Origin of the sequence: Brachybacterium saurashtrense, assembly GCF_003355475.1 — a bacterium.
GTDB classification, from domain to species: Bacteria; Actinomycetota; Actinomycetes; order Actinomycetales; family Dermabacteraceae; genus Brachybacterium; species Brachybacterium saurashtrense.
On record NZ_CP031356.1, the window covers coordinates 1527257 to 1584173 of the forward strand.

The 56917-nt window shown below is 72.5% G+C and carries 49 protein-coding genes and 1 tRNA gene (2 of these 50 cut by a window edge); 14 read left to right on the forward strand and 36 right to left on the reverse strand.

The annotated features are described in order from the left end of the window. The 6 genes in view from DWV08_RS06920 to DWV08_RS06945 are tightly spaced (at most 55 nt apart) and all read right to left on the reverse strand, a layout consistent with a single transcriptional unit that may run on beyond the window. Positions 1-933, reverse strand: partial view of a hypothetical protein gene (locus DWV08_RS06920; protein ID WP_115413127.1) — the 5' portion only. It extends 15 nt beyond the left edge of the window; only the first 933 of its 948 coding nucleotides appear in the window; the start codon lies at positions 931-933; its stop codon lies beyond the left edge, outside the window. Then, positions 930-1925, reverse strand: a complete 996-nt coding sequence (locus tag DWV08_RS06925) for a vWA domain-containing protein (protein ID WP_115414938.1) — start codon at positions 1923-1925, stop codon at positions 930-932. Before DWV08_RS06925 ends, DWV08_RS06920 begins: the two co-directional genes overlap by 4 nt. Beyond that, positions 1925-2947: a vWA domain-containing protein gene (locus DWV08_RS06930; RefSeq protein WP_115413128.1), complete on the reverse strand. Its 1023-nt coding sequence runs from the start codon at positions 2945-2947 to the stop codon at positions 1925-1927. The genes DWV08_RS06925 and DWV08_RS06930 overlap by 1 nt, the downstream gene beginning before the upstream one ends. Next, entirely contained in the window at positions 2938-3459 is a 522-nt protein-coding gene (locus tag DWV08_RS06935) for a hypothetical protein (RefSeq protein WP_115413129.1), read from the reverse strand. The genes DWV08_RS06930 and DWV08_RS06935 overlap by 10 nt, the downstream gene beginning before the upstream one ends. Next, complete coding sequence (locus DWV08_RS06940) at positions 3446-4342, reverse strand: DUF58 domain-containing protein (RefSeq protein ID WP_115413130.1); 897 nt, start codon at positions 4340-4342, stop codon at positions 3446-3448. The genes DWV08_RS06935 and DWV08_RS06940 overlap by 14 nt, the downstream gene beginning before the upstream one ends. 55 nt (positions 4343-4397) lie before the next feature. Continuing rightward, on the reverse strand, positions 4398-5582 hold the full coding sequence (locus tag DWV08_RS06945) for an AAA family ATPase (protein WP_241237365.1): 1185 nt from the start codon (positions 5580-5582) through the stop codon (positions 4398-4400). Between the two features lie 246 nt (positions 5583-5828). Here DWV08_RS06945 and glgX point away from each other — a divergent pair, with 246 nt between their 5' ends. From glgX to glgB, 3 genes are all read left to right on the forward strand, one after another. Further along, positions 5829-8072 (forward strand): glycogen debranching protein GlgX, encoded by a 2244-nt coding sequence (gene glgX, locus DWV08_RS06950; RefSeq protein WP_115413131.1) that lies wholly within the window; start codon positions 5829-5831, stop codon positions 8070-8072. Positions 8073-8136: 64 nt separating this feature from the next. Then, positions 8137-10164 carry a maltotransferase domain-containing protein gene (locus DWV08_RS06955; protein ID WP_115413132.1) on the forward strand — a complete coding sequence of 676 codons (2028 nt, stop codon included), beginning with the start codon at positions 8137-8139 and terminating at the stop codon, positions 10162-10164. A 1-nt stretch (position 10165) separates the two neighbouring features. Next, positions 10166-12367 carry a 1,4-alpha-glucan branching protein GlgB gene (gene glgB / locus DWV08_RS06960; RefSeq protein WP_115413133.1) on the forward strand — a complete coding sequence of 734 codons (2202 nt, stop codon included), beginning with the start codon at positions 10166-10168 and terminating at the stop codon, positions 12365-12367. A gap of 42 nt (positions 12368-12409) precedes the next feature. Here the strand turns inward: glgB and DWV08_RS06965 are convergent, their stop codons facing one another. The 3 genes from DWV08_RS06965 to DWV08_RS06975 all read right to left on the reverse strand — a co-directional run bounded on the left by DWV08_RS06965 (position 12410) and on the right by DWV08_RS06975 (position 15379). After that, a complete protein-coding gene (locus tag DWV08_RS06965; protein ID WP_115413134.1) occupies positions 12410-13306 on the reverse strand; it encodes a co-chaperone YbbN in 897 nt (298 codons plus the stop codon). A gap of 127 nt (positions 13307-13433) precedes the next feature. Next, positions 13434-14522 (reverse strand): DUF8094 domain-containing protein, encoded by a 1089-nt coding sequence (locus DWV08_RS06970; RefSeq protein WP_115413135.1) that lies wholly within the window; start codon positions 14520-14522, stop codon positions 13434-13436. Further along, positions 14519-15379, reverse strand: coding sequence for a hypothetical protein (locus tag DWV08_RS06975; RefSeq protein WP_241237364.1), 861 nt, complete (start codon positions 15377-15379; stop codon positions 14519-14521). The genes DWV08_RS06970 and DWV08_RS06975 overlap by 4 nt, the downstream gene beginning before the upstream one ends. A 207-nt stretch (positions 15380-15586) precedes the next feature. Between DWV08_RS06975 and nucS the strand changes: the two genes are divergently transcribed. Both nucS and DWV08_RS06985 read left to right on the forward strand, forming a co-directional pair. Then, positions 15587-16294: an endonuclease NucS gene (gene nucS, locus DWV08_RS06980; RefSeq protein ID WP_115413136.1), complete on the forward strand. Its 708-nt coding sequence runs from the start codon at positions 15587-15589 to the stop codon at positions 16292-16294. An 83-nt stretch (positions 16295-16377) separates the two neighbouring features. After that, positions 16378-17601 carry an N-acetylglucosamine-6-phosphate deacetylase gene (locus tag DWV08_RS06985; RefSeq protein ID WP_115413137.1) on the forward strand — a complete coding sequence of 408 codons (1224 nt, stop codon included), beginning with the start codon at positions 16378-16380 and terminating at the stop codon, positions 17599-17601. Positions 17602-17655: 54 nt separating this feature from the next. Here DWV08_RS06985 and DWV08_RS06990 read toward each other — a convergent pair whose 3' ends face one another. The 22 genes from DWV08_RS06990 to lysA all read right to left on the reverse strand — a co-directional run bounded on the left by DWV08_RS06990 (position 17656) and on the right by lysA (position 41165). Then, the gene (locus DWV08_RS06990; protein ID WP_115413138.1) at positions 17656-18096 is read right to left on the reverse strand and encodes a DUF2550 domain-containing protein; all 441 of its coding nucleotides are present in this window, start codon (positions 18094-18096) and stop codon (positions 17656-17658) included. Between the two features lie 16 nt (positions 18097-18112). Beyond that, on the reverse strand, positions 18113-18394 hold the full coding sequence (locus DWV08_RS06995) for a F0F1 ATP synthase subunit epsilon (RefSeq protein WP_115413139.1): 282 nt from the start codon (positions 18392-18394) through the stop codon (positions 18113-18115). After that, on the reverse strand, positions 18391-19863 hold the full coding sequence (atpD, locus tag DWV08_RS07000) for a F0F1 ATP synthase subunit beta (RefSeq protein ID WP_162801518.1): 1473 nt from the start codon (positions 19861-19863) through the stop codon (positions 18391-18393). The genes DWV08_RS06995 and atpD overlap by 4 nt, the downstream gene beginning before the upstream one ends. A 62-nt stretch (positions 19864-19925) precedes the next feature. After that, on the reverse strand, positions 19926-20837 hold the full coding sequence (locus tag DWV08_RS07005; protein WP_115413141.1) for a F0F1 ATP synthase subunit gamma: 912 nt from the start codon (positions 20835-20837) through the stop codon (positions 19926-19928). Positions 20838-20909: 72 nt separating this feature from the next. Then, positions 20910-22535, reverse strand: coding sequence for a F0F1 ATP synthase subunit alpha (atpA, locus tag DWV08_RS07010; protein WP_115413142.1), 1626 nt, complete (start codon positions 22533-22535; stop codon positions 20910-20912). An 80-nt stretch (positions 22536-22615) separates the two neighbouring features. After that, positions 22616-23431, reverse strand: a complete 816-nt coding sequence (locus tag DWV08_RS07015; RefSeq protein WP_115413143.1) for a F0F1 ATP synthase subunit delta — start codon at positions 23429-23431, stop codon at positions 22616-22618. 9 nt (positions 23432-23440) lie between these two features. Continuing rightward, positions 23441-23986 carry a F0F1 ATP synthase subunit B gene (locus tag DWV08_RS07020; protein WP_115413144.1) on the reverse strand — a complete coding sequence of 182 codons (546 nt, stop codon included), beginning with the start codon at positions 23984-23986 and terminating at the stop codon, positions 23441-23443. 11 nt (positions 23987-23997) lie between these two features. Continuing rightward, positions 23998-24228 carry an ATP synthase F0 subunit C gene (gene atpE / locus DWV08_RS07025; protein ID WP_115413145.1) on the reverse strand — a complete coding sequence of 77 codons (231 nt, stop codon included), beginning with the start codon at positions 24226-24228 and terminating at the stop codon, positions 23998-24000. 80 nt (positions 24229-24308) lie between these two features. After that, positions 24309-24992 carry a F0F1 ATP synthase subunit A gene (gene atpB / locus DWV08_RS07030; RefSeq protein ID WP_241237363.1) on the reverse strand — a complete coding sequence of 228 codons (684 nt, stop codon included), beginning with the start codon at positions 24990-24992 and terminating at the stop codon, positions 24309-24311. A gap of 324 nt (positions 24993-25316) precedes the next feature. After that, positions 25317-25820 carry a Cg1360 family ATP-synthase-associated protein gene (locus DWV08_RS07035; protein WP_115413147.1) on the reverse strand — a complete coding sequence of 168 codons (504 nt, stop codon included), beginning with the start codon at positions 25818-25820 and terminating at the stop codon, positions 25317-25319. Continuing rightward, positions 25804-26928: an MraY family glycosyltransferase gene (locus tag DWV08_RS07040; RefSeq protein ID WP_115413148.1), complete on the reverse strand. Its 1125-nt coding sequence runs from the start codon at positions 26926-26928 to the stop codon at positions 25804-25806. Before DWV08_RS07040 ends, DWV08_RS07035 begins: the two co-directional genes overlap by 17 nt. Then, a complete protein-coding gene (locus DWV08_RS07045; protein ID WP_115413149.1) occupies positions 26925-27929 on the reverse strand; it encodes an L-threonylcarbamoyladenylate synthase in 1005 nt (334 codons plus the stop codon). The genes DWV08_RS07040 and DWV08_RS07045 overlap by 4 nt, the downstream gene beginning before the upstream one ends. Continuing rightward, positions 27926-28879 (reverse strand): N5-glutamine methyltransferase family protein, encoded by a 954-nt coding sequence (locus tag DWV08_RS07050; RefSeq protein ID WP_241237362.1) that lies wholly within the window; start codon positions 28877-28879, stop codon positions 27926-27928. Before DWV08_RS07050 ends, DWV08_RS07045 begins: the two co-directional genes overlap by 4 nt. Then, positions 28879-30057, reverse strand: a complete 1179-nt coding sequence (gene prfA / locus DWV08_RS07055; protein WP_277601788.1) for a peptide chain release factor 1 — start codon at positions 30055-30057, stop codon at positions 28879-28881. Before prfA ends, DWV08_RS07050 begins: the two co-directional genes overlap by 1 nt. Before the next feature lie 95 nt (positions 30058-30152). Next, positions 30153-30365 carry a 50S ribosomal protein L31 gene (gene rpmE / locus DWV08_RS07060; protein ID WP_115413150.1) on the reverse strand — a complete coding sequence of 71 codons (213 nt, stop codon included), beginning with the start codon at positions 30363-30365 and terminating at the stop codon, positions 30153-30155. Between the two features lie 133 nt (positions 30366-30498). After that, the gene (locus DWV08_RS07065; RefSeq protein WP_115413151.1) at positions 30499-31482 is read right to left on the reverse strand and encodes a LacI family DNA-binding transcriptional regulator; all 984 of its coding nucleotides are present in this window, start codon (positions 31480-31482) and stop codon (positions 30499-30501) included. Beyond that, positions 31479-33491, reverse strand: a complete 2013-nt coding sequence (locus tag DWV08_RS07070) for an aldo/keto reductase (protein WP_115413152.1) — start codon at positions 33489-33491, stop codon at positions 31479-31481. Before DWV08_RS07070 ends, DWV08_RS07065 begins: the two co-directional genes overlap by 4 nt. 298 nt (positions 33492-33789) lie before the next feature. Further along, the gene (gene rho / locus DWV08_RS07075) at positions 33790-35892 is read right to left on the reverse strand and encodes a transcription termination factor Rho (protein WP_115413153.1); all 2103 of its coding nucleotides are present in this window, start codon (positions 35890-35892) and stop codon (positions 33790-33792) included. Positions 35893-36218: 326 nt separating this feature from the next. Further along, entirely contained in the window at positions 36219-37133 is a 915-nt protein-coding gene (gene thrB, locus DWV08_RS07080; protein WP_115413154.1) for a homoserine kinase, read from the reverse strand. Continuing rightward, the gene (thrC, locus tag DWV08_RS07085) at positions 37130-38188 is read right to left on the reverse strand and encodes a threonine synthase (RefSeq protein WP_115413155.1); all 1059 of its coding nucleotides are present in this window, start codon (positions 38186-38188) and stop codon (positions 37130-37132) included. Before thrC ends, thrB begins: the two co-directional genes overlap by 4 nt. Positions 38189-38192: 4 nt before the next feature. Continuing rightward, the gene (locus DWV08_RS07090) at positions 38193-39560 is read right to left on the reverse strand and encodes a homoserine dehydrogenase (RefSeq protein ID WP_115413156.1); all 1368 of its coding nucleotides are present in this window, start codon (positions 39558-39560) and stop codon (positions 38193-38195) included. A 192-nt stretch (positions 39561-39752) separates the two neighbouring features. Beyond that, complete coding sequence (lysA, locus tag DWV08_RS07095) at positions 39753-41165, reverse strand: diaminopimelate decarboxylase (RefSeq protein WP_115413157.1); 1413 nt, start codon at positions 41163-41165, stop codon at positions 39753-39755. A gap of 362 nt (positions 41166-41527) precedes the next feature. Between lysA and DWV08_RS07100 the strand changes: the two genes are divergently transcribed. The 4 genes from DWV08_RS07100 (at position 41528) to DWV08_RS07115 (ending at position 46326) form a co-directional block, all read left to right on the forward strand. Next, positions 41528-43765, forward strand: a complete 2238-nt coding sequence (locus DWV08_RS07100) for a bifunctional alpha,alpha-trehalose-phosphate synthase (UDP-forming)/trehalose-phosphatase (RefSeq protein WP_162801637.1) — start codon at positions 41528-41530, stop codon at positions 43763-43765. 143 nt (positions 43766-43908) lie between these two features. Then, a complete protein-coding gene (locus DWV08_RS07105; RefSeq protein WP_115413159.1) occupies positions 43909-45066 on the forward strand; it encodes a PqqD family peptide modification chaperone in 1158 nt (385 codons plus the stop codon). Further along, positions 45063-45971 (forward strand): nucleotidyltransferase family protein, encoded by a 909-nt coding sequence (locus tag DWV08_RS07110; RefSeq protein WP_115413160.1) that lies wholly within the window; start codon positions 45063-45065, stop codon positions 45969-45971. The genes DWV08_RS07105 and DWV08_RS07110 overlap by 4 nt, the downstream gene beginning before the upstream one ends. Then, complete coding sequence (locus tag DWV08_RS07115) at positions 45961-46326, forward strand: hypothetical protein (protein ID WP_115413161.1); 366 nt, start codon at positions 45961-45963, stop codon at positions 46324-46326. The genes DWV08_RS07110 and DWV08_RS07115 overlap by 11 nt, the downstream gene beginning before the upstream one ends. A gap of 105 nt (positions 46327-46431) precedes the next feature. Here DWV08_RS07115 and DWV08_RS07120 read toward each other — a convergent pair whose 3' ends face one another. The 4 genes from DWV08_RS07120 to DWV08_RS07135 form a co-directional block, all read right to left on the reverse strand. Beyond that, complete coding sequence (locus DWV08_RS07120) at positions 46432-47292, reverse strand: hypothetical protein (protein WP_162801519.1); 861 nt, start codon at positions 47290-47292, stop codon at positions 46432-46434. A 282-nt stretch (positions 47293-47574) separates the two neighbouring features. After that, positions 47575-47650, reverse strand: a tRNA-Arg gene (locus tag DWV08_RS07125). Positions 47651-47728: 78 nt separating this feature from the next. After that, a complete protein-coding gene (gene tsaD, locus DWV08_RS07130; RefSeq protein WP_115413163.1) occupies positions 47729-48787 on the reverse strand; it encodes a tRNA (adenosine(37)-N6)-threonylcarbamoyltransferase complex transferase subunit TsaD in 1059 nt (352 codons plus the stop codon). Further along, complete coding sequence (locus tag DWV08_RS07135; protein ID WP_241237361.1) at positions 48784-49599, reverse strand: M23 family metallopeptidase; 816 nt, start codon at positions 49597-49599, stop codon at positions 48784-48786. The genes tsaD and DWV08_RS07135 overlap by 4 nt, the downstream gene beginning before the upstream one ends. Before the next feature lie 314 nt (positions 49600-49913). Between DWV08_RS07135 and DWV08_RS07140 the strand changes: the two genes are divergently transcribed. The 5 genes from DWV08_RS07140 to DWV08_RS17415 all read left to right on the forward strand — a co-directional run bounded on the left by DWV08_RS07140 (position 49914) and on the right by DWV08_RS17415 (position 56754). Beyond that, a complete protein-coding gene (locus DWV08_RS07140) occupies positions 49914-50723 on the forward strand; it encodes a response regulator transcription factor (RefSeq protein ID WP_115413164.1) in 810 nt (269 codons plus the stop codon). Further along, positions 50720-51814, forward strand: a complete 1095-nt coding sequence (locus tag DWV08_RS07145) for a HAMP domain-containing sensor histidine kinase (protein ID WP_115413165.1) — start codon at positions 50720-50722, stop codon at positions 51812-51814. The genes DWV08_RS07140 and DWV08_RS07145 overlap by 4 nt, the downstream gene beginning before the upstream one ends. A 124-nt stretch (positions 51815-51938) precedes the next feature. After that, on the forward strand, positions 51939-55802 hold the full coding sequence (locus DWV08_RS07150) for a multifunctional oxoglutarate decarboxylase/oxoglutarate dehydrogenase thiamine pyrophosphate-binding subunit/dihydrolipoyllysine-residue succinyltransferase subunit (protein ID WP_115413166.1): 3864 nt from the start codon (positions 51939-51941) through the stop codon (positions 55800-55802). Positions 55803-55885: 83 nt separating this feature from the next. Beyond that, positions 55886-56530: a GDSL-type esterase/lipase family protein gene (locus DWV08_RS07155; protein ID WP_115413167.1), complete on the forward strand. Its 645-nt coding sequence runs from the start codon at positions 55886-55888 to the stop codon at positions 56528-56530. A gap of 149 nt (positions 56531-56679) precedes the next feature. Continuing rightward, positions 56680-56754 (forward strand): 50S ribosomal protein bL37, encoded by a 75-nt coding sequence (locus tag DWV08_RS17415; protein WP_369832988.1) that lies wholly within the window; start codon positions 56680-56682, stop codon positions 56752-56754. A gap of 94 nt (positions 56755-56848) precedes the next feature. Here DWV08_RS17415 and rsrA read toward each other — a convergent pair whose 3' ends face one another. After that, on the reverse strand, positions 56849-56917 hold the 3' end of the coding sequence (rsrA, locus tag DWV08_RS07160) for a mycothiol system anti-sigma-R factor (protein WP_115413168.1). It continues 270 nt past the right edge of the window; 69 of the gene's 339 nt are visible here — the last part of the coding sequence; the start codon falls outside the window, past its right edge; it ends in the stop codon at positions 56849-56851.

A 56917-nucleotide genomic window follows, 5' to 3' on the forward strand; every position in this document is an offset into this window, starting at 1 on the left:
GGGGTCGTCGTCGGAGCCGTCGCTGCCGTCCTCGCCGTCGCCGCCCTGGGCGTCGCGGTTGCGCTGCTCGAGCTCGTCGTCTTTCTGGTCCTCGGAGCTGCCGCTGGTGGGCGCCTCCTCCTCGGGGCCGTCGCCCTCGGGATCGTCACGGGTGGGGTCCCCGGGATCTTGCGCCTCGGGGGTCCCGCCCTCCTCCTCGCCCTCGCCGCCGTCCTCCTCGCCGCGGGCGTCGGGGTCGTTGCCGGCCTCCTCGTCGGCCTCGCGCCGCTTCTCCTCCACCCGCTCGCCGTTGTCCTCGGTGCTCTCGGAGTCCTCGTTGCCGGAGCCTCCGCCGCCCTGGCCCTCGCCGTCGCCCTCGCCGCCGCCTCCGCCGAGGCAGGGCGCCAGCAGCTCCTCCGCCTCGTACAGACGGTCCGCGCGCTGCTGGGGGTCCTCGAGCAGATCGGCCTGGCGCTCGATGGACAGCGCGAGGTTGTTGAGGATCTTGCACTGGGCGTGCAGCGGGGAGTTCAGGTCGCTGTGCGCGGTCCACTCCTGAAGCGCCAGGCGCAGCTCCTCCTCGGCGGCGGCGTCCTCGCCCTGCTGCAGCAGGGAGGTGCCTCGGGAGAGGTGCGGCAGGTAGGGCTCGAACCAGTTCACGCGCTCCACAGGCGCGAGGCGCTCGATCGCCGTGGGGTAGTCGCCGTCGCCGTAGGCGCCCAGGTGCATCGCCTGGGTGATCGGCATGGACACGAAGCGCACCGCGAGCATCGCCAGCACCAGGATCACCGGCGAGAGCAGGGCGAACACGATCCACCGCACCCGCCGCAGCCGCCGCACGTCCAGCCCGAAGTCGCCGGGGCGCCCCGCGGTGCTCTGCGCGAGCGCGCCCTCGGTCGGGGGCGGGGCGCCCGCCGGGTCCGGGCGCGGATCCTGCACCGTCGGTGCGCTCATCGCGAGGCTCCTGAAATGTCGTAGCGGTCCAGCCTGCGGGGCAGGCGGTAGGTCATCTCCCCCAGCTCCCAGATCAGCAGGGCCGCGAGCGGGATGGAGGCCACCCAGTACCAGTCCTCGACGCTGGCCGCCTCGCGGCGGGACTCGGAGGGGATCGGCCGCAGGGTGATCCCCTCCATGGTGCCCTCGATCGGAGCCTCGGGATCGTCGCGGTGCAGGTAGGGCACCTCCATCTGCTCGGCGATGGTGCGCAGCTGCTCCTCGTCGATGCTCGAGATGCCCTGCTGGCCGTCCGGCCCGGTGATGTACTCGCCGTGGTCCTCGCCGCCCTGCACCTTCATCGGCCCGCCTTCGGCGGTGCCGTAGCCCAGCACGGCGCCGCCGTCGATGAACCCGGCGGCCTGCGCGAAGGACTCCGAGTCCCGGTCGTCGGTGTTCTCCCCGTCGGAGAGGAAATACACCAGGATGCTGGAGTCCGGGTCCTCCCGCTGGGTCTCGGTGATCTCGATCATCAGCGAGGTGAGGGGGCGGTCCACGTTCGAGCCGGTGGAGTAGGCGGTGGGCTCGGTGGTGAGGGTGTCGATCCAGGCCCGGGCGGCGCCGGCGTCGGTGGTGAGCGGGAGCTGCTGGGTGGCGGTGGAGTCGAAGGCGATGATCGAGTAGCGGGCGCCCTCGGTCATGCCCATGATGCGGTCCATGTCCGCCCGCACCCCGTCGAGGCGGGGCTGGTCGCCGGCGTAGTCCTCGGCGTTCATCGACCCGGTGCGATCCACCACGAAGAACACGTTCGCGTTCATCCGCTCGGTCTGCTCCCCGGCGATCGGGGTGACCGGGCGCAGCGCCACCGCCAGCAGCAGCACCACCATCAGCAGCCGCCGCGCCCAGGCCAGGCGCTGCCGGGGACGCCGCACCAGCAGCACCGTGCACAGCAGCGCCATCAGGGCGAACAGGGGCAGGCTCGCCCACAGCGGCATCAGGGGCTCCAGTCGCATCAGCGGGACCTCCATCCCAGCACCAGGATCCCCACCAGGGAGAGGAAGGTGAGCACGAAGCCGAACGCCGGATGGTCCGTGCGCAGCACGGTGGGCGTCGCGCCCAGCACCTCGGCCTGGGTCTTCTGGATCTGGCCGATGATGGAGGGGATCGCCTCCGGGTCCGAGGACTCGTAGAGCTCGCCGTCCTGGTCCTCGGTGGCGGTCTGGAGCTCCTCGAAGCACTGCGGACCGCACTCGTACGCGCCGGGGTAGAACGTGTACAGGTCGATGTCCCGGGAGGAGACCCGTTCGGTGGCCTCCTCGAGGGAGAAGATCGGTTCGCCGTTGACCTCGTTGTCGGTCGCGAAGATGATCGAGCGGGAGCGGTCCTCCTCCGCCTGGTCGAACAGCTGCGCGCAGGAGGCGAGGCCGTCCGGCACGATCGAGGCCTCGTCGGCGATGCCGCGGGTGCCCTCCACGAACTCGACGTACTGGCGCACCTTGTCCTCGGAGTACTCCCGATTGCCCAGCCGGTACCCGAACTCGTCGAAGTCGATCGCCTCGGCGCCGTTCTCGAGCTCCCGCTGGATCAGGTCGTAGTCGTTGGTCAGCGGGAACACGGTGCGGCTGGTGGAGTTGAAGATCGACAGCGCCACCCGCTCCCCCTCGAAGTCGTCCACCAGCGCGGCGAAAGTGGCGAGGATCTCGGTGTCGTACTCGTACATCGACCCGGACACGTCCAGGCACAGCACGATGTCACGGGAGGAGAACTCGGGGGTGGCCAGCCGCTCGGTGGCGATGCGGCCCGAGAGCACCGAGGCGGAGAGCACCGCCAGCACCGCCACGCCCACCTGCGCGGCGCGCAGCACGCGCGCGGTGCGGCGGGCGCGCACGTAGCTGGGGATCCTCTCCAGGTAGCGGGAGTTCGCCACCAGCACCGGGGAGCGGCGCATCGCCCGGCGGTGCCAGAAGGTGATCCCCCACACCGTCAGAGCGGCCACCAGGAGCAGTGCGGTGACCCACCAGAAGATCATGACCATGCGCGGATCACCTCCCTCGCCTCGCGCACGGAGTCCCGCAGGTCCTGCTGCGAGGCCTTGGCGAAGTCCGGCTCGTACAGCCGGGAGATGAGGGCGCCGACGGGCCGGGTGCGCTCCTCCGCCAGCAGCGTCGCGAGATCCTGGCTGGTGACGTCGTGCCCGGTGGTGCGACGCACGAAGCGGCGCATCACGCCGGTGAGCTCGTGGTGCCCCTCCCGGGCGCCCAGCGTCCCGGCCTCGTGGCGGTCAGCGATGTCGTTGACGGCGCGCAGGAACTCCGCCTTCAGCGCCTCCCCCTCGCCGGGCCGGTTCCGGTAGGCGATCCGCTTCTCGATCGCGCGGGTGATCCGCAGGGTGCCCAGGATCAGCGCGGCGATCACCAGCAGGCACAGCACGGCGAGGATCACCCACGCGATGGAGTACTGCGGCGGGTCGATGATCTCCGGCGGGGCGGGCTCGCTCAGCAGCCGGCCGACCTCCCGCACGGCGGCTCGGGGCTCAGGCACGGGCATGGCGGTACTCCCTCGCCTTGAGCAGCGCGATCAAGTCCTCGACGACGGTGGTCTCCCCCTGGGTGAGCAGATGGCTGACGTGCAGCCGGTCCAGCATCTCCCCGATGCCCTCGGTGCGGGCCCTGCGGTAGGCGGCCACGTCCTGGGAGACCCGCTTCGAGGTGCGCGCCAGGGAAGGCACCTCCTGCGGGGACTCCACGTCCACCACGTCGTGGTCGAGCGCGGCGCCCTGCAGCGGATCCGCATCCGCGATCCGGATCACCAGCAGGTCGTGACGGGTGGTGAGCCGGCGCAGCAGCGTGAAGTCCTCCACGGCGGGGTGGGCCTCGTCGGTGATGATCGTCATCAGCGTGGGCCGGGTGGTGACGCGGAACGCCCGCTCCAGCAGCCACGCGCTGTCCGCCGGGGCGGAGGCCGTGGTGGTGCCCTGCTGGACGGTGCGCAGCAGCAGCTCCAGGTGCCCGTCGCTGGAGCGGGAGGGCAGCTGGATCGGCCTGGGCTCCGCACCGGCGACCAGGCTCACCAGGTCGCCGTTCTTCTGCGCCAGGAAGCAGATCATGCCCGCGGCGAGGATCATCGCGTCCCGCTTCGAGGAGCCGTCGGCGGCGGTCGCGGCCATCGCCGAGGAGGTGTCGGCGACGATCGAGAGGTGCCGCACCCGCTCCTCGTTGAACTGCCGGATCAGCGGCTCCCCGGAACGGGCGGTGGCCTTCCAGTCGATGTCGGAGATCTTGTCCCCGGGCTGGTAGTACTTCAGGTCGTCGAAGTCCTCGCCGCTGCCCTTGAACAGGGAGCGGCCGCGGCCCTGGATGAGCCCCCGTGCCCGGTTCGAGGTGTGCAGGTCGACCCGGGCCTTGACCCGTGTCAGCAGCGAGGTGGCCATGAGAGGGTGTCGCGCTCCGTCCGTCTGCGAGGTGGTGGCGGTGGGGCCGGGCCGCTCAGGGCATCGGCACGGCGTGGAACACCGCGTCGATGATCTGCTCGGGCTTGATGCCGCTGGCGAGCGCGTCGAAGGTGAGCACCAGGCGGTGGCGCAGCACCCCGTAGCGCATGGCGCGCACGTCGTCCGGGGTCACGTAGTCGCGGCCCTGGAGCAGGGCGTTCGCCTGCGCGACCCGCATCAGGGCGAGGGAGCCGCGGGGGCTGGCCCCCACCCGCACGGACTGGGTGAGGTTGGGCACCGGGCGCGGGCCCGAGCCGCGGGTGGTGAACACCAGGTCGATGATGTAGCGCTTCACGGCCGGGTCCACGTACACCTGGTCCACCATCGTCTGGAGGAAGCGCACGTCCTCCAGGGAGACCGAGCCCACCGCCTCGCGTGGCCCGGTGAGGCTGCCGGCGGTGGAGCGGTCGAGGATCTCGTGCTCCTCGCCGGGGCGCGGATAGGTGAGGATCTCCTTCATGAGGAAGCGATCCATCTGCGCCTCGGGGAGCACGTACGTGCCCTCCTCCTCGATCGGGTTCTGGGTGGCCAGCACCATGAACGGCTCGGGCAGGCGGTGCACCTCGCCGCCGATCGAGGTCTGCCGCTCCTGCATCGCCTCGAGCATCGCCGACTGCGTCTTGGCGCTCGAGCGGTTGATCTCGTCCAGCAGCACCACGTTGGCGTGCACCGGCCCCAGCTGGGTGGTGAAGGTCCCGGAGCCGTAGTTGAAGATCTGGGTGCCGATGATGTCGTTCGGCATCAGGTCCGGCGTGCACTGGATGCGGGCGAAGGAGCCCGTGATCGAGGAGGCCAGGGCGCTGGCCGCAGTGGTCTTGGCCAGGCCGGGCACCGACTCCAGCAGCACGTGCCCGCCGGCGGCGAGCGCGGCCAGCAGCGTGGTGCGCAGGTTCTCCTGCCCCACCACCCGGGACTGGAACACCCCGGTGATGGTGCCGATGATCGAGGCGCTCCGCTCGAGCTCCGCCGGCGCGATCGCGGCGCTCGCGGGCGCGAACTGGCCGGGACGGCCCGCACCGGGCGCCGCACCCTGGCGGGCGGGGCCGGGGCCCGACGGGACCGGGCCGGGGCCGGGGGCCGACGGGGCGGAGTGTCCCGTCGGCGCGGGCGCGCCGGCGGGCGCGGGCGGGGCGGCGGGACGCGCCGGGCCCCCCGGGTGCGGGCTGGGTGGGTTGCTCATGCGCTGCGGTTCCCCCGTCGTACGTTCTGCTGGTGCCTGCGGTGCCGCACGGGCGGCCCGCTCATGGGCCGCGCGGCCCACCTCCCCCGAGGCGGCCGGAGGCCGGACCGGCCGGACCCGGCGGACGGATCGCTCGTGCCGACGATCCGCTCCGCGCCGTGAGCGCGACGGGACCGCCGCGACGATCCTAGCGGCACGGGTCACGCGGAGGGCGCATCCGGGGCGGCGCGGTGGAAGAATGCGGCCGTGCCCGCAGACCGAGACGACCGCCTGACCCCGCCCTGCGCCCCCACCTCCCCCGGCCTGGTGGTGGACGAGCAGGGGCGCGGCACCTTCGCGGTCGCCGCCCCGCGGGCGGAGGCCGTGGACCTGTGCATCCGTCGGGGCAGCACCGAGCAGCGCCGGCGCCTGCGGCACGTGGACGGCGGCCTGCACTGGGACCACGTCACCGGGATGATCCCGGGCACGCGCTACGGCCTGCGGGCGCTGGGGCCGTGGGCCCCGGCCGACGGCCTGCTGTGCAGCCCGCACCGGCTGCTGCAGGATCCGCGGGCGCGCGGCGTGTCGCACTCCTCGCCGCTGCTGAGCTCGTTCTTCCCCTCCGAGGTGGACGCGATGCTGGACCGGGTCGGGGACCCGGCCCGCCGCGCCGAGGCGGACAACGGGGACGACGCGGTGTGGTCCGTCGTGGTCTCCGACGCCTTCGACTGGCAGGAGGACCGCCGGCCGCGGATCGGCTGGGACGCGACGGTGCTCTACGAGCTGCACGTAAAGGGCTTCACGCAGCTGCACCCCGCCGTGCCCCCGGAGCAGCGCGGCACCTACGCGGGACTCGCGCACCCGGCCGTCCTCGACCATCTGCGGAGCCTGGGCGTGACCAGCCTCGAGCTGCTGCCCGTGCACGCGGCGATGGACGAACCGCACCTGACCCGCCTGGGGCTGACGAACTACTGGGGCTACTCGACGATGTCGTACTTCGCCCCGGAGCCGTCGCTGGCCACCGCGGCCGCGCAGGCGGCCGGCGCGCAGGCCGTGGTCGACGAGGTCAAGGCGATGGTCCGCACCCTGCACGCCGAGGGCTTCGAGGTGATCCTCGACGTGGTCTACAACCACACCGCCGAGGGCGGCGCCGACGGACCGGCGCTCAGCCTGCGCGGCCTGGACAACCTCGAGCACTACTGGACCGACCACGGCCGCTTCGTGGACGTCACCGGCACCGGCGGCACCCTGGACCCCCGCTCGCTGCACGTGATGGATCTGATCCTCTCCTCCCTGCGGTACTGGGTGCAGGAGATGCACGTGGACGGCTTCCGCTTTGACCTCGCCGCCACGCTGGGCCGGGACGACCACGGCTTCCGCCCTGACCATCCGCTGCTGCGCGCGATCGCCACGGACCCGGTGCTGCGGGACGTGAAGCTGATCGCCGAGCCGTGGGACGTGGGCACCGACGGCTGGCAGACCGGCCGCTTCCCCGTGCCCTTCGCGGAGTGGAACGACGCCTTCCGCGACGACGTGCGCTCCTTCTGGCTCTCCGACCGGGGGCTGCGGGAGCGCACCGGCACCGAGGCGATCGGCGGCGTGCGCGATCTCGCCACCCGGATGGCCGGCTCCAGCGACCTGTTCACCGCCCGGGACCCGCTCGAGCTCCCGGCGGGGCGCAGCCTGCGCGCCCCCTGGGCCTCGATCAACTACGTCACCGCGCACGACGGACTCACCCTGCGCGACCTCACCGTCTACGAGACCAAGCGCAACGAGGCCAACGGGGAGGACAACCGCGACGGCACCTCCGACAACCGTTCCTACCACCACGGGCACGAGGGCGAGCTGCCCGCCGGCTCGCCGGAGGCGGCGGTGCTCGAGGAGCGCCGCCGCCGCACCGCCCGCAGCATCCTGGCCACCCTGCTGCTGGGCTCGGGCACCCCGATGCTCACCGCCGGGGACGAGCGGGGCCGCACCCAGCAGGGCAACAACAACGCCTACTGCCAGGACAACGAGATCTCCTGGGTGCACTGGGACCGCAGCCGCGCCGCGGAGGCGCTGCAGGAGACCACCGCGCACCTGCTGCGCCTGCGGCGCGAGCACCCGCAGCTGCGCACCCCGCACTTCCTGCGCCCCGCCGATCCCGCGGCGCCGGACGCCGACCAGGTGGCGTGGTTCGGCGCCGACGGCCGGCCGCTGACCCATGAGGAGTGGATGGACCCCTCCCAGCACCTGCTGGGCATGCTGCGCCCCGCCCGCCGCGGCCATCCGGGCGCCGAGCACCTGCTGGTGCTGCTCTCCTCGGGCGCCGAACCGCTGCGGGTGCCGCTGCCCGCCGCGCCGTGGCCGCAGGGCGACGCCCGCGTGGTGATGGACACCGCGCTCGAGTCACCGACGCTGCTGGACCACGCCCCGCTCGATGACCGCACGGTCACCGTGGGGCCCGGCGCCGTGGTGGTCGTCGCGATCGCCGCCGACCCCGCAGGGAGCGTCGCGAACGGGCTATCGTGAGGGCTGTCACGACGATCGTCGCAGGGCCGCCCCGTTCCCCGTGGGCACCCAGGCAGGAGAGGCCATGTCAGAGACCGCAGACCTCGAGGGACTGGGCGCCGGGATCGGGAGGATCCCGATCATGGGGGTGCGTCCCGTGGTGGACGGCGGCCGCTTCCCCGCCCGGTGCGTCGAGGGAGAGACCGTCGCCGTCGGCGCCAACGCCTTCCGCGAGGGACACGACGCGATGGGCGTGCAGCTGGTGCTCACCGACCCCGACGGCCGGGAGACCCGGCAGTCGCTGCGCTCGACCAATCCGGGCCTGGACCGGTGGGAGACCGAGATCCGCCCCGACGCCACCGGGCACTGGAGCTTCCGGATCGAGGCCTACTCCGCGCCGTACGAGACCTGGGCACACACCGCCGAGGTGAAGATCCCCGCGGGGATCGACCAGGACCTGGTCTGCGCCGAGGGCGCCCTGGTGCTGGAGCGCGTGCTGGAGGAGGTGGAGCAGGGCACCCGGCCCGCCGCCGACGGCCCGGTGGTGCGGGCCGCGCTGGAGAGCCTGCGCTCCCCCGGCCTGCCCGCCGCCGCCCGGGTGGCGCCGGCGCTGGCCGCGGACCTCCGCGGCATCCTCGCCGAGCGGCCTCTGCGCGAGGGCGTCACCGCGGCCGGCCCGTACCGGCTCGTGGTGCAGCGGCGCCGTGCGCTGTACGGCTCCTGGTACGAGTTCTTCCCGCGCTCCGAGGGAGCGCACTTCACCCCCGAGCACGGCTGGACCTCGGGCACGCTGCGCACCGCCGCCCGCTCCCTGGACCGGATCGCGCAGATGGGCTTCGACGTCGCCTACCTCACCCCGATCCACCCCATCGGCACCACCTTCCGCAAGGGGCGCAACAACACCCTGGACCCGCAGCCCGGCGATCCCGGCTCCCCGTACGCGATCGGCTCGCCGGACGGCGGCCACGACGCCATCCACCCCGAGCTGGGCACGCTGGAGGACTTCGACGCCTTCGTGGACCGGGCGAAGGAGCTGGGCCTCGAGGTCGCGATGGACATCGCGCTGCAGTGCTCGCCGGACCACCCCTGGGTGAGCGAGCATCCCGAGTGGTTCACGGTGCGGGCCGACGGCACGATCGCCTACGCGGAGAACCCCCCGAAGAAGTACCAGGACATCTACCCCCTCAGCTTCGACACCGACTACGAGGGGCTCTACACCGCGATCCGCGACATGCTCGAGCACTGGGTGGCCCACGGGGTGACCCTGTTCCGCGTCGACAACCCGCACACCAAGCCGGTGCGCTTCTGGGAGGAGCTGCTGGCCGAGTTCGACCGGACCCATCCCGAGGTGATCTTCCTGGCCGAGGCGTTCACCCGGCCCACGATGATGCACACCCTGGGGAAGGTGGGATACCACCAGTCCTACACCTACTTCACCTGGCGCGAGACCGCCGAGGAGCTGCGGGAGTACCTCGAGGAGCTGGTGGAGGCGGCGCCGTACATGCGCCCCAGCTTCTGGCCCACCACCCACGACATCCTCACCCCGTACATGAGCTCCGGCGGCCGCAGCGCCTTCGTGCTGCGGGCGATCCTCGCCGCGACCCTGGTGCCCACCTGGGGCATCTACAGCGGCTACGAGCTGGTGGAGGACGTGCCCCGCCCCGGCGCGCAGGAGCAGATCGACAACGAGAAGTACGAGTTCACGCCCCGGGACTACGCCGGGGCGCTGGCCCGCGGGGAGAGCCTGGAGCCGCTGCTGGCCTCGCTGAACCGGATCCGGCGCGCGCACCCCGCGCTGCAGACCCTCACCACGATCCGCTTCCACGAGGCGGACGACGAGCAGGTGCTGGTGTTCTCCAAGCACCTCGACGCCGCGGCGAGCGGCACCGGGTCCCCGGACACCGTGCTGGTGGTCTCGCTCACCGCGCACGACCGCGACGCCCACACCGCCGTGCACCTCGATCTCGACGCGCTCGGCGTGGGGGACGCCTTCGACGTCGAGGACCTGCTCACCGGCGAGCGCTTCCGCTGGGGCCGCGACCCCTTCGTGATCCTGAGCGCGGCCGACCGGCCCGCGCACGTGCTGCGGATCATCCACCCCGAGGAGAGCTGACATGACCGAGACCCCCACCCCCTCCGTCCCGGCGATGCCGCTCGGCGAGCACGCCCTGGGCGCCACGGCGGCCGGCAGCCATCACGACCCGCACTCCGTGCTCGGCGCCCACGAGTACGGCGGCGGGATCACCGTGCGCACGCTCAAGCCCCTCGCGCACGTGGTGGAGCTGGTGCTCCCCGAGGGCGGCACGGTGACGATGGAGCACGAGCGAGGCGGCATCTGGGTGACCACCGTGGCCCGCACCGCGCTGCCCTCCCACCGGATCCGGGTGACCTGGTCCGCCGGGGACGAGCCGGTCGACCTCGAGGAGCCCTACCGCTTCCTGCCCACGATCGGGGAGCTGGACCTGCACCTGATCCGCGAGGGCCGCCACGAGGAGCTGTGGCGGGCGTTGGGCGCGCACGTGCGCACCGTCGACGGGGTGGAGGGGACCTCCTTCGCCGTGTGGGCGCCGAATGCGCGCGCCGTCCAGGTGGTGGGCTCCTTCAACGGCTGGGACGGACGCGGCCATGCGCTGCGCTCCCTGGGAGAGTCCGGGGTGTGGGAGCTGTTCGTGCCCGGCGCCGGCGACGGCGAGGTCTACAAGTACCGCATCCTGGGGGCGGACGGCACCTGGCGGGACAAGGCGGACCCGATGGCCCGCTTCGCGGAGGTCCCGCCCGCCACCGGCTCCGTGATCACCCGCAGCGACTTCGAGTGGAGCGACGAGCACTGGCTCGCCGAGCGCGCCGGGCGGGATCCGCTCGCCTCCCGGATGTCCGTCTACGAGGTGCACCTGGCCAGCTGGCGCCCGGGCCTGGGGTACAGGGAGCTCGCGGACGAGCTCACGGAGTACGTGCGGGACATGGGCTTCACCCACGTCGAGTTCATGCCCGTGGCCGAGCACCCCTTCGGCGGCTCCTGGGGATACCAGGTCACCGGCTACTACGCCCCCACCTCCCGGCTGGGCTCCCCCGACGAGCTGCGCCACCTCGTCGACACCCTGCACAACGCCGGCATCGGCGTGATCCTGGACTGGGTGCCGGCGCACTTCCCCAAGGACGAGTGGGCGCTGGGCCGCTTCGACGGCACTCCGCTGTACGAGCACGCCGATCCCCGCCGCGGCGAGCATCCCGACTGGGGCACCTACATCTTCGACACCGGCCGCCACGAGGTGCGCAACTTCCTGGTCGCCAACGCCTGCTACTGGCTCGAGGAGTTCCACGTCGACGCGCTCCGGGTGGATGCCGTGGCCTCCATGCTGTACCTCGACTACTCGCGCGAGGACGGTCAGTGGGTCGCCAACCGCCACGGCGGGCGCGAGGACCTCGAGAACATCGCCTTCCTGCAGGAGGCCACCGCGACCGCGTACAAGCGCGCGCCGGGGATCATGATGATCGCCGAGGAGTCCACCTCGTTCCCCGGCGTCACCCGCCCCACCGACGCCGGCGGGCTGGGCTTCGGCTTCAAGTGGAACATGGGCTGGATGCACGACACCCTGGAGTACCTCGGCCAGGACCCGATCCACCGCCAGTACCACCACGGCGAGCTGACGTTCTCGATGGTCTACCAGTACTCGGAGAACTTCGTGCTGCCGCTGAGCCACGACGAGGTGGTGCACGGCAAGGGCTCCCTGCTGCGCAAGGCCCCCGGCGACGACCGGCAGCAGGCCGCGACGTTGCGCGCCTACCTCGCCTTCCAGTGGACCCATCCGGGCAAGCAGCTGATCTTCATGGGCATCGAGTTCGCCCAGGGCACCGAGTGGTCCGAGCAGGCGGGACTGCCGTGGTGGCTGCTGGAGTACCCGCTGCACCGCGGCGCCCAGCAGCTGGTGCGGGACCTCAATGCCCTCCAGGCCGAGTTCCCGGCGCTGTACGAGCGCGACCAGGAGCCCGGCGGCTTCGAGTGGCTGATCGGGGACGACGCCGAGCACAACGTGCTCTCGTTCGTGCGGCGCGATGCGGCCGGGGATCCCGTGGTGGCGGTGGTGAACTTCTCCGCGCAGCCCTGGCACGACTACCGCATCCCGCTGCCCGAGGGCGGCACCTGGCTGGAGGTGCTCAACTCCGACGCCCCCGTCTACGGCGGCAGCGGCGTAGGGAACCTGGGGCGCGTGCATGCCGAGGCGCTGCCCCTGCACGGCCGCGACCACTCGGTGCGGCTCTCCGTCCCGCCGCTGGGAGCGGTGCTGCTGGCGCCCTCCCGCCTCCGCGAGGCCTGAGCACGCAGGCGCCGGCTCAGCGGCCGGCGCCTGCGGCGCGGGTCAGAACAGGAGGTTCGCCAGGCGCTTGCGGGCCGGGCCGACGCGGGGGTCGTCCGGGCCGGCCACCTCGAACAGCTCCAGCAGGCGGGCGCGCACGGCGTCCTTGGTCTCCTGGTCGGCGCCGCGGAGCTGCTCCAGCAGGCGGCCGAAGGCGTCCTCCACGTGACCTCCGAGCATGTCGAGGTCCGCGACCAGCAGCTGGGCGTCGAGGTCCGCGGGCCGCTGCGCGGCGGCCTCCCGGGCGGCGGCGAGATCCGCGTCGCTCGTGCGCTGCATGAGCGACACCGTGGCCAGGCCCGCTTTCGCCTCGGCATCGGCCGGCGCCTCCTGCAGCTGGCTGCGGTACGCCGCCTCCGCGGCGTCGAGATCGCCGCGCTCGATCGCCGCGTACGCCTCCGCGATCAGCGGCGGCAGCGGCTCCTCGGCCGGGGCCTGCGGCGCCTCGCCCTCGGGCAGCTCCATGCCCTGCTGGCGCGCCACCTCGACCACCTGCGCGAGCAGGGAGTCGATCTCCGCGTCCGGCAGCACGGACTGCACGATCGGCTGCAGCTGCCCCTGGATGAGCAGCAGCAGGGTGGGCAGCTGCTGCACCCGCAGCGCGCCCGCCACCCGCTGCTGCGTGTCGGCGTCGACCGTGCCCAGGCGGATCGCGCCGCCCTGGGCGTCGACGCCGCGGCGCAGCGAGGCCAGGAACTGCGCGCCGTCGGGCACGCGGGAGCTGGTCACCAGCAGCAGCGTGGGGATCTGCTGGGAATCGGCGATCAGCTGCTCGAGGCCCTGCTCGGTGACGGCGATCTCGTGCGCCGAGGGGGTTCCGGCATCGGCCGCGCCGGCGTCCTGCCCGCCGGCGGGCTGCTTCAGCGCCGCGAGGTCGATGACTCCATACGGATCGGTCACAGGTGAACTCCTTCGTGGAATGGGGGACGGTGCCAGTGTAGGGAGTTCGTCGGCGGGCGGAGCATCCCGCGCCCCGCCGCCGCGGTCGCCGCTCGCACCCCGGCTCCCGGGGCGGCCGCCCGGCGGCTCACTCCCCGCTGGCGCCCACCGCGATCTGCGAGGCGGCGATCGGCTGGACCTGCCCGCCGGCGTCCTTCGAGGGGATGTGGAGGGCGACGTGCGTGCCGTACTCGCGCACGTACTCGGAGGTGAACTCCTTGGTGCCGATCACCTTGGTGTACTCGTTGTCCTCGGCGTAGCGCATGGTGGCGCCGTCCTTCACCTTCACCCGGCGGGTGGAGCGCAGGGTCGCCATCACGATCGCGCCGCCGTCCTCGGTGCGCAGGCCCACGAACTCGTCCTCGTCCACCGAGTAGCGCTCGTGGATGGTGGCGGCCTCGTCCCACTCCACGCCCTGGTTCAGCTCCGAGCGCTCCCCCTGGATGTTCTCGTGGGTGGCGGTCTGGAAGGGGTTGGGCGCCAGGAGGTCGTCGGGGTCCTTGGAGTCCCCGTTGGACAGCACGCTCGCGTACAGCGCGAGCGCCTTCGCCGGGGCCATCAGCAGGCCCTCCGCCTCACGGTCCAGCGGCTCCGCGCCCACCGCGGCGTTGGGGACCGTCGGCATCTCCACGCCCACCGCCTGCTGGGCCCAGCCCCAGGTGGTGTACTCGGCGGTGGCCTTCTCCTGGCGCAGCGCCACGAAGTACGGCACGCCGTCCTCGACCGAGTCCTCCACCAGGGCGATCGCCACCCGCGGGAACTCCGCGGAGACCGAGGTCATCGGGACGATCAGCTCCGTGCCGGGCACGCGCAGCTGCTCCGCCCACTCCTCCGCCTTCTCGATCATCTCGTAGGCGGCCTTGCGGAACTCGGCGGCGGAGCCGCTCACGCGCGGTGCCAGGCCGTCGGCGTCGCGCGCCTCGTCCGCTGCGAGAACGGTCTCGTTGATCTCGGGGATGATCCGGGCGAACTGCTCGGTAGTCTGCGCCGGGACAGGCTGCTCGGCCGGCGTGCCGGTGGGCGGCGCGGCCGGCGGCGCCGGCTCCGAGGAGCAGGCCGCGAGGACGCCCGAGGCCAGCAGACCGCCGGTGCCCAGGAGGAGGCCGCGGCGGCCGAAGGGGGCAGTGCTCATCGTGGAGTCCTTCCGTGCGCTGCGGCGCTGGTCGGGGCGGGTCATCGGGGGTCCTCGTCGTCGACGGCGTCGATCTGCTCGGTGCGGTCGTCGTCGGGGCCGGCGGCGGTGCGGTCCTCGGTCCCGGCGGAGGGCTCCGCGTCGGAGCCCTCGGCCGCCCGCTCGGACCATGCGTCGTCGTCCTCGGGGCCGGAGTCGGCGGTCTCCTCCCCGGCGGTCGCGGCGCCGTGCGCGAGGAAGGGCGCAGCGGGTGCGGCGCTCGACTCCTCCACCTGGTCGTCCCGCTCGCGACGACGGCCGCCCAGCGAGACCACCAGCAGCACCAGGCCGATCACCGCGATCGCGGCGCCCCCGGCGTAGGCGAAGGGCACCCACTCGTTCTCGGCGTCCACCGGCCAGGTGATCGACACAGACTCCGCCCCGGGCTCGGTGCCGTCGGTGACGATCAGCAGCGACCGGTAGGCGCCGTCCTCGCCGGCGCGGAAGTCCGCGATGTCGATCGTGTACGGGCTCGGCTGCGTGTCCACGGAGCGCCAGAGGTCCGACGAGGTGGGATCGTCGATCTCCGCGGCGCCGTCCGGGTTCACCTCCTGGGTGGAGAGGGTGGTCCAGTCGCTCGCCCCAGTGATCCGGGTGTAGCGAACCTCCTCCAGGTACGCCTCGATGTCGCCGTCGCCGGCGGTGATCACGGAGACGTCCGAGGCGCCCTCGATGACGGCCTCGCCGTCCTCGCCGCCCACGTAGAGCACGCCGGGATCGAGCACCACGGCCGCGCCGGGATCGGACATCGTCACCGTCGCGGTGGTCTCGGTCGCCGGGGCCCAGGTGGTCTCGCCCAGACGGCCCAGCACGAGGCCGATGAGGCCGATCAGCACCAGGAGGACGGCCAGGAGTCGTTGCACGGTAGAAGCTCCTTCGACGGGGCTCGGCACATACCGAGCAGGGGACCCGGCCACGATACGAGCCGCATCGGGGCCGCGACAGGCCCGAGTGAGCATCTGCACCTGGGTAAAGCACTCCTCATGTCCCTCTCATAGAACTCTCACGTGCACGGATGCTCACACCGCGCGCGCTCCCGGCATACCCCGGCGGTGTAATACCCTGGCCGGGTGCGTCTCGTCGTTGCCCGCTGCTCCGTCGACTACACCGGTCGACTCACCGCCCACCTCCCGCTGGCGCCGCGCCTGCTGATCATCAAGGCCGATGGCAGCGTGCTGGTCCACTCCGACGGCGGCAGCTACAAACCCTTGAACTGGATGAGCCCGCCCTGCACGCTCACCACCTCCCGCCGCGGCGACGCCGAGGCGCAGGAGGATCCGGAGGGCGACTGGATCGAGCAGTGGGACGTGGTGCACGACAAGTCCGGGGATCGGCTGCGGGTACGGCTGCACGAGATCCACGAGGACTCCGCGCACGAGCTCGGCGTGGACCCCGGCCTGCAGAAGGATGGCGTGGAGGCGCACCTGCAGGCCCTGCTGGCGGAGAACATCGGCACCCTCGGCGAGGGGTGGTCGCTGGTGCGCCGCGAGTACTTCACCGCGATCGGCCCCGTGGACATCCTCGCGCGTGACGAGAACGGCGGCTCCGTGGCCATCGAGATCAAGCGTCGCGGAGAGATCGACGGCGTCGAGCAGCTCACCCGGTACCTCGAGCTGCTGAACCGTGATCCGCTACTCGCCCCGGTGCGCGGCGTCTTCGCCGCCCAGGCGATCAAGCCGCAGGCCAAGGTGCTCGCCGCCGACCGCGGGATCGACTGCGTGACCCTCGACTACGACGCGCTGCGCGGCATCGACGACGCCGAGTCCCGCCTGTTCTGACCCGCGCCGGCCGGCAGATCCCCGCCACCCGTCGCCGCCCGCCCCACCGCCCCACCGCCCGGCACCGCCTCGAGGGAGAGCACATGAGCACCCACACCGCCCCCGACTCCCCCACCGTGGACCTCGCCGTCCGCGGCACCGCCGTGCTCGCGCAGGGACTCGTCCCCGACGCCCTGGTGCTCGTGGACGGCGAACGCATCACCTGGGCGGGGCCGGCCTCGCAGGCCCCGCCGCACGAGGCCGCCCGCACCCTCGCGCACGACGGACTGATCCTCCCCGGGCTCGTGGACCTCCACTGCCACGGCGGCGGAGGGGAGTCCTTCCCGGATGCGACCGGTCCCGGCCAGATGCTCACCGCCGTGCGCGAGCACCGCCGGCACGGCACCACCTCGCTGGTCGCGTCCCTGGTCACCGCCGACGCCGCGACGCTACGCGCCCGCGTCGCCGATCTGGCCCGCCTCGCCGCCGACGGCGAGATCGCCGCGCTCCACCTCGAGGGACCGTTCCTCTCCGTGGCACGCCGAGGCGCCCAGAACCCCGAGCACATCGTCGCCGGTGACACGGCGCTGGTGCGGGAGCTCGCGGACCTCGCCGGCGGCGCCCTCGCCACGATGACCGTCGCCCCGGAGGTGGAGGGCTCCGACGCCGTGCTCGAGGTGCTCGCCGAGGTGGGGGCGCTGCCCTCGCTGGGCCACACCGACGGCTCCAGCGCCTCGATGACCCGCGCCGTGGGACTCTCCGGCGAGGCGCTGCGCCGTCATCGCGGGCGCTCCCCGCGCCCCACCGCCACCCACCTGTTCAACGGCATGCGTCCCATCCATCACCGCGATCCGGGGCCCGCACTGGCCGCGCTCGACGCCGCGGCCCGGGGCGAGCTGGTGGTGGAGGTCATCGCCGACGGCGTCCACCTCGACGCCCGCACCGTCGCGCACGTGTTCGCCCTCGCCGCGGAGGACGCCGTGGTGCTGGTCACCGACGCGATGGCCGCCGCCGGCATGCCGGAGGGACAGTATCGACTGGGCTCCCTGGACGTCACCGTCGAGGCGGGCGTGGCCACCCTCACCGACGGCGGCGCGATCGCCGGCGGCACCGCGCACCTGCTGGACGTGGTGCGCTTCGCGGTGCTGGAGGCCGGTGTGGACCTGGTGCGTGCGGTGCGCGCGGCCTCCGCGACGCCCGCGGAGGTGCTGGGGATGCAGGATCGGATCGGCACGCTCGCGGCGGGTCGACGCGCGGACGCGGTGCTGGTGGACGAGCGGCTGGCCCCGGTGACGGTGCTGCGCGGAGGCGCGCTGGTCGCGGACTGATCCCGCGGGCGGACCGCACCGTCCGCAGGGCTCGGGGCTCAGTCGGCGTCGGGCTCAGTCGGCGTCGCCGCGCACCAGGCCCGTCGGCGCCGCCTCCAACCAGGAGGTCAGCGCCGCGCCGGAGACCAGATCCATCACGGCGCTGACCGCGCGCCCGTCGCGCATGCTGAACTCCACCAGGACGCTGTCCTCGGCGCCCGCGACCTGCGCGGGCAGGCGCCGACGGGAGACGTCGCCGATCTCGCTGCGCCGCAGCACCACTTCCGGCCCGATCCGGAACGAGAAGGCGCGGAACCAGCGGAGGCGATCCGTGCCGAAGCGCATCAGGCCGTGCTGCCAGCTGGACCCGCCCACCAGGCCGTGCCGCTGAAGAGTGCACGGGAACCCGCCGCGCCGCCTCGAGATCGCCGCCTGTCGGGCCAGGAACAGCACCGCGGTCAGAACGACGAGCATCCCGATCCCCACGAGGAGGATCGGGATGCTCAGATCGTTCATGCCGGGCGGCTGCGGCTCAGTGGCGGGACGCCGCGGACGAGGCCGGGGTCGCGTCGTCGACGCCGATGGTCACGACGTCGGCGTCGACCGAGACGAATCCGCCCTCGACGTCCAGCGCCTCGACGTGGCCGTCCGCGTCGATGATGCGCACCACGCCCGTGCCGAGGATGGCCAGGGTGGGCTGCATCTGCGGGAGGATGCCCATCGAGCCGTCGATCGCGGGCACCACGACCTGCGCGGCCTGCCCGGTCCAGACGGTGCGGTCCGCGGTGACGAAGGTGACCTCGAGCGCACTCACGCGCCGAGCTCCTTGTCGATGCGGTGCTGGTTCTCGAGCACCATGTCGATGCCGCCGACGTTGAAGAACGCCTGCTCGGTGATGTGGTCGAACTCGCCGTCGCAGATGCCCTTGAAGCCCTCGATGGTGTCCTTCAGCGGGACGTCCGAGCCGTCCACACCGGTGAACTGCTTGGCGAGGTGGGTGTTCTGCGAGAGGAACTGCTGGATGCGCCGCGCGCGCGAGACGATCACCTTGTCCTCCTCGGAGAGCTCGTCCACGCCGAGCATCGCGATGATGTCCTGCAGCTCCTTGTTGCGCTGGAGGATCTGCTGCACGCGCACCGCGGTGTCATAGTGGTCCTGGCCCACGTAGCGCGGGTCGAGGATCCGCGAGGTGGACGCCAGCGGGTCGATCGCCGGGTAGAGACCGCGCGAGGCGATCTCGCGGGAGAGCTCCGTGGTGGCGTCGAGGTGGGCGAAGGTGGTCGCCGGGGCCGGGTCGGTGTAGTCGTCGGCCGGGACGTAGATCGCCTGCATCGAGGTGATGGAGTGGCCGCGCGTGGAGGTGATGCGCTCCTGCAGCACACCCATCTCGTCTGCCAGGTTGGGCTGGTAGCCCACCGCCGAGGGCATGCGGCCCAGCAGCGTGGACACCTCGGAGCCCGCCTGGGTGAAGCGGAAGATGTTGTCGATGAACAGCAGCACGTCCTGCGCCTGCTCGTCGCGGAAGTACTCGGCCATGGTGAGGGCCGAGAGCGCGACGCGCAGACGGGTCCCCGGCGGCTCGTCCATCTGGCCGAAGACCAGCGCGGTCTTGTCGATGACGCCGGACTCGGTCATCTCCTCGATGAGGTCCCAGCCCTCACGGGTGCGCTCGCCCACGCCGGCGAACACGGAGACGCCGTCGTGGTTGTTGGCCACGCGGTAGATCATCTCCTGGATGAGCACCGTCTTTCCCACGCCGGCGCCGCCGAACAGGCCGATCTTGCCGCCCTTGACGTACGGGGTGAGCAAGTCGATGGACTTGATGCCGGTCTCGAACATGACCGTCGAGGACTCGAGCTGGTCGAAGTTCGGGGCCGTGCGGTGGATCGGCCAGCGATCGGTGATCTCGAGCTGCTCGGCCGGCTTGTTCAGCGGGTTGCCCACCACGTCGAACACGGTGCCGAGGGTGACGTCACCCACGGGCACGGAGATCGGCGCACCGGTGTCGGTCACGGCCTGGCCGCGGACCACGCCGTCGGTGGGCTTCAGCGCGATGCCGCGCACCATGCCGTCGCCGAGGTGCTGGGCCGTCTCGAGGGTCAGGGTCGACGCCTCGAGGCCCGAGCCGGTGTCCTCGATCTGGATGGTCAGCGCGTTGTAGAGGTCCGGGATGTTCCCGGGAGGGAACTCGATGTCGATGACGGCGCCGGTGACGCGGGCGACGCGTCCGGTGGCACCGGCCGCCGGGGCGGCGGGGGCCTGGCTCTCAGAGGTGGTGGTCATGTGCGTTCTCTCCATGTCGTGCCGACGCGGGCGACGTCGGCCGGTGTCTCGTGGGCTGTCGCTCAGCGTTCGGTGCGGCCGGATCCCGAGAGCGCGTCGGCACCGCCGACGATCTCCGTGATCTCCTGGGTGATCTCCGCCTGGCGGGCGGAGTTCGCCAGCCGGGTGAACTTGTTGATCTGGGTCTCCGCGTTGTCGGTGGCGGTCTTCATCGCACGCTGCGTGGAGGCGTGCTCCGAGGCCATCGCCTGCAGCAGGATGTTGATGATGCGCGAGCGGATGTAGCGCGGCAGGAGCTCGCCGATCACGCTCTCCGCGTCCGGCACGAACTCGTACAGCGGGTAGGCGGGCGCGTTCTCGCCGCGCACCGCACCCAGGCCCATCGGCACCATGCGCACCGAGCGGGCCTCCTGGACGAAGCGGCTGTGGAAGCGGGTGCCCACCACGTACAGCTCGTCGAGGTGCACCGACGGATCCTCGCTGAGCAGGTCCTCGGTGAGGGTGGTCGCGATCTCCCGGCCCAGAGCGGGCAGCTCGTGCTCCTTGTACGGGGTCCAGGAGCGCTGCGGGATCCTGTTGCGGAACCGGTAGTACGAGTCGCCCTTGCGGCCGACGACGTACATCACGGGCTCCTTGCCCTCGTCGCGCAGCGTGTTCGCGAGCTGCTCCGCCTCACGGATCACATTGTGCGAGTACGGGCCGGTCATGCCGCGGTCCGCGGTAATCATGAGGATCCCGGCGCGGCCGGTCTGCGACCGCTCGGCGTCCAGGAACGGATGCGCGATCTCCGTGGAGTGCGCCGCCACCGACCCGATCGCGCGGGTGAGCGCCTCGGCGTAGGGCGTGGTCGCCTCGACCCGTGCATGCGCCTTGGCGATGCGCGAGGCCGCGACCATCTCCTTGGCCTTGAAGATCTTCTTCATCCCCTGTGCGGAACGGATCCTCTGCTTGTAAACCCTCTGCTGGGCTCCCATGTCTCTCCTCGTGCGGGATCGATGCGTCCTGGGCGGGAGCCGCCGTCCCCGTGGGGACGGCGGCCTCTCGCATCAGCCGCGGACGATCTGCTCCTGCTCGATCTTGTCGGCGTCCAGGCGGCCGGACACGTCGTTGCGCGCCTCGCCATCGCCCTTCCCGGCCAGGAAGTCCTGCTTCACCTGGTCCAGCAGGGTCGAGAGCTCCTCCTCCGTGGAGGACTCGAACTTGCCGGAGGTGCGGATCGCCTCGAGGACGCCGCCGTTGTGGCGCAGGTGCTCGAGCAGCTGGGACTCGAAGGCGCGGACGTCCTCGACCTCGATGTCGTCGAACTTGCCCTTGGTGCCGGCCCAGATGGAGACGACCTGCTCCTCCATCGGGAACGGGGTGTTCTGCGGCTGCTTGAGCAGCTCCATCAGGCGGGCGCCGCGGTTGAGCTGCTGCTTCGAGGCGGCGTCCAGGTCCGAGGCGAACATCGCGAAGGCCTCGAGGTCGCGGAACTGCGCCAGGTCGATCTTCAGCGTGCCGGAGACGGCCTTCATCGCCTTGGTCTGCGCGGAGCCGCCCACACGGGAGACCGAGACGCCGACGTCGACCGCCGGGCGCTGGTTCGCGTTGAACAGGTCCGACTGCAGGAAGCACTGGCCGTCGGTGATCGAGATGACGTTGGTGGGGATGTACGCCGAGACGTCGTTCGCCTTGGTCTCAATGATCGGCAGGCCGGTCATCGAGCCGCCGCCCATCTCGTCGCTGAGCTTCGCGCAGCGCTCGAGCAGGCGGGAGTGCAGGTAGAAGACGTCGCCCGGGTAGGCCTCACGGCCCGGCGGACGGCGCAGCAGCAGCGACACGGCGCGGTAGGCCTCGGCCTGCTTCGACAGGTCGTCGAAGATGATCAGCACGTGCTTGCCCTCGTACATCCAGTGCTGGCCGATGGCCGAGCCGGTGTAGGGGGCGATGTACTTGAAGCCGGCCGGGTCGGAGGCCGGGGCGGCGACGATGGTGGTGTACTCCATCGCCCCGTTCTCCTCGAGGGTCGCGCGCACGGAGGCGATCGTCGAACCCTTCTGGCCCACGGCGACGTAGATGCAGCGCACCTGCTTGTCCGGGTCGCCGGACTCCCAGTTGGCCTTCTGGTTCAGGATCGTGTCGATGCCGATCGTGGTCTTGCCGGTCTGGCGGTCGCCGATGATCAGCTGGCGCTGACCGCGGCCGATCGGGGTCATCGCGTCGATCGCCTTGAGCCCGGTCTGCATCGGCTCCTTGACGGCCTTGCGCTGCATGACGCCGGGCGCCTGCAGCTCCAGGGCGCGGCGGCCGACGGTCTCGATCGAGCCGAGGCCGTCGATCGGGGCGCCGGTGGGGTCCACCACGCGACCCAGGTAGCCGTCGCCGACGGGGACGGAGAGGACCTGGCCGGTGCGACGCACCTGCTGGCCCTCCTCGATGCCGGAAAACTCGCCGAGGACGACCACGCCGACCTCGCGCAGCTCGAGGTTCAGGGCGAGGCCGAGGGTGCCGTCCTCGAAGCTGACGAGCTCGTTGGCCATGACGTTCGGGAGGCCCTCGACGCGCGCGATGCCGTCGGCGGCCTCGCTGACGCGGCCGATCTCCTCGCGCTCGGTGGCGCCTGCCTGATAGGTGGACACCGCGGTGTCCAGGGCGTTCCGGATCTCCTCCGGGCTGATCGTGAGCTCCGCCATCTGCTGCTTCGCTTCCTCTCGGTCTCCCCGTGCCGGGGATGGTCTGGTCAGTGCTGGGGACGCCGTGGCGTCGGAGTGAATCAGGCCACGAGCTGCGACCGGGCTCGGGAGAGCCGGGCCAGCACGGTGGCGTCGTAGAGGTCGTCGCCGACCTGGATCCGGAGCCCGCCCACGACCTCGGGATCGATCTGGAGGTTCAGCTGGATCTCCCGGCCGTAGATCCCGGCGAGGACCGCGCCCAGGCGGCTCTGCTGGGAGTCGTTCAGCGGAACGGCGCTGGAGACGGCGGCGACGGCTCGCCGGCGACGGTCGGAGGCGAAGCGGGCGAACTCCTCGACACGACGGGCCGGCTTGGCCTCGGTGCGGCGCCCGACGGCGCGGGATGCGAGAGCGGCCGTGAGGCGGTGGACACGCCCCTCCAGCAGACGCCCCAGGAGAGCGGCCCGCTCCGCGGGACGCTCCCGGGCGCCGTCGAGGGCGCCGGTGAGATCACCGCTGCCGTCGATCAGCTGCGAGACCTCGAACAGCTCGGTCTCGACCTGCTCGAGGACGCCCTCTGCCCGCGCCTGGTCCAGCAGCGCCGAGACGCCGAGCAGCTCGAGGGCATCGAGGATGTCCTCCTGCTCCGACCAGCGCCGCCGCACGACCTCGAGAGTGGTCTCGAGGGTGCGCGGGCTGACGCGGCTCGACAGCAGCGCGCGCACGGCCGCCTCCTTGACCTCGGCCGGGCGGCCGGGATCGGAGAGCGTGCGCACCAGCTGGTTGCTGGAGTCGATGGCGTCCGCCACCGAGAACAGCTCCTGGGCCTCGGGCTCCCGCGCGCTCGAGTCCGCCGCGTGGGCGGCCTCGACCTGGCGGAGCACCTCGGCGAAGGAGGTGGAGGAGGTTCCTCGCATCACGGTTCCTTATCGGGTGGTGGCCTGGCTCGACTCGAGGTCGTCCAGGAACCGGTCGATCACACGGCGGGAGCGCTCGTCGTCGGCGAGAGACTCCCCGACGATCTTGGAGGCGAGCTCGCTCGCGAGCGTGCCCACCTCGCCCCGCAGCTCGGTCGAGGCGGCGACGCGCTCGGCGTGCAGCTGCTGACGACCCGAGGCGAGCAGGCGCTCGTTCTCGGACTCGGCGCGGGTCCGGGCCTCGTCGACGATCTTCTGGCCGTCGGTGCGGGCCTTCTCACGGATGGACGCCGCCTCCTGGCGGGCCGCCGCGAGCTCCTGCTCCTGATCGGCCTTGAGCTGGTCGACCTGCTCCTGGACCTTCTCCGCGTTGCGCAGACCGCCCTCGATCTTCTCCGCACGCTCGTCCAGCACGGCGTTCAGCCGCGGCAGCACGAACTTCAGGAAGACCACCGCGAAGATGATCAGGAAGGCGAGCGACCAGATGATCTCCGACGGCAGCGGAACGAGGAGGCGCCAGCTCGGGACTGACTGTTCTCCTTCGGCAAGAATCATGGGGATGAGCCTCAGCCGAAGAGCAGACCGGTGACGATCGCCAGCAGGGTGAGGATCTCGGTGAAGGCGATGCCGATGAACATGGTGGACTGGAGCTGGCCGCGCAGCTCGGGCTGACGCGCGGTGGCCTCAGCGGTCTTGCCGACGATGATGCCGATGCCGATGCCCGGGCCGATCGCCGCGAGACCGTAGCCGACCGATGCGACGTTGCCGCTGAGCTCAGAGAGAATCATCGGGTCCACAGGGGTTTCCTTTCGTTGTGCCGCCCGGTCGGGCGACGGACAGGGGTGATGTCAGGGGTAGGGAGTGTCTGGGGTGCAGGTCAGTGCTCGTCCGAGGTGGCCATCTGGATGTACACCGCGGCGAGGATCGTGAAGATGAAGGCCTGCAGGGCGGCGACGAAGATCTCGAAGCCGTAGATGCCGATCGCCAGCGCACCGGCGAAGGGGGAGACCGCGACCAGCCAGCTGCCCGAGAGCAGGAGGCCCTGGGTGAGGCCGATGAAGACCACCAGCATGATGTGGCCGGCGACCATGTTCGCGAGCAGTCGGATCGTCAGCGAGGCCCAGCGGATGAGGACCACCTGCAGGAACTCGATCGGGACGAGCAGCAGGTAGATCGGCTTGGGCAGCCCGGGCGGGGCGGTCTCGTGCTTGAGGTAGCCGGCGATGCCGTGCTTCTTCACGCCTGCGCTCACGTAGACCACGAAGGTCCACAGGGCCACCAGCAACGGCAGGCCGATCACCGAGGTGCCGGCCAGGTTCAGCCCGGGCACCACACCGGCGAGGTTCATCGCCAGCAGGAAGAAGAACACGGTGATGAGGAAGGGGGCGAAACGCTTGCCCTCGCGCATCCCCAGCGTGTTCTTGATGATGGTGCCGTTGACGAACTCGATGAGCAGCTCGACGATGCTCTGGCCGCGACCGGGCACGAGCTTCGCGCGGGAGGCGAGCACGCACATCACGATCAGCACGACCGCCAGCACGATGAGGCGCACCAGCTGCACGCGGTTGAACTCGAACCATGTCCCGTCGAACAGGATCGCGTCGGGGAAGAACTCGTCGAGCGTGGGGATGTGGAAGAGCGAGTCCCCTTCGGCGTACAGCGTGGGGCTGAGGTCTGCGGTGTTCAGCGCGATCTCCCGTGGTCGTGTGGTCCGGCGGCGTCGCGCCGGCCATGGCCGTATGACTCGATCGTCTCCGACCCGGGTGCGGCCACCGTGCGTACGGCGATGGACGCTGGGCGTTCCGGGTGGTCGATCAGTGGTCGAGCTCCTCGCGGTATTGCACCGTGATCAGCGGTCGAGCACCTCCGGAAGCATAACAGAGACTCACCTGCCGGCCTCGGGATCACGGGGCTCGCGGGAGTCCTCCACCGGGGCCACCTCGAGGGGCTGGCGGGTCCTCATCAGCACCGTGGCCTCCACCAGCATCGCCGAGACCGCGCCGACCAGCAGTGCCAGCCCGATCCAGGTGCTGGACAGCGCCGGGTGGTCCCGCACTGCGAGTAGGATCAGGATCACAGCGAACATCTTGACGGCCCAGGAGCCGAGCACCGTCGCGGCCATCGAGATCGGGGTCATGCGCGGGCCGAGGAAGGCGATCGCCACCGAGGGCAGCACGACGATCAGGGTGAGCCCGGTGCCCAGCAGCGCGCCGCCGAACGCCGCCGCCTCGGGGCGGGAGGCCGCGACGACGAGCACGATGGCGTCCAGCACCAGTCCCACGGCCGCGGCCAGCAGCGTGGCGCGCTGCATGGTGCGGTCCCCCGCGCTGCGGGGGCGCGGGGCGGGAGCGCCGTCGACGGAGCCGGTGTTCTCAGGGTGTGCGGGCATCGGAGTCCTTCCGGGGGCGGCGGGGGCGCCATCTGAGCGGGTCGAAGGTGAGCAGCACGGCGATCATGAGGCCGAGCGCCCAGCAGGCGTAGACCGTCCGCAGGGGCAGCACGAGGGGCAGCAGGAGGCCCACCGAGATGACGACGGTCCAGGTGTACATGATCAGCACCGCGGTGCGCTTGGAGTGGCCCAGGCTGAGCAGGCGGTGGTGGAGGTGGGCCTTGTCGGCGTGGAACGGGGACCGCCCGGAGCCGATGCGCCGGAGCACGGCGAGCCCGAAGTCGAGGAAGGGCACGATCATCACGCCGATCGGCAGCAGGATCGGCAGGAACTGCCCGAAGAAGTCCGCCCCGGAGAGCCGGGCGGGATCCACCTGCCCGGTCACGGCGATGGTGCTCGCGGCGAGCATGAGGCCCAGCAGCATGGAGCCGGAGTCCCCCATGAAGATCCGGGCGCGGGTGAGGTTGTGCGGCAGGAAGCCCAGACAGGCGCCGATCAGCACGGCGGTCAGCAGCGCGGCGAGGGAGGAGTAGTCGTCCGCCGAGGCGTCGCGGGTGAGCAGGTAGGCGTAGAGGAAGAAGGCGGAGCCGCCGATGGCCATCACCCCGGCGGCGAGGCCGTCCAGGCCGTCCACGAAGTTCACCGCGTTCATGCTCACCACCACCACCAGCACGGTGAGGATCAGCGCGGTGCGGCCCGAGAGCACGGTCACGCCGTTGATCGGGAGGGTCACCAGGCTCACCCCCTGCCAGGCCAGCAGCAGCGCGGCGAGCACCTGGCCGGCGAGCTTGGTCACCCAGTCCAGGTCCCACTTGTCGTCGGCCGCGCCGAGCAGGCACACCAGACCGGCCGCGGCGAGGATCGCCCAGGGCTGCCGCGAATCGCGGAACAGGCCTTCGAGGAACGGGACGTTGCTGGCCACGAGCATCGCGCACAGCACTCCGGCGAACATCGCCAGTCCTCCCAGCCGCGGCGTGACCGCCTCGTGCACGTCGCGGTCCCGCACGGCCGTCATGGCGCCGAGCCGTCGGGCCAGCAGCCGCACCCCCGGGGTCACCAGGAAGGTGACGGCGGCGGCCAGCAGCAGGAGGAAGAGATAGATCCTCACCCGGGCGTGCTCTCCGCGCCGTCCTCCTGGGAAGCGCGGCGCGGCGCCTCGGCCGGGGCCTGCCCCGTCAGACCCGCCAGCGGGGTCTCGGCGGGCTGCGAGGCGTCGTCCTGGGCCGCGGCGGCGGGCTCGGGTTCGGCGGGGAGGTCGAGCACGGAGGTGGCGCCCGCCGCCTCCGCGCCGTCCGTCGCGGCGTCGGCGGGCGCGGGGACCGGGGCGGCCCCGGTCGCGGCGGGGTCCTCGTCCGCTGCGGCCTCGCCGCTGTGCTCCTGCGCCGCGTCGGCGTCCTCGGTGGTGGAGGTGGGCTCCGCGTCGTCGCCCTCGGCGTCGCCGCTCCCGGTCTCCTCGGGCTCGGGCTCCGGGGCGGTGAAGATGTCTCCCACCACCTCGATGATCTGCTCCTTGGTGATCGCGCCCTGGCGCACGATCTCCGCCGGGGTGACGGTGGTGTCCAGGATCGTGGAGCTCTCGCCGATGCGGGCGGGGCCGCCGTCGAGGTAGACCTCCACGGCGTCGCCCAGCTGGGTGGCGGCGTCCAGCACGCTCAGCGCCGCGGGCTTCCCGTGCCGGTTCGCGCTCGAGACCGCCAGCGGGCCGGTGCGGCGCAGCAGCTCGAGGGCGATCTCTTCCTCCGGCATGCGCAGGGCGACGGTGCCGCGGGTCTCCCCCAGGTCCCAGGTGAGGGAGGGCTGCGCCGTGAGGATCAGGGTGAGCGCGCCGGGCCAGAGCTCCTCGGCGAGGTCCTCGACGTAGTCGGGCAGGTTCGCGGCCAGGGCGAGCAGCACGGCGTGGTCGCCGATCAGGACGGGCGGCGGGGTGTCGCGGCCGCGCCCCTTCGCCTCCAGCAGCGCCTGGACGGCGTCCGGGGTGAAGGCGTCCGCACCGATGCCGTAGACGGTGTCCGTCGGCAGGACGATCAGGTCGCCGCTGCGGACGGCGTCGACGGCGGCGGCGAGGGCGGCCTCGCGGGACTCGGGGTTCTGGGTATCGTGCACGGTCACCGGGACAGTCTCTCACTTCCGTCGGTCTGTTCCCCGGGAGCGCGGCGCGCCACCAGGAATCGGTCGCGGCCGGTGAGGTCCGCCGCGGTGCTGAGCTGGTCGAATCCCCCGATCTCCGCGGCCGCTGCCCGCGTGGCGGGCCCCTGCACGTCGGCGTGCTCCATCACCAGCACGCCGCCGGGCCGCAGCAGCCGGCGCGCCCAGCCGATCACGGCGCGGGGCACGGCGAGGCCGTCCGCCCCGCCCCCGAACAGGGCACGGTGGGGATCGTGGTGGAACACCTCGGGGTCGCGGGGCACGGCCTCCGGGGGGATGTACGGCGGATTGGAGAGCACGGCGTCGACGGCGCCGAGCGCGTCGAGCTCCGGGACCGGACCGCCGAGATCCGCCGTCAGGACGCGGCCCCGGCCGGGGCCCGCCCGCTCGAGGTTCCGGGCGGTGAGCGCCGCGGCGGCCGGGTCGATCTCGACGGCCAGCACCCGGGCGCCCGGCAGCTCGTCGAGCACGGCGGCGCCCAGCGCGCCGCTGCCCGCACAGAGGTCGAGCACGGTGTCGAACGGTCCGGCGGCGTGCTCGCGCAGCAGGTCGAGGGCGAGCTCCGTCTCCGGGCGCGGGATGAACACCCCGGGCTCGAGGTCGAGCATCAGCCGGCGGAACGGGGCACGGCCCAGGATCAGCTGGAGCGGCTCGCGCCGCTCCCGCCGCGCGACGCCCTCCTCCAGCCGCTGCGCGAAGCCGACCGGCAGCTCGTCCAGCAGCACCAGCGGCCTCTCGGTGTCCGCGGCCCGGGCGATCAGCTCTCGGGCGTCGGCGCTCGGTGAGGGCACACCGGCCGCACCGAGACGCGCCGTGGTCTCCGCGAGGGCGCTGCGCAGCCGTGCCCGGGCCTCGTCGCCGACCGTCGGCATCGCGAGGACGTCCCGCTCCCCCGGCCTCGCATTGCCCGCCATCAGGCGTCCTCGCCGTCGTCGGTCGCGGCGGCACCGGCCTCGGCGAGCCGCGCGGCGCGCTCCGCCTCCTGGGAGCTGGCGATGAGGGCGTCGAGGTCCCCGGCGAGCACCTGGGCGAGGTTGCCCGCCTTGTAGCCGGTGCGGTGATCGGCGACGCGGGACTCGGGGAAGTTGTAGGTGCGGATGCGCTCGCTGCGATCCACGGTGCGCACCTGGGAGCGGCGGGCGGCGGAGGAGGCCGCCTCCTGCTCGGCGCGGCGGGCGTCCAGCAGCCGGGTGCGCAGGATCCGCAGGGCCTGCTCGCGGTTCTGCAGCTGACTCTTCTGATCCTGGCAGGAGACCACCACCCCGGTGGGCAGATGGGTGATGCGCACGGCGGAGTCGGTGGTGTTCACGCTCTGCCCGCCCGGCCCGCTGGAGCGGAACACGTCGATGCGCAGGTTCGCGGGGGCCATGGCCTCGGCGAGGAGCTCGGACTCGTCGGTCTCGTCGGCCTCGGGCAGCACCAGCACGCCCACGGCGGAGGTGTGGATGCGCCCCTGCGACTCGGTGACCGGGACCCGCTGCACCCGGTGCACCCCGGCCTCGTGCTTGAGGTGGGCGTACACCCCGGCGCCGGGGCCGGCAGCCCCGCGGGAGGCGATCGCCGCGGTGACGTCCCGGAGCCCGCCGAGGTCCGAGGGCGAGGAGGTGAGCACCTCCACCCGCCACCCGTTCGCCTCGGCGTAGGCGCGATACATGCGCAGCATCTCGGCGGCGAACAGCGCCGATTCCTCGCCGCCGGCGCCGGCCTTGATCTCGAGGATCACGTCGCGGGAGTCGTCCGGGTCGCGCGGGGCCAGCAGCTCCTCGAGCTGTTCGCGCTCGCTCTCGCGGCGCGCCTCGAGCTGCGCGGTCTCGGCGGTGAGCTCCTCGTCCCCCTCCCCGAGCTCCAGGAGCTCCAGGGCGGTCTCGAGGTCCGCGGTGGTGGCCGCGAGGCGATCGGCGGCCTCGATGACGGCCTCCAGCTCGGCGTAGCGGCGGCCCACACGGCGGGCACGGGAGGGGTCCTCGTGCAGGGAGGGATCGGCCATCGCCTCCTGCAGGCGCGCGTGCTCGGCCCGCAGCGGGGCCAGCCGGTCCTCGCCGTCTCCGCCGCGGCTCTCCTGGCCCGCCCGGCCCTCTGCGGTCTCAGCCACCGCCCCGCTCCCTCCGCTTCGGTCCTGCACAGACGACGACGCCGGCGCACGCCACGGGGCGTGCGCCGGCGTCGGAGATCGCCCTCAGGCTCTGATCAGGCGTTCTTCTTGCCGTAGCGGGCCTGGAAGCGGGCCACGCGGCCGCCGGTGTCCAGGATCTTCTGCTTGCCGGTGTAGAACGGGTGGCACGCGGAGCACACCTCGGTGCTGATGGCGCCGTCGGTCTTGGTGCTGCGGGTGGTGAACGAGTTGCCGCAGGTGCAGGTCACCTGGGTCTCGACGTATGCGGGGTGGATCTCGGCCTTCATGTCTCTCCTTGCTCGGGGTCGCTGGGTCGGCGCCCGGCCGGGCGCCGTGAACCAGAACCGACGTGCCATTGTGCCACGATCCCGGCGGCGCGGGCGAGGGCCGGGGATGCGTCGTGCGCCACGCCGGCGGCGGTCAGGTCGAGGCACGCACCTCGAGACGGTAGGGCACCGCGCGGTGGGCGCCTTCCCCGGAGAGCGGCACCGTGCCCGCCAACATCCCGGAGACCAGCTCCACGGTGCACGCGGCGACCTCCTCGATGTCGATGGCGAGGCTGGTGAGCTCGGGCGTGACCAGCGAGGCGATCTCGAGCCCGTCCACGCCCACCAGCCGCAGCCGCTCCGGCACCGGCACCTCGAGGGCGCGCAGGGCGCGCAGCAGGCGCACCGCGAGCTCGTCGTTGAAGGCGATCACCGCGTCCGCGCCGTCCGCGAGGATCTCCCGCAGCGCCTCCTCGTGGCCGCGGCGGGCATCGACCGCACGGATCGGCACCTCGCCCCCGGCGGCGAGGGGGGCGAGCGCGGCGGCGAGCACGCCGCTGCGGGAGGCGCTGCCGCGCACGGCGAGGTCCACCACCACCGGGCGTCGCACCCCGCGCTCGCGCAGATGGTCGGCGAGCTCCGCCGCCGCCTCCTGCCGGGCGATCTCCACCACGCCGCCGTCGGCGAGCTGCTCCGGGGTGCCGTCCAGCTGCACCACGGGCATGCCGCCCGCGCCGCGCAGAGCGGCGGTGAGCACGCCGTAGCCCACGAGCGCGTCGACCCGCCGGGCGAGGTCGGCGGCGACGGCGTCGGGGTCCGGTGCGTGCACCGCCTCGGCGAGCACCACGTTCCATCCGTGGGGGGCACAGGCCCGGACCACCGCGGCGCCGAGCTCCGCGAAGTAGGAGTTCGAGAGGTCCTCGACCACCAGCCCCACCGTGATCGGTCCCTGTTCGACCAGGCCGCGTCCGAACCGGGAGGGGCGATAGCTGAGCTCCTGGGCGGCGCGAAGCACCCGTTCACGGGTGGCCGCGCTGATGCCGGGCATGTCGTTCATCGCCCGCGAGACCGTCTGCCGGGAGACGCCGGCCCGCTCGGCGACGTCGACGATCGTGGCCCGGTGGTCCGCCCCGCTCATCGCGCCGGGGTGCGGAGGTCGAGCCAGGCCATCTCCTCCGGCGAGAGCTCCACGCCCAGGCCCAGGGTGGACGAGCGCATCTCGGCGATGCTGCGCGGGCCGAACAGCGGGAAGGTGGGGAAGGACTGATGGAGCACGAAGGCCAGCGCGATCGCCGTGGCGGGCACGCCGCGCTCGCGGCCGAGCTCCTCGGCGCGGGCGAGCCGCTCGAAGTTCTCGTCGCTGTAGTAGCAGCGCACCAGCTCGGCGTCCGAGCGGTCCTCGGGACGGGCGCGCCCCGTGAAGAAGCCGCGGGCCTGCGAGGACCACGGAAGCAGGGCGATGCCGCGCTCCTCGAACCAGGCCTTGGAGGCGGGATCGGTGGCGTGCACGCAGCCGGCCCACGGCACGTCCAGCGCCTCGGCGAGCCCGAAGTGGTTCGAGACGCCGGCGAACTCGGCGCGCCCGTTCGCCCGGGCATAGGCGTTGGCCTCGTCTACCCGCGCCGGGGTCCAGTTCGAGCCGCCGAAGGCGCGGATCCGCCCGGCCCGCAGGTGCTCGTCCATCGCGTCCACGAACTCTCCCACCGGCACCTCGGGATTGTCGCGGTGCATCATGTAGAGATCCGCGTAGTCGGTGCCCTGGCGCTCGAGGGACTCCTCGAGCTGGCGGGTGATCGACGCGGGGTCGCAGTGCGGGGTGTGCGCGCCCTTGGTGATGACGACGACGTCCTCGCGCACGCCGCGGTTGCGCACCCACTGGCCCAGCAGGCGCTCGATGTAGCCGCCGCCGTAGATGTAGGCGGTGTCGAAGGTGGTGCCGCCGATCTCGTAGAACGCGTCGAACATCGCCGAGGCGTGGGCGAGGTTCATCTGGTTGTCGCAGCCCATCACCAGGCGGGAGACGCGCTTGTCGATGCCGGGGAGGCTGCCGTAGGTCATCGCGGGGCCGGCCTGGACGGCGCCGGCGACCAGCGGCCTGCCCGTGAGGGTGGGGATCGGGGCGGTATCGACCTCGAAGGGGTAGCGCAGGCCCAGCTGCTCGCGCCAGGCGTCCAGGGCGCGGGCCTGCCCGAGGGAGTTCTCGGCGGTCAGCTCGGGCACCTCGCGGCCCTCGCGGGCGGCCTCGGCGAGGGCGTCCGCCTCGAGGGCGTACGCAGAGGCGGCGGGCACCTCGATCCGGCGGGGCTCCTCCCCCACCACGTCGAGCTCGATGACCTGCTGCTCCCCGAGGCCCCACGGATCGGCGAGGCGGATCACACCGCGGGAGCCGGTGAGCGTGGCGGACTGCGGATCGGCCAGGCGCACTCCGGTGCGCAGGCTCGCGGTGAGATCTCCGGCGAAGGTGAGCTCGGCGGTGGCCCACTCGTCCACGCCCGTCTCCCCCAGGGTGCCGCTGCCGCGCAGCGCCGTGGGCTCGGCGAAGGCCTTCCCCGCCACGGCCCCGGCGACGAAGCGGGCGAGGGAGAGCGGGTAGCAGCCCACATCGAGGATGCCGCCACCTGCGGTGGCGGTGTCGAACAGGCGACCCTCCCGACCACCGGTGTCGAAGGAGAAGGAGGCGTCGAGGTGGGTCACCTCGCCGATCGCTCCCTCCGCGACCAGCTCCAGCACCCGGCGGGTCTGCGGGTGGAAGCGGTACATGTAGGCCTCGAGCAGCGTGCGGCCCGTGCGCGCGGCGAGATCGAGGAGCGCCATCGTGGTGCCCGCGTTCGGGGTGAGCGGCTTCTCGCACAGCACGTGCTTGCCGGCCTCGAGCGCCTGCGCGGCGAGGCGGGCATGCCCGGTGTGGACGGTGGAGATGTAGACGGCGTCCACCTCCGGCGACGCGAGCACCTGGGCGTAGTCGCCCACGAGAGCGGGCCCGTCGAGCGCGAACTCGTCGGCGAAGGCGTGAGCGCGCTCCGAGGAGCTGCTTCCCACGGCCACCAGCACGCCGTCCTGGGAATCGGGCAGCTGGGAGGCGAAGCGGCGGGCGATGGAGCCGGGGCCCAGCACGGCCCAGCGGAACGGGGTGGAGGAAGTGCTCATGGAGACGTCGTCGTCCTTCTCGGAGGGGGCGGCAGAGTGGAAGGGATGCCGTGAACGTTCACGACACGGGCAACGCTATCCCGTCCGAGCGCTCGGGGCAATGCTCCCCCGCGCGTGGACCCGCCCCGTGCCGCCCAGTGGTGCGTCGTCACCGGCGGACCCGGGCGGGACACGTCGTGGCGGGGCCCATCGGTCGGGGACGCCCGCGCCGCTCCCCACGATGACGCCGCACAGGGTGTCCCTGCATGCAGGGACGCCCCGTGCGGCGTGCGATGACCGGCGGGCGCGAGCGCGGCGATCAGTCCGAGCTGCGCTGTCCCACGCTCGGGGTGTTCTTCTGCACCGTCATGAGGAACTCGGTGTTCGACTGGGTCTTCTTGACCCGCTCCATGAGCAGCTCGAGCGCCTGCTGCTGCTCGAGGGCGCCGAGCACGCGGCGCAGCTTCCACATGATCGAGAGCTCCTCCTTGCCCATGAGCACCTCCTCGCGGCGGGTGCCGGAGGCGTTGACGTCCACCGCCGGGAAGATGCGCTTGTCCGCGAGGTGCCGCGAGAGGCGCAGCTCCATGTTGCCGGTGCCCTTGAACTCCTCGAAGATCACCTCGTCCATCTTCGAGCCGGTCTCCACCAGCGCGGAGGCGAGGATCGTCAGCGAGCCGCCGTTCTCGATGTTCCGCGCGGCGCCGAAGAACCGCTTGGGCGGGTACAGCGCGGAGGCGTCCACACCGCCGGAGAGGATGCGCCCGGAGGCCGGGGCGGCCAGGTTGTAGGCGCGGGAGAGACGGGTGAGCGAGTCGAGCAGCACGACCACGTCGCGGCCCATCTCCACCAGTCGCTTGGCGCGCTCGATCGCGAGCTCGGCGACGATGGTGTGATCCGAGGCAGGACGGTCGAAGGTCGAGGCGATGACCTCGCCCTTCACCGTGCGCTGCATGTCGGTGACCTCCTCGGGGCGCTCGTCGACGAGCACCACCATGAGGTGGACCTCCGGGTTGTTCGCGGTGATCGCGTTCGCGATCTGCTGCATGATGATCGTCTTGCCGGCCTTGGGCGGGGCGACGATCAGGCCGCGCTGGCCCTTGCCGATCGGGGAGACCAGGTCGATCACGCGCGGCGAGACCGCGTTGGGGGCGGTCTCCAGGCGCAGGCGCTCGTCCGGGTACAGCGGGGTGAGCTTGTTGAAGTCCGCCCGCTGGCGGGCCCGCTCCGGGGCCATCCCGTTGACGGTGTCCACCTGCACCAGCGCGGCGTACTTGTTCTGGTTGCCGCCCTTGCCGCGGCGGTTGCGGCCGCCGCCACCGCCGTGGTGCTGCTGCTCGACGTGGTGGTCCTCGCCGTCGCGCGGCGCCTTCACCTGGCCGGTGATGGCGTCGCCCTTGCGCAGACCGGCGCGCTTGACCTGGTTCATCGTGACGAACACGTCGCTGGGGCCGGGGAGGTAGCCGGTGGTGCGCACGTAGGCGTTGTTGTCGCGGATGTCGAGGATGCCGGCGATCGACATCAGCTCGTCGCCGTCGCGGACCTCGGTCTCGTCCTGCTGGCCGCCCTGCGGGTTCTGGCCGTCGTTCTGGCCGCCGCGGCCCCGACGCTTGCGGTCGCGCGAGCGCTGGCGGTTGCGGGAGCGGCCCCGGCGATCGTCGTCGTAGCCGTCCCCGCCCTGGCGGTCCTCGTTCTGCTCGCCGGAGCGATCCGGCAGCTCGATGTCCTCGAGCCGGCGTCGGCCGCCCCCGCGGCTCTGGTCGTTGCCGCGGTTCTGGTCGTTGCCGCGGCGCTGGTCGCCCCCGCGGTTCTGGTCGCCCCCGCGGTTCTGGTCGTCCCCGCGGTCACGGCCGTTCTGGCGGCCGTCGTCATCGCGGTTCTGGTCCCCGCGATTCTGGTCCCCGCGGTTCTGGCCGCCTCGGCCACGTCCGCGCCGGGGACCGTCCTGGCCGTCCTGCCCGTCTCCGTCGCCGCCCTGGCCGCGGTCGTCACGACGGGTCGAGCCGTCCTCGCCGCCACGGGAGGCCGGCTCCTCGGACCGCCCCGTGGGCAGTTCGATCCCGAGATCGGGGGCGGCGTCGTCCGTGCTCGCCGCACGCTGGCGGGACCGGGACCGGCCGCGCCCGGTGGGGGCGTCCTCGCCGCTGGGCGCCTCGCCCGACTCCGCGGGCGCGGCGGCGCGGGTGCTGCGTGCGGGGGCCTCGGAGGACGGGGCCTCGGCCGCGGGGGCCTCGGAGGCCGCCTCGCCGCCGGTGGGCGCCGACGGGGCGGCGGAGGACGGGGCGCCGCCGCTGCGGATCGCCTCGATCAGCTCGCCCTTGCGCAGGCGGCGCACGCCCTTGATGCCGATCTCCGCGGCCATCGCCTGCAGCTCGGGGAGCTTCTTGGCCGCGAGGTCCGCGCCGGAGGTGGTGTCGTTCACCCGGGTTCCTTCCTGTCGAGCCGGTCGCACCGGCTCATGTCTGGTCTGGGTGCCGCCCGGCGCCGGGACCAGGATGTCCACAGGTGCGGGGGCGGCGGGTGCGAGCAGGGGTGTTCCCCGCGATGCAGGGCATCTCGGGAGGCCTGCCGGTGTGATTCGGGGTGCGTCAGCGGGGTGCACAGGCCTGCGGGGCACGACATGAGGGGTGCGCGAGGTCTGTACGGGGCGCCGTTCGAGGAGCACATCGGGACGCGGAGTTCTGCACGGCGCGATCATCGAGGATCCGCGGCAGGTTCAGCGTCGTGCGATGTCGCCTGGACGCGGGTTCAACCTACCACAGGAGCGGCCGGAGCCAGGCGCAGCGGCATCTCCGCGATCCGCCAGGCGGCGGGATCGGCCACGAAGCGGCGCACCAGCGGTGCGATCTCGGCCCGTCGGCCGTCCATGACCAGAACCGACGGCCCCGCCCCGGAGATCACCGCGGCGTGGCCCTCCCGGCGCAGCACCTTCATCAGCTCCACGCTCTCCGGCATGCCGGGAGCACGCTGCTCCTGGTGGAGGCGGTCCTCGGTGGCCTCGAGCAGGAGCTCGGGCGCACCGGCGAGGGCGTGGACGAGCAGGGCGGCGCGGGAAGCGTTGAACACGGCGTCCCCGTGGGGGACCTCCGCCGGCAGCAGCCCTCGCGCCCGGTGAGTGGCAAGGGTGGCGGTGGGCAGCAGCACCACGGGCCGCAGCACCCGCGCGGCGACCTCCAGCCGCACCGCGCGCGCCGTGTCCCCCTGCACCCAGGAGAGCACCGCCCCGCCCAGCAGCGCGGGGGCGGCGTTGTCCGGATGGCCCTCGAACTCGGTGGCCAGCTGCAGCACGGTGCGGTCGTCGAGCGCCTCGGGATCCGAGAGCATCCCCCGGGCCAGCAGCAGGCCCGCCACGGTCGCCGCGGCGCTGGAGCCCATGCCCCGGCCGTGCGGGATGCGGTTGAGCGCCTGCAACCGCAGCCCGGTCTGGGGAGCGCCGGCATGGTCGAGGCCGCGGCGCAGGGCGCGTACCACGAGGTGCTCCTCCCCCGCGGGCACCGCTCCGGCACCCTCCCCCTCCACGACGATCTCCACGCCGCCGGTGGTGGCCTCGACCTGCAGCTCGTCGCAGAGGTCCAGGGCCAGACCGAGCGTGTCGAAGCCCGGGCCGAGGTTCGCGGAGGTCGCGGGGACGTGCACGGCCACCTGCGTGTGCTGGATCCTCACAGGCCGATGGCCTCCGCGGCCGCGGCGATGTCCACCGGCACCACGGTGGGGGTGAGGTCGTGCTGGGTCAGCGCCGTGTCGATGTCCTTGAGCCCGTTGCCAGTGACGGTGATCGCGATGGTGGCCCCGGCGGGCACCAGGCCTCGCCGGGCCTGCTGCAGCAGCCCTGCCGCTCCGGCCGCGGAGGCCGGCTCCACGAAGATGCCCACCTCGGCGGCGAGCAGGCGCTGGGCGTCGAGGATCTGCTGATCGCTCACCGCGTCGATCAGGCCGCCCGAGGCCTCGCGCGCCTCGACGGCGAGGTCCCAGGAGGCGGGCGCGCCAATCCGGATCGCGGTCGCGACGGTCTCCGGGTCGCTGATCGGGTGCCCGGCCACGAAGGGGGCGGCGCCCTCGGCCTGGAACCCCCACATCTGCGGCAGGGAGTCGGTCGCCCCGGCCTCGCGGTACTCGCGGTAGCCCATCCAGTACGCGGAGATGTTGCCGGCGTTGCCCACGGGCAGCACGTGGATTTCCGGGGCGCGGCCCAGGGCGTCGGCCACCTCGAAGGCGGCGGTCTTCTGGCCCTGCAGCCGGTACGGGTTCACGGAGTTGACCAGCTCGATGGGGTGCTCCGCATCGAGCTTGCGGGCGATCTCGAGGCAGTCGTCGAAGTTGCCGTCCACCTGGATCAGCTTCGCGCCGTGCACCACGGCCTGCGCGAGCTTGCCGGCGGCGATCTTCCCCTGCGGCAGCAGCACGGCGCAGGTGAGGCCGGCGGCGGTCGCATACGCGGCGGCGGAGGCGCTGGTGTTGCCGGTGGAGGCGCACACCACGGCGGTGGCGCCGTCGTTCTTCGCCTTGCTCATCGCGGAGACCATGCCGCGGTCCTTGAAGGAGCCGGTGGGGTTCATCCCCTCGACCTTGATGTGCACGTCGGCGCCGACGGCCCGCGACAGGGCGGGCGCCGGCACCAGCGGGGTGCCGCCCTCCCCCAGCGTGAGCAGGGTGTCGCCGTCGGCGAACGGGAGGTGCTCGCGGTACTCGGCGAGGACGCCGCGCCACTGATGTGCCATGAGGTCATTCTCCTTCGATGCGCAGGACGGAATCGATGCTCCGCACCGTGGCGGTGGAGGAGAACACGTCCAGGGAGGCGGTCATCGCGGATTCGAGCGCGCGATGGGTGCTGACGCCGATGTGCGCGCGGGCGGGCGCGCCGGAGCCCTCCTCGGGCGGGAGGAGCTCCTGGTGGATGGTGGAGATCGAGATGCCGTAGCCGGAGAAGGTGCCGGCGATCTCCGCGAGCACGCCGGGGCGGTCCTCCACCGTCAGCGAGATGTAGAAGGCGCTGCGCAGCTCCTCGAGCGGGATGGACTCCAGCTCCGCGTAGCGCGACTCCCGCGGGCCGATGCCGCCGTGCACGCGGGAGCGGGCGGCGGAGACCACGTCGCCGAGCACGGCGGAGGCCGTCGGGGAGCCGCCCGCGCCCTGGCCGTAGAACATCAGGGAGCCGGCGGCCTCCGCCTCGATGAACACGGCGTTGTACGCCTCGGAGACCGCGGCCAGCGGATGGTGGTCGGGCACCAGCGCCGGGTAGACGCGGGCGGAGATCCGCTCGCCGTTCTCCTCCTCGATCCGCTCCACGATGGAGAGCAGCTTGATGGTGCGGCCCATGCGGGCGGCGGCGGCGATGTCCTGGGCGGAGACCTGGGTGATCCCCTCGCAGTGCACATCGCCCAGGCGCACCCGGGAGTGGAAGGCCAGGGAGGCGAGGATGGACGCCTTCGCGGCGGCGTCGTGGCCCTCCACGTCCGCCGTGGGATCTGCCTCGGCGTAGCCGAGCTGCTGGGCGGTGGTGAGCGCCTCGTCGAAGCTCACCCCTGTCCTGGTCATGGCGTCGAGGATGTAGTTGGTGGTGCCGTTGACGATGCCCAGCACGCGCTGGATGCGATCCCCGGCGAGGGATTCGCGCACCGGGCGCACCAGCGGGATGGCGCCGGCCACGGCGGCCTCGAAGTAGAGGTCCACGCCGTGGGCGTCGGCGGCCTCGTAGAGGGTGGCGCCGTCCTGCGCGAGCAGCGCCTTGTTGGCGGTGACCACGCTGGCGCCGTGCGCCATCGCGTCCAGCAGCAGGGTGCGGGCCGGTTCGATGCCGCCCATCACCTCGACCACGAGGTCCGCCTCGCGCACCAGCGCGGCGGCGTCCTCGGTGAGCAGCGCACGCGGCACGTGCGGGCCGCGGTCCCGGTCGAGGTCGCGCACGGCCACGCCGCGCACCTCGAGGCGGCCGCCGATCCGATGGGCGAGATCCTCCCCCTGCTGGGCGATCAGGCGCAGCACCTCGCCGCCGACGGTGCCGGCGCCGAGCACCGCGACGCGGAGGGCGGGGAGTGCGGACACGGCCGCGGCCTCCTGGCCGGAGGTGCTGCCGGAGGGGTGCAGTGACATGGGAGGGGTGGTCCTTCCACAGGGGCCGACGAGGCGGGCGGAGCGGGCGTACGCACTGTATCCGAGCACGGTACGGGGTTGTGACCGTGGATGAACGAATGCGTCACGGACCGGTCAGGGCGGGTGCTGCGGCCGGGCGGGCCGGGCCGGCAGTGCCGGCGAGGACGGTGGGACTGCGGGCGGGCCGGCGGGTCAGCCCATGTCCAGGCCCAGCAGGTCCTCCTCGGTCTCGCGGCGGATCAGGGTGCGGATCTCGCCGTCGCGCACCGCGATCACCGGCGGGCGCGGCACGTGGTTGTAGTTCGAGGCCAGCGAGTAGCAGTACGCCCCCGTGACGGGCACGGAGATCAGGTCCCCGCGACGCACGTCCCCGGGGAGGTACTCGTCCTTCACGACGATGTCGCCGCTCTCGCAGTGCTTGCCCACCACGCGCACCACCTCGGGGGTCACGTCGGAGACCCGCCCGGTGAGCAGGCAGGAGTAGTCGGCGTCGTACAGCGCGGTGCGCACGTTGTCGCTCATCCCGCCGTCCACCGAGACGTACACGCGATGGTGGGGACCGCCCAGCCGCACGTCCTTCACGGTGCCCACGGTGTACAGGGTCTGGGTGGAGGGCCCGGCGATCGCACGTCCGGGCTCGAAGGCGAGGTGCGGCACGTCGATCTCGAGGTCGTGGCACTGTGCGGCGACGATGGCGGCGATGCCGGTCGCGAGCGCCTCCGGGGTCGCGGGGGTGTGCTGGGTGTTGTACATGACGCCGAAGCCGCCGCCGAGGTCGAGCTGGTCGATGGTGCGGCCCAGCTCGTCCCGCACCGTCGCGATGAGGGCGAGCACCCGGCGGGCGGCCACCTCGAAGCCGCCGGTGTCGAAGATCTGGGAGCCGATGTGGGAGTGCAGGCCCAGCAGGGTGAGGTGCGGGGCCTCGAGCACCTGCTGCACGGCTTCGAAGGCGGTGCCGCCGGTGAGGGAGAGCCCGAACTTCTGGTCCTCGTGGGCGGTGGCGATGAAGTCATGGGTGTGTGCCTCCACGCCGGTGGTGACGCGCAGCATCACGCCGGCGCGCCGTCCCAGCCGCGCCGCCACCTCGTCCACGAGCGCGATCTCGTCGAGGGAGTCGACCACGATCCGGCCCACGCCGGCCTCGAGGGCGCGGCGCACCTCCGCCTCGGACTTGTTGTTGCCGTGCAGGGCGATGCGCTCGGGCGGGAACCCTGCGCGCAGCGCGACGGCGAGCTCGCCGCCGGTGCACACGTCCAGGCCCAGGCCGTCCTCCTCGACCCAGCGGGCCACGGCGCCGCACAGGAACGCCTTGCCCGCGTAGTAGACGTCGGCCCCGCGGTGGGGGCGGAAGGCCGCGGCGAAGGCGTCGCGGAAGGCGCGGGCGCGGTGGCGGAAGTCGTCCTCGTCCACCACGAAGGCGGGAGTGCCCACCTCCTCGGCGATGCGGTGCACGTCCACGCCGGCCACGGCCACGGAGCCGTCGGCGGTGCGGGCGGTGTTCCGCGACCACAGTCCGTCGATGAGGGTGTTGACGTCTGCGGGGTACGGCAGCCAGGTGGGGGCTGCGTCGTTGCCGTGCAGGGCTCCGGCCTCGTGGGCGCGCATGTGTGCTCCTCGGTCGCACCGTCCCGCCCGGCGGGTTCCCGGGCGGCTGCGCCGGCGGCGCCCTCCGAGAGTAGGGGCGCGGCGCGAGGCACGGCGCGGCCGTCCGGACCGCGAACACCGCCCCCGCCCCGCCCGACCACTCGGTGGGCGACCATCCGCGCAGGTCACACCCGCAGGTCACGAGTCGGTGAAGAGGCCATCAGGGCGAGTGGGTGACCCATCGCACTTGGTAGCCTCACGGTGTCGACGGGTGCGGCGGCCGCCTGCGGGCGCCCTCCGCGCCCGCGCCCTCATCGTTCCGACGCGAAGGAGTTCCGGTGCCCTCGTCATCCCCGGTCCAGCACAGTTCCGCCGAGCACGAGATGGTGGTGGTCGCGAACCGGCTCCCCGTGGACTCCCGCACCCTGCCCGACGGCGCCACCGAGTGGGTGACCAGCCCGGGAGGCCTGGTCACCGCGATGGAGTCGGTGATGCGCACCGTGGACTCCGGCGCCTGGGTGGGCTGGGCCGGCGCACCGGGCGAGGCGCCGGCGCCGTTCGAGGCCGACGGGATGAGCCTGTACCCGGTGCGGCTCGAGCAGGAGGACGTGGAGCGGTACTACGAGGGGTACTCCAACGCGACCCTGTGGCCGCTCTACCACGACGTGATCGTGGATCCGGAGTTCCATCGCGGCTGGTGGGACTCCTACCTGGCGGCCAACCGTCGCTTCGCCGAGGCGGCCGCGCCGGTGGCCGCGCCCGGCGGGACCATCTGGGTGCACGACTACCAGCTCCAGCTGGTGCCACGCATGATCCGGGACAAGCGCAGCGACGTGCGCATCGGCTTCTTCAACCACATCCCCTTCCCCTCGGTGGAGCTGTTCTCCCAGCTGCCCAAGCGCAACTCGATCCTGCGCGGCCTGCTGGGCGCGGACCTGCTGGGCTTCCAGCGCGAGAGCGACACGCTGAACTTCGTCGCCGCGGTGCGGAAGCTGCTGGGCTACCACGTGGACGGCACCACCATCTCGGTGCCCGGCATCGGTGCCGCCCCGGTGCGGGAGGTGCAGGCGCGCACGTTCCCGATCTCGATCGACTCGGCCACCGTCTCCGAGCTCACGGAGGACTCCGCGATCCGGGCACGGGCCGAGGAGCTGCGCCGCGATCTGGGCGACCCCGAGCGGATCGTGCTGGGGGTGGATCGCCTGGACTACACCAAGGGCATCCGGCACCGGTTGAAGGCCTGGGGAGAGCTTCTCGACGACGGCTCGATCGACCCGCACGACACGGTGATGATCCAGGTCGCGACCCCCTCGCGGGAGCGGGTGGAGGCCTACCGGCAGCTGCGCGACGAGGTGGAGCTCACGGTGGGCCGCATCAACGGCGAGCACGCCCCGCTGGGTCGCCCCGCCGTCTCCTACCAGCACCATTCCTTCGATCGCCGGGAGATGACGGCGCTGTTCATGGCGGCGGACGTGGTGCTGGTGACGGCGCTGCGCGACGGCATGAACCTGGTGGCCAAGGAGTACGTCGCCTCCCGCCCGGACCTGCAGGGCGTGCTGGTGCTCAGCGAGTTCGCGGGCGCGGCCGATGAGCTGCGCGCCGCGGTGCTGGTCAACCCGCACGACATCGACGAGCTGAAGGCGGCGATCCTGCGCGCGCTGGCGATGCCCGCCGAGGAGCAGGAGGAGGCGATGCGTTCCCTGCGCCATCAGGTGATGGAGAACGACGTGCAGGCCTGGGCCCATGACTTCCTGCAGCAGCTCGAGGCGATGCACACCCCGGCGGGCGACACGGCGCCGGCCGTGCTGCTCACGGGGGATGCGAACAGCGCCCCGGAGGAGGTCGAGGTCGCGCTGCGGGACTTCACCGCCATGCCGCGCCTGCTGATCGCCTCGGATTTCGACGGGGTGCTGGCCCCGATCGTGGACGACCGCGATGCGGTGGTGCCCGACGGCGAGGCGCTCGCTGCGCTGCGGGAGCTCTCGGACCTGCCCGGGGTGGCCGTCGCCCTGGTCTCGGGCCGCTCCCTGGCGGACCTCGACCGGCACACGACCATGCCGTCTTCGGTGGTGCTGGTGGGCTCGCACGGCGCCGAGGTGGGGGCGCTGCCCCCGTGGATGCAGGCCGAGGTGCTGGACAAGTCGGCGCTCGCCATGACCCCCCAGAAGGAGGAGCAGCTCGCGGAGATCACCCGCACCCTGCGCCGGATCGCGCGGGCGCATCCCGGCACGGAGGTGGAGACCAAACCCACCGCCGCCGTGCTGCACACCCGCTCCGCGAAGGGGCGCGGCGGGCTGAACGCCACCGAGGCGGCGCTCGAGTACGCGATGACGCTGCCCGAGGTGACGGTCACTCCCGGCAAGGAGGTGGTGGAGTTCGCCGTGGTCCACACCTCAAAGGGCGCGGCGATCGAGGCGCTGTCTCGGGCGAGCGCGGCCGATGCGTGGCTCTACCTGGGCGACGACGTCACCGACGAGTCCGTGTTCGCCGAGCTCGGCGAGCACGACCTGGGCCTGAAGGTGGGCGGCGGCGACACGGCGGCGCGACTGCGGATCGCGGACACGGACGCGGTGCGGGAGGTGCTGCAGCGGCTGCTGCACCTGCGCGCCGACGAGAGATGAGCACCGCTGACGTATCCTCGATCCCAGCTCATCCCGAGCTCGGAACACGATCCCAGGCGGCAGATCATGACAGCAGCGGTCCCCCGCAGGACGGAGGCCTCGCCCCTGGCCGTGCCCGGTCGCCGCGCCGCGCGGGAGGTCCTGTGAGCGCTCTCGTCGCCGTGGAGGAGCAGGACCGTCTCGACCTGGTGGTGTTCGACCGCCCGGTGACCGTGCTCCTGCCCCCGGACCCCGATGGGGAGCGTCGCGCGCGGCTGCGCGACGCCTGGTCGCGGTGCCTCTCCCCCGGCCCGCCGGCGGCGGGGGCCGTGCTGTGCGATCTGCGCGCGGTGACCGCGCCGACGGAGGAGGCCGACAGCGGGGCGCGCCTCGGCGACCTGGTCACCACCGCGGTCACCACCCGGACGATGGAGTCGGCGCTCGGCACGCTGCTGCTGCTGCACGCGGCGGGCCTGGCCGCGGAGGACGGCCGGGTGATGGCCCTGTGCGCCCCTCCCGGCACCGGGAAGACCACGGCCACCCTCGTGCTGGCGCGCCGTTTCGGATACGTCACCGACGAGACGGTGGCGGTGGTGCCGGGCACGGGCCAGGTGCTCCCCTACCCGAAGCCGCTGCAGATCATCGACCGCGAGGTCGCCGCCCGGAAGGTGGCGCGCGGCCCCGAGGAGCTGGGACTCCGTGCGCCCTCGGCTTCCACCGCGCTGCACCTGGGCCCCGTGATCGTGCTGGACCGTTCGCTCGATCCGGCAGGGGACGCCGCGCCGACGGTGACGCCCCTCCCCCTCGCGGAGGCGCTCCCGCGCATCGTCGCGCAGACCTCGTCGCTGCATCTGCTGCCGCGGCCGTTGCAGACGCTGTGCGCCCTGATGGACGCGCACGGCGGGCCCTGGCTGCTGCACTATGCCGAAGCGGAGACCCTGCCGGAGGTGCTGGACGCCTGGCTGGCCGGGCGGGAGTCGCGCTCAGCGGGCCCCGAGAGCTGGGAGTCCGCGGTCGTGGAGGAGACCTCCCCGTCGCCGCCCTGCGGTGACGGCGCCGTGGTCCGTCGCGCGCCTGTGGCCGATGCCGTCGCGATCCCGGGCGGGGTCGCGGTGCTGCGCGGCGGCGACTTCTTCCTGTTGCAGGGCGTGGGGGCGACCCTGTGGGAGCGGCTGACCCGCCCCCGCACCCTCGACGAGCTCACCGAGGCCCTGGTCGCCGCGCACGGTACGGTGGAGGGCGCGGACGGGATCGTCGCCGAGCTGGTGGAGCAGCTGCGGGACCGTGGCCTGCTGAGCATCGCGGACGGGGGCCTGGCGTGAGCGCGCCCGGGACCGACGGCGACGGGCGCGACGCCACCCTGGCGCAGCGCTCCCTGCCGCGGGACGTGCGACTGCGACTGGGCCACGCCGCCGTGCAGATGGTGGCCGACGAGGCCGGCGCCGACGTGCTCCACCTCAAGGGCCACAGCGTGGACAGCGACCTCTACGCCGCCGGGCGCATGAGCTCGGACGTGGACGTGATGGTGCGGCCGGGTCACGAGCAGCGACTCATCGAACATCTCGAGCGCCATGGCTGGCAGACGGAGACCACCTTCGCTAGCGGCTCCGTGTTCCACCACGCGATGACGATGCGCAACGAGCGCTTCGGGCACGTGGACCTGCACCGGCTGTTCCCGGGCCTCACCACGCCGCCGGCGGAGGTGTTCGAGGCCGTGTTCGCCCAGAGCGGGCGGCGGGAGATCTGCGCGATCGGCTCCCAGATCCCCTCGCGCCGGGACCAGGCCACCTTCATCCTGCTGCACTCGGCGCGGGACGGCTCCCGCGGCCCGCGCGACGCGAAGCACCTGCGTGCGGTGCTCAGCGCCGAGGAGTGGCAGGCGGTGGTGGCGCGGGCGGAGTCCTGGGGCGCGGGCGGCGCCCTCGCGGCGGCGATGGGCGAGCTGGAGAGCTGGCGGGACCGGCCGGACTACGAGTTCTGGCGCTACATGTCCCAGGGCGGCACCCGCTGGGACCTGTTCACCGCCCGCTGGAAGGCCCGGCCGACGGTGCGAGCACGGGCGCGCCTGGTCGGCTCGGCCCTGATCCCCAACATGGATCACCTGGCGATGGGGCTGGGGCGGCGGCCGACGGCCATGGACGTCGCGCGCGAGCTGGCCCGGCGCGTGCGGGACACCGTGCGCGGTCTCTTCCGGGCGTTGCAGCAGAGGAGTCGGCGTGAGCGGTGAGTCGAGGGAGACCAGCCGCGACTCGAGCACGAAGATGCGGCTGCACCCCCTGGTGGCGTGGACCGCCGAGTGTCACGATCTCGGGACGAGCCCGCGGGAGTTGAGGCACGACGGTCCCGCCGTGGTCGCGGTCCGCCTTCCCGAGGGGTGGCCGGTGCTCTTCGACGGCCCTCCGGCGCTGGTGTGGCAGGAACTTGCCGCAGCCGGCGAGGCAGGGGCCGACATCCTGGAGCTCGCCGCACCGTGGGTCGCCTCGGGCGCCGCGCGGCACGAGGTGCTCGGCGGTCTCGAGGAGCTCCTCGCCGGATGGTGCAGTGCGGGACTGCTCGCCCCGGTCGGCTCGGACTCGGCATGAGCGCGCACCCTGAGGGGCAGGAGCGGCCGACACCATGACGCGGGAGCGCGCCGGGGAGGGACCTCCCCGGCGCGCATTCAGTGCGTCCGTCAAGATGCTGCGAGGTCAGACCTCCTCGGTACCCGATCCCTCCGATGTCTCGGCCTCCGTGCCCTCGGCCCCGGAGGTGGCCGGCTCGCTGGATTCGCCGTCGCTGCTCTCCGAGGCGGCCGGCTCCGTGGCGGACTTCTCCTGCGTCTCCGTCGTCCCGCCGTCGGACTCGGGTTCGGTAGTCTCGGCGACACGCGCCTCCTCGCTGACCGGAGTGGTCGAGGCTGCGGGGGTGACGGGCTCCGAGGTCGTGACGTAGTCACCGCATTCGGGCGGGGTGGTCGCGAAGGGTGCTGCGGCTTGGTCTTCGTAGGAGCGCCCGGAGCTCTGGCCCTCGACGAAGAGGTCCACGTAGACGGTGCCGGACGAGTTCGAGCTGTTGCCCGTGTTCGTCAGCACGAGCCAGTAGGTGATGTTCCCGCCGATGGGGAGACAGACGGTCTCTCCACCGGGCGCGGCTCCCGGTGAGCCCGGGGGCTGTGTCCAGAAGATAGGGTCACCCGGCTTGACCGTGCCACCGGTGAGCACCACTTGGGCACCGCTCACAGTGAGGCACACGACCTCGTTGGCGATGTTCTGAATGATGACGGGGAAGAGGTAGGACTGGAAGGTCCCCGTCGGCCCGCTGTTACCGGGGTACTTGCACACGTCGCCCTCGGAGAGCGTCACCAGCGGCGACTGCGCGAGCGCCGGTGCGGCGGTGGCGAGGGCGAAGGCCGGCACGGACCATGCGATGCCCTTCGCGATGGTGCGGCGAGTGATCGGACTGCTCTGCTGGTTTCCCACGACTGTTCCCTCCACGTTCCCCTGGCAGCGCCACGGACCGGTACGACGGGTGACGACGGACTCCCCACCCGAGCTGGACGTACCGTGCATACCGGTCAGACTGGGTCAAATCGGACATGCCGGACATGCACATGCTAGCGAACGATGCGACGGATGAACACCTGCGCAGGGAGATTGGACGGCATGTGTCGGAGCAGCCGTCAACGGCGCTGGTCAGGGCCGTGACCAGGGAGTAAGGAGCGCGCTCCACCCCTCTTGAGGAATGGCCGCACGAGTCCCGGGAGCACCCGCCCGGGCCGCCTCTGCACGCCCTCGGCAACGAGAACGGCCCGCCGCCCGAGCTTCTCAGCTCGGCCGGCGGGCCGTTCCCCATGGTGCCCGCGGCAGGATTCGAACCTGCGACCTTCTGCTCCGGAGGCAGACGCTCTATCCACTGAGCTACGCGGGCGGACCTGCACACCCTACCAACTTCGCGCCCCCTCAGTCGCCTCGAGAGGGCCTGCGACGGGCGGGTGTGAGCGGGACCTCACCCCAGCAGGGGCAGCTGCGCGCCGTGCAGCACGGCGGAGGGGTCCGCGGCGATCTGGAGACCGCTGGGCTCGGCGCCCGCGCTAACCAGCAGGTCCCCCACCGCAGCGATCATCGCACCGTTGTCGGTGCACAGCCGCGGCGGCGGCACGCGCAGCTCCACGCCGGCCGCGTCGCACGCACGCTGCGCCTCGGCGCGCAGGCGGGCGTTGGCGGCCACGCCGCCCACGATCACCAGGGTGTCGAGGCCGCGCTCCTTCACCGCGCGCAGGGACTTGGTGACCAGCACGTCCACCACGGCCTGTTCGAAGGAGGCGGCGATGTCCGCGACCGGCACCGGCTCGCCGGCGCGTTCGAGCGATTCGACGGTGCGGGCCACGGCCGTCTTCAGCCCGGAGAAGGAGAAGGTGTACGGGGCGTCCTTGGGGCGCAGCATCGCGCGCGGGAACGCGAAGGCGGCGGGATCGCCGTCCACGGCGGCGCGGGAGATCGCGGGGCCGCCGGGGTAGCCGAGGCCCAGCAGGCGGGAGACCTTGTCGAAGGCCTCCCCCGCCGCGTCGTCGAGGGTGTCTCCCAGGTGCTCGATGGGATCGCGCACCAGATCGCCCACGGCGAGGATCGAGGTGTGGCCGCCGGAGACGATCAGCACGATGCTGCGCTCCGGGAGCGGCCCGTGCTCGAGAGTGTCCGCGGCGGCGTGGCCGGCGAGGTGATGCACCCCGTACAGCGGCGTGCCCAGCGACCAGGCGATCGACTTCGCGGCGGCGAGGCCCACGTGCACGGCGGTGGCGAGGCCCGGCCCGGAGGTGACGGCCACGTGGGTGATGTCCTCGAGCCGCACCTGGGCGTCGTCGAGCGCGATCTGCAGCGTGGGCACCACGGCCTCGAGGTGGGCGCGGGCCGCGATCTCGGGGACCACGCCGCCGAAGTCGGCGTGCTGGACGGCGCTGGAGGCCAGGCCCTGGCCCAGCAGCACCCCGTCGGAGACGATCCCGAACCCGGTCTCGTCGCAGGAGGACTCGACCCCGAGGACGACGGGGCTCCCGGCGGCGGTCACCGCAGCAGCGACATCGGGTTGGAGTAGTTGCCCGCCTCGTCCATCTTGGCGAAGTGCAGGTGGCATCCGGTGGAGCGGCCGGTCGAGCCCACGTAGCCGATGGTGTCGCCGGCGGCCACGGTGGCGCCCACGGAGGTGTTGAAGCCCTGCAGGTGGTAGTAGCCGGTGACGACCCCGTTGCCGTGGTCGATCTTCACCCGGTTGCCGGAGGAGCGGTGGTACTCGACGGCAGTGACGGTGCCGCCCTTCGCGGCGTGCACCGGGGTGCCGCAGGACGCGCCGAAGTCCACGCCGTCATGGCCCTTGTAGTAGCCGAGCACGGGGTGGATCCGGCCGCCGTAGCCGGAGGTGATGGGGCCGCTGACGGGGCGCAGGTAGCCGGAGTCGCCCACCGGGGCGGCGGCCTCGGCCTCCTCCACCGGTTCGGGAACGGAGACCTCGATGCCGGTGCCCTCGTCCTCGGCGTCCTCGGACTCGGCGGAGGCCGGCGAGGTGCGCGCCTCGGAGCGGGTGGCGTCGTCGTCGGTGCGGGTCTCGGTGGCGGCGGCCTGAGCGGTGGGCAGGGTGACCGGGGCCGCGGCCTGCGGGGCGGGGGCGGCGGGCTGCGCCTGGGCGATGATCTCGCCCTCGACGCCGGTCTCGTCGATCCCGGCGGCCGCGGCGGCGAGCGGGGCGGCGATGGTGGCGGTGGCGAGGACGCCCACGACGCCGGCCTTCACCACTCCCGAGGAGAGTGCCGAGTCGCGGTGGGTGCCGCCCACAGTGCGGTGCTTGCGCACCGTGGCGCGTCCCTCGGAGCGATGATTCGCCACGTCCTGACCTCTTCCATTGCGACTGCGAGCTTCTCGTGCTGACGTCTGTCCGAGCGCGACGCCGGACAGGGGGAAGTACGCGTCGCCGAACAACCTCGAACAAACTACGCACTGGTCAGGCGGTGGGACGAGCAGGCGGACCGGGTCATTGCCAAGTTTTTGCCCAGATGCCCCTAAGGTTGCCCACTCTTGACAGCGCGGCCCCTCACCGAGGGGGACAGGTCACGTGCGCCGCCGCTCGCGCCGCCCCGGGCAGCACAGCTCCCGGCCCGTTCGCCGGGTGCGTTCAGACCCCGCGCACTACAGTGGCGACCATGTCGACGCCCGAGCAGAACGCAGCCCGAGACGCCGCCCCCGTGCGGGTGGTGGTCATCGAGGACGAGCCGACGATCACGCGAGCCATCGCGGACCGGCTCACCGCGGAGGGGTGGGAGGTCTCCACCGCGCTCGACGGCCCCTCCGGCGTGCGCACGGTCGCGGAGGTGCGGCCCGACGTGGTGGTGCTGGACGTCATGCTCCCGGGCTTCGACGGCCTCGAGGTGTGCCGCCGTATCCAGGCCGACGAGCCCGTGCCGGTGCTCATGCTCACCGCCCGCGACGACGAGACCGACATGCTGGTGGGCCTGGGCGTGGGCGCGGACGACTACATGACCAAGCCCTTCTCGATCCGTGAGCTGGTGGCGCGGCTGAAGGCGCTGCTGCGACGCGTGCGCCGCGTGGGCGCCCCCGCGCCCACCGAGACCGAGAAGCAGGAGGCGCTCCAGATCGGCGACCTCGTGATCGATCGCGCCGGGCGGCGGGTGATGCGCGCCGAGGTCCCCGCGCACCTCACCCCCACCGAGTTCGACCTGCTGCTGTGCCTGGCCAACGCGCCCGGCACCGTCCTCACCCGCGAGCAGCTGCTGGCCGACGTGTGGGACTGGGTGGACGCCACCGGCACCCGCACCGTCGACTCCCACGTCAAGGCGCTGCGCCGCAAGCTCGGGTCGGACCTGGTGCGCACCGTGCACGGCGTGGGCTACGCGCTGGAGATCCCCGAGGATCCCGAGGAGGAGGCGGCCGACGGCGCCGCGCGGGACATCTCCTCCCTGCGCACCCCGAACCTCCCCGCCGAGGACGCGTGAGCGCCTCCCGGGACGGGGAGGGCGAGGCGCACCTCCGCGTCGGGGAGCGGCTGGACGTGCGTCCGCTGGACCGCTTCCGCTCCTTCAAGGTCAAGCTCGGGATCCTGGTCGCCGCGAGCGTGTCCGTGGCGGCGCTGCTCACCCAGGTGAGCATCCGGGCCGGGGTGGCCCCGCTGCTGGCCCTGCCGCTGGTGGTGCTCCTGGCCCTCGTGTTCACCCAGGTGCTCTCCCGGGGCATGACCTCGCCGCTGCGCGAGATGACCTCGGCGGCGCAGGCGATGGCACGCGGCGACTACAGCCGCCGGGTCCGTGCCACCAGCAGGGACGAGGTGGGCCAGCTGGCGTCGGCCTTCTCCGCCATGGCCTCGGAGCTGGAGCAGACCGATTCGATGCGCCGGGACCTGGTCGCCAACGTCTCCCACGAGCTGCGCACCCCCGTGGCCGGCCTCCGCGCCCAGCTGGAGAACCTGGTGGACGGGGTCACCGAACCCGATCCGGCCGCGCTCGAGGTGGCGCTCACCGAGACGGAGCGGCTCTCGCAGCTGGTGGACCACCTGCTGGACCTCTCGCGCCTGGACGCCGGCGTGATCGAGCTGGACGTCGAGACCGTGGAGCTCACCCCGTTCCTCCACGAGGTGGTCGACGCCGCGGCCCTGGCCGCCGGGGGGCGCGACGTGCGCTGGATCGTGGAGGTGGAGCCCGCGGACCTCACCGTCCCGGCCGATGCCGCACGCCTGCACCAGGTGATCCACAACCTGCTCGAGAACGCCGCCCGCCACTCCCCCGCGGGCGGGCGCATCCACGTCACCGCGGCCCGCACCGGCGAGGGCGACGGCGTGCACATCGACGTGCACGACGAGGGGCCGGGCATCGCGCGCGAGGACCGCTCGCGGGTGTTCGAGAGGTTCCAGCGCGGCGGCTACGCCGATGCCTCGGGCGGCACCGGCCTGGGGCTGGCGATCGCCCGCTGGGCGGTGGGGCTGCATGGCGGGACCATCGAGGTGCTCGACGACCCGCGCAGCGACCGCGCCCGCGAGGGGCGCTCCTCGCTGATCCGCGTGGAGCTCCCGGGCACCCTCCCCGCGGCGTGATATCCCGCACCTCCGGCGCTTTCCCCCGGTGCACCCCGGCGGGAGAGCGCACGAGGGGCATCGCCTGCCGCTAGGCTGGCCTCATTCCGTATCTCTCGAGCGTGAGAAGGCTGGCGATCTCAGAGTGTCACAGCAGACACAGGACTCCGATTCCGCGGAGTTCGGTCCGAATCAGTGGCTCGTGGACGCACTCCGCGAGCAGTGGCGGGAGGATCCCTCGAGCGTCGATCCCAGTTGGGCGGAGTACTTCTCCGCGCAGGGACCGGTGAGCACGGGCTCGTCCGCGACCGCGACCGCCTCGGACACCTCCGCAGCGTCGACGACGACGCCCGCGGGCGACCCCGCCCCGTCGGCGGCCGCCGACGAGGCCGCGTCCACCACCGCTCCCGCGGAGGACCCCACCCCGGCCGCCCCCACGGGCGACGCCCCCTCCGAGCCCGCGGCGGCACCCGCCGCCGCACCCTCCCCCGCCTCCCCGGCACCCGCTCCCGCGACCACCTCGCAGCCCCCGAAGGACACCCCTGCCGTGAACGCAGACCCCACCAAGGACTCCGCCCCCGCCCCCGCGGTCTCCACCACCTCGGACCGCCCCGCGAAGGTCCCCACCACCACGGCGCAGATCCCGGCCGTCGAGCTGCGCGAGCCGAAGGCCGTGAAGCTGCGCGGCCCCGCCGCCGCGGTGGCGCGCAACATGGACGAGTCCCTGGGCGTGCCCACGGCGACCTCCGTGCGCGACGTGCCGGTGAAGCTGCTGTTCGACAACCGCATCGTCATCAACAACCACCTCAAGCGCCACCGCGCAGGCAAGGTCTCCTTCACCCACCTCATCGGCTGGGCGATGATCGAGGCGATCACCGAGATCCCGGACATGAACAACGGCTTCGAGCTCGATGAGAAGGGCAAGCCGCTCCTCCTCGAGCGCGAGGACATCAACTTCGGCCTCGCGATCGACATGCCCCGCCCGGACGGCTCCCGCGGCCTGGTGGTGCCCAGCATCAAGGCGGCGCAGCGCTTCGACTTCCACGGCTTCTGGAAGGCCTACGAGGAGGTGGTGAAGAAGGCCCGCGCCGGCAAGCTGACGATGGACGACTTCGCCCACACCACCGTCTCGCTCACCAACCCCGGCGGCATCGGCACCGTCCACTCGATCCCGCGCCTCATGCAGGGCCAGGGCGTGATCGTGGGCGTGGGCGCGATGGACTACCCGGCGCAGTTCCAGGGCGCCAGCCAGGCCACCCTCGCGGACCTCGCGGTCTCGAAGGTCACCACCCTCACCTCCACCTACGACCACCGCATCATCCAGGGCGCCGCCTCCGGCGAGTTCCTGAAGCGGATGGGCGACAAGCTGCTGGGCAAGGACGGCTTCTACGACCGTGTCTTCGCCTCGCTGCGCCTGCCGTACCAGCCGGTGCGCTGGGTGCCGGACAACCCCTTCAAGCACACCCAGTCGGAGCGCCTCGCCCGGGTGATGGACCTGATCCACGCCTTCCGCGTGCGCGGCCACCTGATGGCGGACATCGATCCGCTCGGCTACAAGGTGCGCACCCACCCCGATCTGGACGTGGAGACCTACGGCCTCACCCTGTGGGACCTCGAGCGCACCTTCCCCACTCGCGGCCTGGGCGGGAAGGACAAGGCCACGCTGCGGGACATCCTGGGCGTGCTGCGCGACGCGTACTGCCGCACCATCGGCGTGGAGTACATGCACATCTCCGATCCGGAGGAGCGCGCGTGGATCCAGGAGAAGATGGAGACGCCGCGCAAGCCCTTCGACAAGGCCGAGCTCACCCACATCATGGATCGCCTCAACGCCGCCGAGGCGTTCGAGACCTTCCTGCAGACGAAGTTCGTGGGCCAGAAGCGCTTCTCCCTCGAGGGCGGCGAGGCCGTGATCCCGATGCTGGACGCGGTGCTGTACGGCGCGGCGCACGACGAGGTCGACGAGGTGTGCATCGGCATGAGCCATCGCGGACGCCTCAACGTGCTCTCGAACCTCGCGGGCAAGAGCTACGGCCAGATCTTCCAGGAGTTCGAGGGCAACTACGGCCAGAAGCTCGGCTCCGGCGACGTGAAGTACCACCTGGGCACCGAGGGCACCTACTCCTCGCCGGACGGCAAGTCCACCAAGGTCTACCTCGCCGCGAACCCCTCGCACCTCGAGGCCGTCAACCCCGTGCTCGAGGGCATCGCCCGCGCCAAGCAGGACCGCCTGGAGCGGCCCGAGGAGTTCCCGGTGCTGCCGGTGCTGGTGCACGGCGACGCCGCGTTCGCCGGCCAGGGCGTGGTCACCGAGACGCTGAACCTCTCCGAGCTGCGCGGCTACCGCACCGGCGGCACGATCCACGTGGTCATCAACAACCAGATCGGCTTCACCACGCTGCCGGACTCCTCGCGCTCGTCGTTCTACTCGACCGACGTCGCGAAGTCGACGCAGCTGCCGATCTTCCACGTCAACGGCGATGACCCGGAGGCCTGCGTGCGGGTGGCGGAGATCGCCTTCGAGTTCCGCCAGAAGTTCCACCGCGACGTGGTCATCGACATGCTCTGCTACCGCCGCCGCGGTCACAACGAGGGCGACGACCCCTCGATGACACAGCCGGAGATGTACAAGCTGATCGGGCAGAAGCCCTCCACCCGCAAGCTGTACACCGAGGCGCTGATCGAGCGCGGTGACCTCACCGAGGAGGAGACCGAGGGCCTGGTGCGCAACTTCCAGGACCACCTCGACGAGGCCTTCGCCTCCACCCGCGACTCCGCCGCGGCCGCCCCCGCGGAGGAGAACGTGCAGGGCCTGGACCTGCCCGTCTCGCAGCAGGGCACCGACGCGGTGAAGGACGCCGACACCGCGGTGGACGCCGGCGTGCTGGAGCGGATCGGGCAGGCGCACTCGGAGATCCCCGCCTCCTTCACCGTGCACCCCAAGCTCCTCACCGTGCTGCAGCGCCGCACGCAGATGAGCACCCAGGGGAACGTGGACTGGGCCTTCGGCGAGCTGCTCGCCTTCGGCTCGCTGCTCATGCAGGGCCACCGCGTGCGCCTGGCCGGCCAGGACTCCCGCCGCGGCACCTTCGTGCAGCGCCACAGCGTGCTCATCGATCACGAGAACGGCGACACCTGGACCCCGCTGTCCTACCTGGACGACGCCCAGGCGCGGTTCAACGTCTACGACTCCTCCCTCTCGGAGTTCGCGGCGCTCGGCTTCGAGTACGGCTACTCCGTGGAGAGCCCGAACTCGCTGGTGCTGTGGGAGGCGCAGTTCGGCGACTTCGTCAACGGCGCGCAGACCATCATCGACGAGTTCATCTCCGCCTCCGAGCAGAAGTGGGGCCAGAACTCCTCGGTGGTGATGCTGCTGCCGCACGGCTACGAGGGCCAGGGCCCGGACCACTCCTCCGCGCGCATCGAGCGCTTCCTGCAGCTGTGCGCCGAGAACAACATGCGCGTGGCGGCCCCCTCCACCCCGGCGAGCTACTTCCACCTGCTGCGCAAGCAGGCGCTCGCCGAGCCGAAGAAGCCGCTGATCGTGTTCACCCCGAAGTCGATGCTGCGCAACAAGGCGGCGGTGAGCCCCGTGGAGGACTTCACCACCGGCACCTTCGAGCCCGTGCTCCCGGACACCACCGTGGATCCCGCGGGCGTGCGCCGGGTGCTGCTCACCTCCGGCAAGGTCTACTGGGACCTGGTGGCCCGGCGCGAGAAGCTCGGCGCGACCGACACCGCGATCGTGCGGGTCGAGCAGCTCTACCCGTTGCCCTCCGAGCAGCTGCACAGCGTGCTGGACAGCTACCCCGAGGCGACCCTCACCTGGGTGCAGGAGGAGCCGCAGAACCAGGGCGCCTGGAGCTTCATGGCGATGAACTTCGCCGTCGAGGTGGGGCGCACGCTGCGGGTCGTGGCCCGTCCGGCCTCCGCCTCCCCGGCCACCGGCTCGAACGCGACCCACAAGGTCGAGCAGGAGGATCTGCTCACCCGGGCCTTCGAGGCCTGAGCCCTGCGGGCGGGTCACGGGTTCGCCCGTGGCCCGCCCCGCCGTTACAGTTGTCCTCCCCCGTCCCCGTCCAGGAGGTCCCGGTGCCCACCGTGCCCATGACGCCCGCCCCGACCCCGGAGTCCCGGATCCGGATCATCGCGCTCGGTGACGAGCTCCTCGCCGGAGTCGGAGACGCCCGGGCGCTGGGCTGGCTCGGCCGCGCGGTCGCCAGCGAGCAGGGCGCCGACAGCCGGATCGACGTGTTCGCCGCCGCGCTGCCCGGGGAGACCTCCGCCGAGCTCGCCGACCGCTGGGACGCGGAGGTGCACCGTCGGCTCTCGGCGGAGGGCCAGGCCGACGGCTCCGTGGACCACCGCATCGTGCTCGCCCTGGGACGCGGCGACGTGCCGGCGGGGATCTCCCTGGCCCGGTCCCGCCTCAATCTCGCCAAGGTGCTCGACGGGCTCGAACGGCTCCGGCTACCCGCCTTCGTGGTGGGCCCGGCGCCGAGCGCCGACAGCGGCACCACGGCCGCCGTGCGCGAGCTCTCCGCCGCGTTCGAGGACGTCTGCTCCCGCCGCCGCATCCCCTACGTCGACACCGTCGGTGGGCTGGTGGGGCACGACCAGTGGGAGTCCGATCTCGCGCGCTCCGCGGGCGACCATCCCGGCCAGACCGGCTACGGTCTGATCGCCTGGCTGGTGCTGCACGCCGGTTTCGGCCGCTGGCTGGGCACCTCCTCCTGAGCACCCCGCCGCCCCGGAGCCTGCCGACGGGGGCGCGGCGGCCGAGTGACCTCGGCCTCAGCACGCCCTCCCCGCCCCCGTCGGCGCGGGTGCAGGCCGGCCGGTGTGGCACAATCGACGGATCCATCGGGCGAAGGAAGGAGATCGTGATGAGCAAGCGAGGACGCAAGCGCAAGGCTCGCCGCAAGAACGGCGCGAATCACGGCAAGCGCCCCAACAGCTGACCGTGAGCTCGCCGCGTGCGAGACGACGACAGGCCGCCCCCTCACCGGGGGCGGCCTGTCGTCGTCGTGGGCGCGGCGCGGGGCGCCGGGCCGCTCAGCCCAGCTCGCGCCGCACGGTGGAGGTGCGCGTGATGCGCACGGTGCCGTCCGCCTCGGTGCGGGT

What these genes read in the sequence shown, in the direction of transcription:
- DWV08_RS06940 (WP_115413130.1), bottom strand. Translation starts at nt 4,342, where the DNA reads ATGGCCACCTCGCTGCTGACACGGGTCAAGGCCCGGGTCGACCTGCAC.
- DWV08_RS06970 (WP_115413135.1), bottom strand. Translation starts at nt 14,522, where the DNA reads ATGACCCGCCCCGACCAGCGCCGCAGCGCACGGAAGGACTCCACGATG.
- rpmE (WP_115413150.1), bottom strand. Translation starts at nt 30,365, where the DNA reads ATGAAGGCCGAGATCCACCCCGCATACGTCGAGACCCAGGTGACCTGC.
- glgB (WP_115413133.1), top strand. Translation starts at nt 10,166, where the DNA reads ATGACCGAGACCCCCACCCCCTCCGTCCCGGCGATGCCGCTCGGCGAG.
- DWV08_RS07090 (WP_115413156.1), bottom strand. Translation starts at nt 39,560, where the DNA reads ATGTCACTGCACCCCTCCGGCAGCACCTCCGGCCAGGAGGCCGCGGCC.
- DWV08_RS06935 (WP_115413129.1), bottom strand. Translation starts at nt 3,459, where the DNA reads ATGCCCGTGCCTGAGCCCCGAGCCGCCGTGCGGGAGGTCGGCCGGCTG.
- DWV08_RS07035 (WP_115413147.1), bottom strand. Translation starts at nt 25,820, where the DNA reads ATGCCCGCACACCCTGAGAACACCGGCTCCGTCGACGGCGCTCCCGCC.
- DWV08_RS07015 (WP_115413143.1), bottom strand. Translation starts at nt 23,431, where the DNA reads ATGCGAGGAACCTCCTCCACCTCCTTCGCCGAGGTGCTCCGCCAGGTC.
- DWV08_RS07140 (WP_115413164.1), top strand. Translation starts at nt 49,914, where the DNA reads ATGTCGACGCCCGAGCAGAACGCAGCCCGAGACGCCGCCCCCGTGCGG.
- DWV08_RS07120 (WP_162801519.1), bottom strand. Translation starts at nt 47,292, where the DNA reads ATGCACGGTACGTCCAGCTCGGGTGGGGAGTCCGTCGTCACCCGTCGT.
- DWV08_RS07065 (WP_115413151.1), bottom strand. Translation starts at nt 31,482, where the DNA reads ATGAGCGGGGCGGACCACCGGGCCACGATCGTCGACGTCGCCGAGCGG.
- DWV08_RS06930 (WP_115413128.1), bottom strand. Translation starts at nt 2,947, where the DNA reads ATGGTCATGATCTTCTGGTGGGTCACCGCACTGCTCCTGGTGGCCGCT.
- DWV08_RS06925 (WP_115414938.1), bottom strand. Translation starts at nt 1,925, where the DNA reads ATGCGACTGGAGCCCCTGATGCCGCTGTGGGCGAGCCTGCCCCTGTTC.
- thrC (WP_115413155.1), bottom strand. Translation starts at nt 38,188, where the DNA reads ATGGCACATCAGTGGCGCGGCGTCCTCGCCGAGTACCGCGAGCACCTC.
- DWV08_RS06985 (WP_115413137.1), top strand. Translation starts at nt 16,378, where the DNA reads ATGAGCACCCACACCGCCCCCGACTCCCCCACCGTGGACCTCGCCGTC.
- atpA (WP_115413142.1), bottom strand. Translation starts at nt 22,535, where the DNA reads ATGGCGGAGCTCACGATCAGCCCGGAGGAGATCCGGAACGCCCTGGAC.
- DWV08_RS07050 (WP_241237362.1), bottom strand. Translation starts at nt 28,879, where the DNA reads ATGGCGGGCAATGCGAGGCCGGGGGAGCGGGACGTCCTCGCGATGCCG.
- DWV08_RS07005 (WP_115413141.1), bottom strand. Translation starts at nt 20,837, where the DNA reads ATGGGAGCCCAGCAGAGGGTTTACAAGCAGAGGATCCGTTCCGCACAG.
- DWV08_RS07070 (WP_115413152.1), bottom strand. Translation starts at nt 33,491, where the DNA reads ATGAGCACTTCCTCCACCCCGTTCCGCTGGGCCGTGCTGGGCCCCGGC.
- DWV08_RS07100 (WP_162801637.1), top strand. Translation starts at nt 41,528, where the DNA reads ATGGTGGTGGTCGCGAACCGGCTCCCCGTGGACTCCCGCACCCTGCCC.
- DWV08_RS06945 (WP_241237365.1), bottom strand. Translation starts at nt 5,582, where the DNA reads ATGAGCAACCCACCCAGCCCGCACCCGGGGGGCCCGGCGCGTCCCGCC.
- DWV08_RS06990 (WP_115413138.1), bottom strand. Translation starts at nt 18,096, where the DNA reads ATGAACGATCTGAGCATCCCGATCCTCCTCGTGGGGATCGGGATGCTC.
- lysA (WP_115413157.1), bottom strand. Translation starts at nt 41,165, where the DNA reads ATGCGCGCCCACGAGGCCGGAGCCCTGCACGGCAACGACGCAGCCCCC.
- DWV08_RS07020 (WP_115413144.1), bottom strand. Translation starts at nt 23,986, where the DNA reads ATGATTCTTGCCGAAGGAGAACAGTCAGTCCCGAGCTGGCGCCTCCTC.
- atpD (WP_162801518.1), bottom strand. Translation starts at nt 19,863, where the DNA reads ATGACCACCACCTCTGAGAGCCAGGCCCCCGCCGCCCCGGCGGCCGGT.
- DWV08_RS06955 (WP_115413132.1), top strand. Translation starts at nt 8,137, where the DNA reads ATGTCAGAGACCGCAGACCTCGAGGGACTGGGCGCCGGGATCGGGAGG.